Source organism: Citrobacter freundii complex sp. 2025EL-00176 (assembly GCF_053309355.1).
This window is the reverse complement of the sequence record NZ_JBRYHT010000005.1, coordinates 230,687-288,357: the sequence shown is the minus strand read 5'-3', so window position 1 is coordinate 288,357 and position 57,671 is coordinate 230,687. Positions and strand designations below refer to the sequence as shown.

The following is a 57,671-nucleotide window of genomic DNA, read 5'->3' as shown; positions in this document are numbered from 1 at the left end:
CCGGATTCCAGACGTCAACGTCGGTACGCTCTTTGGCGGTGATGCCGTAAATGCGTTTCACCACTTCAAACAGGCCGTTAACGGCTTTGTTTTCCGGGAAATACGGGCGCAGCTGTTCGTCGCTGATGCTGTACAGATGCTGTTTTTGTTTCTCGCTGTAATAAGCGATATCCCACGGCTGAAGTTCCTCAACGCCAAATTCGGCTTTGGCAAAGGCGCGCAACTGGGCCAGCTCTTTTTCCCCCTGAGGACGGGCGCGTTTGGCCAGATCGGTCAGGAAGTCGAGCACCTGCTGCGGGTTCTCCGCCATTTTGGTGGCCAGAGATTTAAAGGCATAGCTTTCGAAGCCCAGCAGTTGCGCCAGCTCGTGACGCAGTGCGAGGATCTCTTCCATCACCGGGGTGTTGTCCCACTTGCCGGCGTTCGGCCCCTGATCGGAGGCGCGGGTGGAGTAGGCGCGATACAGCTCTTCACGCAGCGCCTGGTTGTCGCAGTAGGTCATTACCGGCAGGTAGCTTGGGATATCCAGGGTCAGCAGGTAGCCTTCCTGCTCTTTGGCTTCCGCCTGCGCTTTCGCCGCCGCCAGCGCGCTTTCCGGCATCCCGGCCAGCTCCGCTTCGTCGGTCACCAGCTTGGTCCAGCCCATGGTGGCGTCGAGCACGTTGTTGCTGTACTGATTACCCAGCTCGGACAAACGGGTGGCGATTTCGCCGTAGCGCTGCTGTTTCTCTTTTGGCAGGCCGATACCGGACAGTTCGAAATCACGCAGCGCGTTATCGACCGCTTTTTTCTGTGCGGTGTTCAGGGTGGCGTAGTTATCGCCATCGCGCAGATCGCGGTACGCTTTGTACAGACCTTCATGTTGTCCAACCCAGGTACTGTACTCGGAGAGCAGCGGCAGCGTTTGCTCGTAGGCTTCACGCAGTTCCGGGCTGTTTTTGACCGAGTTCAGATGGCTAACCGGCGAGAAGATACGCCCCAGCACATCGTCCACTTCCGCCAATTGTTGGCAGAGATTTTCCCAGGTGTACGGCGCGCCCTGCGCAACGACTCGCTCAACGTTTTCGCGACAATCGTTCAGCGCCTTCGTAACGGCAGGCACAACATGTTCGGGCTGAATTTTAGAAAACGGCGGCAGTTCGAAGGGAGTCAGCAATGGATTAGTCATTAGCGCGGTCCTGTTGAAAAGAGTGAATGAAGCGCGTATCCGGCGCTGTGCATATTAATTTGTACAATGGGGTTAAGTGTAGAGGATTTCAATGCTAACCGTGGCGGAAAGACACCCGGTGGCGCTACGCTTACCGGGCCTACGGGTAATCTGTGCCGATCTGCTGTAAACTGTGGCAAATCGTCATTTCAGCGGAATTTCATTACCCATGCTCAGTTATCGCCACAGTTATCACGCAGGCAACCACGCCGACGTCCTCAAACACACCGTTCAGAGCCTGATCATTGAATCACTCAAAGAGAAAGAAAAACCGTTTCTCTATCTGGACACCCACGCTGGCGCAGGCCGTTATCAGCTGAGCAGTGAGCATGCCGAACGTACCGGTGAATACCTGGAAGGTATCGCCCGTATCTGGCAGCAGGACGATTTGCCTGCTGAACTTGAACCCTATATTTCCGTGGTGCAGCATTTCAACCGTAGCGGCCAGTTGCGCTACTACCCTGGCTCTCCGTTAATTGCTCGTCAGTTGCTGCGCGAACAGGACAGCCTGCAATTAACCGAGCTACACCCGAGCGACTTTCCGTTGCTGCGCGGCGAATTTCAGAAAGATGAACGCGCACGCGTAGCCAAAGCTGACGGTTACCAGCAGCTAAAAGCAAAATTGCCGCCGGTTTCCCGTCGCGGGCTGATCCTTATCGATCCGCCATACGAAATCAAAACCGACTACCAGGCGGTAGTGACCGGCATTAACGAAGGCTACAAGCGCTTCGCGACCGGCACCTATGCGCTGTGGTATCCGGTGGTTCTGCGCCAGCAAATCAAACGCATGATCCACGATCTGGAAGACACCGGCATCCGCAAAATTCTGCAAATTGAGCTGGCGGTGCGCCCGGACAGCGATCAGCGCGGCATGACGGCTTCCGGCATGATTGTGATTAACCCGCCGTGGAAGCTGGAGCAGCAGATGAACAACGTCCTGCCGTGGCTGCACAGCAAGCTGGTTCCGGCAGGAACCGGGCACACTTCCGTAAGCTGGATCGTGCCGGAGTAATCGCAGTCATCGGTGGAACCTTTTAATTTCAGGTATACAATCGCGAATATTTTGGCGGATGGCGTAACGCTTCTCCGCCCTACAATGAACATGAAGGAGCGGTCATGACCAAGCACTATGATTACATCGCTATTGGCGGCGGCAGCGGCGGTATTGCCTCCATTAACCGTGCGGCAATGTACGGCCAGAAATGCGCACTGATTGAAGCCAAAGAGTTAGGCGGCACCTGCGTTAACGTTGGCTGCGTACCGAAGAAAGTGATGTGGCATGCCGCACAGGTCCGCGAAGCGATTCATATGTACGGCCCGGATTACGGTTTCGACACCACCATCAATAAGTTCGACTGGGATAAGCTGATCGCCACACGTACAGCCTATATCGATCGCATTCATACCTCGTACGATAACGTGCTGGGTAAAAATAACGTTGATGTGATTAAAGGCTTTGCCCGCTTCGTTGATGCCAAAACCATTGAAGTGAACGGTGAAACCATTACTGCCGATCATATTTTGATCGCCACCGGCGGGCGCCCGAGCCATCCGAACATTCCAGGCGTGGAATACGGGATCGACTCCGATGGTTTCTTTGAGCTGCCAGCGCTGCCAAAACGTGTAGCCGTTGTTGGCGCAGGCTATATCGCCGTTGAACTGGCAGGCGTAATTAACGGTCTGGGCGCAGAAACTCACCTGTTCGTGCGTAAACACGCGCCGCTGCGCAGTTTTGATCCAATGATCGTCGAGACGTTGGTCGAGGTGATGAACGCTGAAGGCCCGCAGTTGCACACTAATGCCATTCCGCAGTCGGTGGTCAAGAATGCCGACGGCAGCCTGACGCTGACGCTGGAAGATGGCCGCAGCCAGACCGTTGATTGCCTGATCTGGGCGATTGGTCGCGAACCCGCAACCGACAACTTTAACCTGGCCGTTACTGGCGTGAAAACCAACGAAAAAGGCTACATCGTCGTTGATAAATTCCAGAACACCAACGTACCGGGCATTTATGCGGTGGGCGATAACACCGGTGCCGTTGAGCTGACGCCGGTTGCCGTTGCCGCGGGTCGTCGCCTGTCCGAGCGTTTGTTCAATAACAAACCGGACGAGCATTTAGACTACAGCAACATCCCGACCGTGGTCTTCAGCCACCCGCCGATTGGCACCGTGGGCTTAACCGAGCAGCAGGCTCGCGAACAGCACGGCGATGACCAGGTGAAAGTGTATAAATCCTCGTTTACCGCGATGTACACCGCCGTGACTTCACACCGCCAGCCGTGCCGCATGAAGCTGGTTTGCGTGGGTCCGGAAGAGAAGATTGTTGGTATTCATGGTATCGGTTTTGGCATGGACGAAATGCTGCAAGGCTTCGCGGTGGCGCTGAAAATGGGCGCGACTAAGAAAGACTTCGATAACACCGTCGCAATTCACCCGACGGCGGCCGAAGAATTCGTCACCATGAGGGGTTAATGTCAAAAACCCACCTATACGCGTTCGTACTGTAGAAAAGCTGAGAGGCCAGAGCATCGTTCCCTGGCCTTTATTTAAATCATCGATATACTGCCTCTTCTAACGCGTTTATGCCCCAAATCTCACTAGCATAAGCTCATCGATAACGAGATTCAGTAGTGCTAGTAGCCAGGAAGATATCTTTCTCTTTGGCAAATTTAAGCTCTGATTTCGTCATATTGCTTAAACCAGCTTTGGTTGGCATCTTCGTGTGCCTGAACACCTTATCTACCCTTGTCACCAGTCATAATGGCGGTGATCATAAGAAAGAAAACATTCACTAAATCATACTGTTAGATAATATCAAAGCGAGTTTCTAGCACTCCAAAGAAGTGATCAATTTTAGTTGACCATTACAGGGAAAGATTAGAAAATCATTGAAAAACTGGGAGTTAGTGAAAATGGAAAATAGAGTATATTACGGAGAATACTCACTACGTCACTGGATTGACTTAGTGTTAAAGAAAAATATTGTTTTACCTGACTATCAACGTTATTTCGTTTGGAATGAGAAGAAGGTCGAAACGCTCATTGAAACATTTACAAAAAAGCAGTTTGTTCCTCCTGTAACTATTGGTGCCTTCAAATTTAGAGACAGTAATAAAAACTTACTATTAGATGGCCAACAGAGGGTAACAAGTATTTTACTGGCATATTTAGGTCTCTACCCTGATGCCGCAAATTATAAATTAAAAGTTGATTCTTTTGCCAACGATAACGATGATGACAATAACGACGAACTTTATGACAACATTCTAGAGTGGAACTTCAAAAGTTTAGTTGAAAAGGGAACAACCAAAGTAGAGATTTTACGTAACATTCAGCCAGGAAACTATAAACACACTAATCTGAACATAACTGATGAGTTCTTAGATAGTAATTTCCTTGGGTTTTCATACTTAGTTCCTCAAACATCGGATGAAAAGACACAACAAAGTTATTACTCATCAGTATTTAGAAACATAAATATTCAAGGTGAACCGTTATTACCACAAGAAAGTAGAGCTTCTTTATACTTTCTAGACCAAGAATTGGTTGGGTTATTTGATCCTGATTTTTCTAAAAAAATTAGAATCAAGCTTATTAGTAGTGAATCAAAAGCCGATTTCATTCGATATCTAGCACTTTTATCACAATATTATATTGATGGAGATAGTTGGAAGATAGCTCGTGGCTACAAGCAGAAAATGGAGAAGCTATACGAAGAATATATTTTCTTTGCAATAAATGGGAAGAATTCCGATATATTTGGAAGTTTCTTAAGTGTTTTTCCAGATAAAAAATATAAAGTTCACTTAGATAATCTAGAAAAAACGTTGACTGAGATGGATTTACTGAAAAAATACACATCCATTATTGAACTGGATACTTACCTTTTTGGTATTATCTATCACATTCTTTTCGAAAAGAAACAGATTGATACATCACAAAAGGAGAATATACTTGAAAAGTTGGAAAATAAAATAGCCGAATATAAGATGGACAATTCTCATTTAAAAAGCCCTAACAACTTAGGTCATCTTAGAAAGAGAATATCAGATTCTATTGCAATCTATGGGGTGCATACAATCAATGAATCATAATAAATTTATATTATCCCCTATAAAAAATATCCTCGCAGATGTAACCTCTGCATGTATTGGTATAGGTTCAGGTGTAGAAACCTATCCGCTATGTGATTATGTAATGCAGTCAGCTTTACTTAAGATGACAGGTGCTCAAGAACAAAAAATGAAATGCATCTGCTGGGAACTTGCCACAAATGATTATGAATATAGATATCAAAGATTCAATTTGAATCCTTTTGGCGAATGCTCAAACTATCAAGAAAAAAAAGAGATTTACAAAGATTTAGTTAAACAAATAGAAAAACACAGTGAATTAAGATTCGAAGACGGTTTGATAGAGAATAGTATAATATTACAAAACACCAATCTTGCAATAACAAGTTCTTTTGCAAACACAAATTTATTAATTTGGGCTAAAAAACCTTACCTTGAGTACAAATCTCTTTGGTCAAAAGTTACTGAAAAATACTTCGCTAACAAAGAAAATCTTTTTGTAAATAAAAAAAATATTGAAAAGAATATTGAAAAAGATCTTGTCGATATGTACGAATATTTATATAAACACCGAAATAGAGTCGCTCACAACACTCTTTCATATCAACAAAATCTTCCAACTTTAAAAACTTTGTTAAACGAAAATTATCAATACGAAAATTACTTTATTTACTTTTCTATGCTGATACTGATTGATAACATCTTTATTTCATTATATGAGCACTATCTTAAAACTATGAATCAGCCAGACCAGAATATATAATTAAAATCATATCAAAGAACGCTGCTCGCTAAACGCAAGCCTCGTCATTGCTGAAGCGAGCGGTGTGATTAAATTGGTTCTTAAATAGCCCCATGTTAATTAAAAATGGACAGACAATCACAGTACCATGCGCTAATTGCCCACGTGTAGACGCTCTTCACTTAACACGCGCCCCTCCGGCAACCAAAGGGGCGTTATCTCACCGCCGCCAGCGCTATTCGGCCAACGCACGCATCTCTTTTATCAGGTCAGATTTACCTTCAAAACCGATGCCAGGCAGTTCTGGCATGACAATATGACCGTCTTCAACCTTCACTGAATCCGGAAAACCGCCGTACGGCTGGAACAGATCCGGATAACTTTCATTCCCACCGAGGCCAAGACCCGCCGCAATGTTCAGCGACATCTGGTGACCGCCATGCGGTATGCAACGTGATGGGGACCAGCCAAACTGCGCCAGTACGTCCAGGGTACGCAGATATTCGACCAGACCGTAGGAAAGCGCACAGTCAAATTGCAGGTAGTCGCGATCCGGGCGCATGCCGCCATAGCGCAGCAGGTTGCGCGCATCCTGATGAGAAAAGAGGTTTTCACCGGTCGCCATCGAGCCTGGGTAAAATTCTGACAGCGCGGCCTGGAGAGAAAAATCCAACGGGTCGCCAGCTTCTTCGTACCAGAACAATGGATAATCCCGTAGCATTTTGGCGTAGGCAATACCGGTTTCCAGATCAAAGCGGCCATTGGCATCAACGGCAAGACGCGCTTCGTCGCCAATTTCAGTCAATACCGCTTCGATACGGCGACGGTCTTCTTCCAACGATGCACCGCCGATTTTCATTTTAACCACGTTGTAGCCGCGGTTCAGGTAGCCTCGCATTTCCTGACGCAGCGCGTTCAGGTCTTTACCCGGATAATAGTACCCCCCCGCCGCGTAAACAAAGACGCGTGGATTCGCCTCAACACCCTTCATCTCAGCCAGCAGACGGAACAACGGCTTGTTGGCAATTTTGGCAACAGCATCCCAGATAGCCATATCCAGCGTACCGACAGCCACCGAGCGCTCACCATGGCCCCCCGGCTTCTCATTACTCATCATGACGTCCCAGATTTTATGCGGATCCAGATTATCGCCTGCGGCATTCAGCAGACTTTCCGGGTCAGCGTCCAGAATGCGGTTACGGAAGCGTTCGCGGATCAATCCCCCCTGGCCGTAACGGCCATTAGAGTTAAACCCGTATCCCACGACGCGGCGCCCCTCTATTTCAACATCAGTCACAACGGCTACCAGGCTGGTTGTCATCTTGCTGAAATCGATATAGGCGTTACGAATAGGGGAAGCGATGGGTTTGGTTATTTCTACAACATCAAGGATACGCATGTTTTCTCCGGCGGATTGTTAGTCAGTGATGCTCGCACTTACGCGCCTGTAAAAAGTGATAACTCATGCCGGTTTATTATTGGCATAATGCACTCAGGCAGCGTTTAAGGACGTCATTGCCCTGTATTTCTCCATCTTAAGCAGTGCTCATTTACTGATCTAATGCCAAAGAGGCTGGCTGTAATGCAAAATCGGCATCACCTGGAACTCACCTGGCTTGAAGACTGCGTTGCGCTGGCGCAGTCACTCAATTTCTCCCGTGCAGCCGCTTCCCGATATGTGACGCAGCCCGCATTCAGTCGGCGCATTGTCTCGCTGGAAGAGTGGCTTGGAACGCCGATTTTTGAGCGTAACCGCCGTGGCGTCAGCCTGACCCGTGCGGGGGAGGTTTTCGTCGCTCAGGTGCCCGAACTGATCCGGGCGCTATACACCCTGAGAAATGAAACTATCGAAGCGGCGGGAAATACCCGACCAGATGTTATTTTCTCCGCAACGCATTCCCTTTCGTTCTCATTTTTTCCGGCGCTGATGCGTAATAACGAAAAAATCGCCCGTTTCGGCTCATTTCGTCTGCTGTCAGACACGCTCAGCGCCTGTGAACGGATGATTGAAAAAGGGGATGCACAGTTTCTGCTGTGTTATTACCACCCTCACATGCACATCAACCTTGATCAGACGAAATATCTTAGCGTCCGTCTTGGTCGAGAAATGTTATTACCCTACTCCAAAAGCGATCCCAGTTCTCATCAGCCGCTCTGGCAGGCTACGGGGGGCAAAAAATTTCCGTTTCTCTCCTTCTCTGCAGAATCCGGTCTGGGGAGGATCCTCTCGAACACGTCATCGGTGAATCATGCCCGACGCGGTATGGACATCGCCTTCACCGCCGATCTGGCCGCCACGCTGCTGGCGATGGTCAAAGCCGGGGACGGCATTGCCTGGCTGCCGGAAAGTCTGGCGGCTCCGGACGTTCAGGCCGGGACGATCGCTGCGGCGGCGCCACAGAAGAGCGGGTTATGGGTACCCATTGATATCCGACTGTTTCGGCCTGCAGGCAGAATGTCCAGAGCGGTAGAAGAATTGTGGGAAATATTCGTGGATGAGCAGAGATAACTGTAAGCCGGGTAAAGGTGAATTATCCAGCCCGCAAAACGCGCCAGGCTGGATAGGGGCAATAATTATTTACCCTGCATATACGGCGTATACACCCCGTTCAGACTTTCGAGGAACGCCACAATATCGTCGATATCTTCCTGCGGCAGTTCTTTACCCACCTGATAACGCAGCATCAGTTTGACCGCACCATCAAGCGTAGGCACATCCCCACGATGGAAATAAGGCGCAGTCAGCGCAACGTTACGTAATCCAGGGACTTTCTGACGTAGCTTGTCACGTAGTTCATTGGTCACGTTCATCCGGCCAATATCTGCGGCAGTGACTTCGCCGAAATTAAAGTCCTTTTTCAAACCTAATGGCTCAAATGAGCGTCCGCCTAAAATAATACCGCCATGACAGGTCGCGCACTTATTATCTTTAAACAACTGATAGCCATGTTTTTGCTGGGCCGTTAACGCCGCTTCGTCACCACGTAGCCATTTATCAAACGGCGAATTTGGCGTAATCAGCGTTTTCTCAAACTCCGCAATCGCATCGGTAATATTATCTCCGCTGAATCCCTGTGGATAAACCGCGATAAATTCTTGCTTCAATAGCGGATCTTTATCCAGCTTCTGGATAATTTCATCCCAGGATTTTGATGCCATTTCAATTGGGTTCAACGGCGGGCCACCTGCCTGCGCCTGCAATGTCGGCGCACGGCCATCCCAGAACTGTTCCACGTTGAAAACTGAGTTAAACACCGTTGGCGCGTTGATCGGCCCGACCGCTCCGCCTACGCCAATTGACGTTTTCCGGCCATCCACACCACCCGCATTCAGGGCATGACAGTGCGCGCAAGAGATCGTGCTGTCGCCGGAAATACGCGGGTCGTGATAAAGCGTAAAGCCAAGCGCCACCTTGCGGGCATCGGTCGGGATGCTTTCTGGTATTGGCTGTACCGGTTCATTACGATGCTGCGTGGCGGTATCGTTACTGGCGTAATACTGTTCACGCTGTTTGGCTATCCAGCCCAGAATTTCTTCGCGCTCCACATCGCTCACCTTACCGGCCCAGTGCAGCGCGGTATAACGCGTCGGCGGCATGGTGTCGTACTGCATCACCCATTCAATTTTATTCAGGTCGCTTTGTGAAACGGGTTTATCCGCGACCAGCGCCGCACGAACGGCCTCAAGATTGAAGGATTTGTATCCCAGTTGAATGTCGTAATTCATCAACTGCTTAGCGACAGGAAAAGAAGAATAGAAAGGTAATTCAGCCGAAGGAGTGTGACAATAATCGCATCCTTTTTCGCGTAAGAACCCTAAAACTTTATTATTTGCTTCCAGCGAAGAGGCCTGAACATCAGCCTGTTTGCTCCGTTGATTATCGTGATACCACACATAACCGGATAATCCAAAATAACAAATCACGATGCCAGCTATGGCAATCGCGGTAAGACGGGTAATGATTTTCATTATTTTACCCTCACCGTTGTGAGTTATTGTGACCCAGAAAAATTAGAATAATTAATGCACAGTCTTTGTCAGACTTGACCATCATAGGAAATGAGGGGATTACTATTTTGATAAGTATCAAGCAATTACATGGAGGAGAACTATCAATAGAATAGCCTGTGCCTATTATAGCGTTAAGGCATTAGCAGGTTTCGTTCACACCTCGTTGCAATCGAATGTTCTGAAAATGGAATATCTTCAGGTCGCGCACGATTCTGAATTATTCATTATTATCATTGGGATAGTTTAATTTTTAAAATAATGCTCGACACTAAAACGTGATCGACCGCACGCTTTACTCAGCCAATACCGAAGCGAATGTCTACGCTTAACTGACGACCGGGCAACAGCCTTACTATTTCCACGTCCATCGGAGGTCTTTCTCATTATGCTCAACCAGAAACTACCCCACGCCCCTTCTGAAGAACTGACGATCGACATCGATCTGCTTTATGAAATGGATCCGTGCGAGTTAAAGCTGGATGAAATGATTGAGGCAGAACCTGAGCCAGAGATGATTGAAGGGCTGCCCGCCTCAGATGCGTTAACTCCGGCCGATCGTTACCTTGAGCTGTTCGAACACGTCCAGTCATCGAAACTGTTTGCCGATAGCAAAACCTTCCCCGACTGTGCGCCCAAAATGGATCCGCTGGATATTTTGATCCGTTATCGCAAGGTCAAACGCCACCGCGACTTTGACCTGAAGCGCTTTGTTGAGAACCATTTCTGGCTCCCGGAAACGCCCTCCAGTGAATACGTTTCTGACCCGGCAAATTCGCTGAAAGAGCATATCGATCAATTGTGGCCAGTGTTGACGCGCGAACCGCAGGACCACATTCCCTGGTCCTCGCTGCTGGCGCTACCGCAGTCATATATTGTGCCTGGCGGACGTTTTAGCGAAACCTACTACTGGGATTCCTATTTCACCATGCTGGGTCTGGCGGAGAGCGGGCGCGAAGATCTGCTGAAATGTATGGCGGATAACTTTGCCTGGATGATTGAAAACTATGGTCACATCCCAAATGGTAATCGAACGTACTACCTGAGCCGCTCGCAGCCGCCGGTCTTTGCGCTGATGGTGGAACTGTTTGAAGAGGATGGCGTGCGTGGCGCGCGCCGTTATCTTGATCATCTAAAAATGGAGTACGCGTTCTGGATGGATGGCGCTGATTCGCTGGCGCTCAACCAGGCCTACCGCCATGTGATCAGAATGTCGGACGGATCCTTGCTCAACCGCTATTGGGACGATCGTGATACGCCGCGCGATGAGTCATGGCTTGAAGACGTCGAGACCGCCAAGCATTCAGGTCGACCGCCCAATGAGGTGTATCGCGATTTGCGTGCAGGCGCGGCCTCGGGATGGGATTACTCCTCGCGCTGGCTACGCGATGCAGGTCGACTTGCCAGCATACGCACGACACAATTTATCCCCATTGACCTGAACGCGTTCCTCTACAAGCTGGAGAGCACCATCGCCAATATTTCGGCGCTGAAAGGCGACAAAGAAGCTGAAGCGCTGTTTCGCCAGAAAGCCAATGACCGCCGCGATGCGGTGAATCGCTACTTATGGGATGATGAAAACGGCTGCTATCGCGATTATGACTGGCGACGTGAACAAATGGCCCTCTTCTCTGCCGCCAGTATCGTACCGCTGTATGTCGGCATGGCAACGCATGAACAAGCCGACCGGCTCGCCAATGCGGTACGCAGCCGCCTGCTAACGCCGGGGGGCATTTTAGCCACAGAACATGAAACCGGTGAGCAGTGGGATAAACCCAACGGCTGGGCGCCGCTGCAATGGATGGCCATCCAGGGATTCAAATTGTATGGCGACGACCATCTCGGCGATGAAATTGCCCGTAACTGGTTGAAAACGGTGAATCTCTTTTACCAGGAACACCACAAGCTTATCGAAAAATACCATATTGCCGACGGCATGCCGCGCGAAGGCGGCGGCGGAGAATATCCGTTGCAGGACGGCTTTGGCTGGACAAACGGTGTGGTGCGCCGACTCATCGGGCTGTATGGCGAACCTTAGCCGCTGGCGGCCTGACTCCTCAGGCCGTTAGTTAATCGCATCGTAGAGCTCAGTATGAATTTTTTGCCACTTCTTATTCTCCGGGCTGGGTTCTGCCCGAGCGCGCCGCTGAGCCTGTTCCAGATCATACTGCTGACGCGCGACAACCGCCGGAACCGAACAAAAACTTTGCAGGTAGCTTTTGTGTAAGGAAGTGAGTGACGCCCCATTCGACATGGCATGACTGAGCGTACTCATAAACTGTCTGCAAGGTTTGCTCTCGTTCATCTGCGAAGGATAACGCAGCAGCAGTCGCAACACCTCGGTATTGCCCGCAGCGAATGCTTGTTCCGTCCACGCCAGCTTCCAGTCCATCCCACCCTGCAGGAACAGCGACGTCACGCGAGTATCGTTGCGATCGATAGCCGCGCGCATGTTAAAAGCATCCCAGGTGATACCCATTCGGGTCACAGATTCCCGTGCGGAAGGTGCATCACGCCGTGGCTCCTCCTGCACGATTTCAACGGCTTGTCCGGATGACGTCTGTGGCGCTGGCGAAGTGAATAACCAGAACGCACCCAGCGAAATTACCAGCACCATCACGCCGACCGCGACCCACAACATGCCGGAAATCAGCTGTTCACGCTCCTCCGCGGTGCGCTTTGCCCGCTTCTCCGGCGGATCAATACTGTCTGCGATTTCCTGTTTATCGCCCCCCGCCTGCTCATCCTTTTGCTTGGCCATTTCCCAGAACTGACGGACAGTCGACTCATCAGACTCCAGATACGACGCGGGATTAACACGAGTGCGCCGTTCTGCAAATGCCCGTTGTACAGGGTGAGTAATCTGTCGGTACTGACACTCCAGCAGCATCAGTTGTACCGAGGTCAGCGGCTGCTGTGCAATAACGCCGTTACGGGCCAGCCGACAATCATCGAGGAACATACGCAACGTAAGACGGGGCTCGACAAACAGCGTCAGCACCGAGGTGTCGTTAAAAATCTGGGTAAAGTGGCGTACAAACAATTTCTTATCCACGACCATCAGCGCCAGCTCGCTGAACATCATGCCGTCCAGCGCATCCCGACTTTCACCCAGCTTTAACCAGCGACGCAGGCGTTCACCCCCGAAGTGCTGTTTCAGGAAGCTGTTGAGCGGATGTTGATCCGGCCATACTCGTGCGATAAGCGATTTGAGCGTTAACTCTATTGCACGAAGCTGACGCTGCGCGTGGACCTGCGCATCCGGCTCCACACGTTCAATTTCGGTTTGATACTTCAGGATGGGCTGTTGCTGGCGCAACTGTTCCAGAGAGGCCACGAAGCGCAGCGCAGAAATCAGCTGGTTTTCACTGACGTCCTGGCCATTTTCATACTGCGGCACGCTCTGCTGCAGATGACGCAGCCGCAGAGTGAACTGACTCAACTGTGCGTCATTCATCTGCAACCTTCTGGCGACAGCTCCCCAACCGCCCAGATTCAGCCTGGCCTGGTCAAGCTGCTCGAGGAACCATCGCGGCTCTTTGCCTTCTGCTACATGCACGCCTAACAGCAGCAATATTTCTACCGATGCCTGACGAATGATAGCCAGACAACGTTCAAAGGGGGTACATGTCGCTTGTAACGCGCTATTGGTCATCATCTTCCCTAAAAGGACCCAAAACGTGCGGCCTCACAATGGTATGTCGTTATTTTTTATAAAAGCAGATATGTATCGACGTAGACTAAAATACATTCATATAACAAATAAATCTGTTTTACAGTGACTTCCGCACAATCATTGAAAATTATTCAGGAGGTATGCCCGCGCCTGTACTGGAAACATCGCGCCCGATCTGTCGTCCACTGAGGGTGAACGAATACCTTCACGAAGGTAGGCTGCATCAAACCTGGCGCGATGACTGGATTTTCGGCCTGTTAAAACGTGAATATCAGCCGCCCACGCCATAAGACGTTTTGCTGTAAAAACTGGCTACATGGCAACTGGCGTAACGGAGTGGATTTCTTAAAATAAATCTCTTTGCCCAGAGAGTATTATGCCGCTCCATTCGACGCATTTCACACCCGCCTGTGTCGCATTTATTAAGCAATGGCAAGGCCTGTCGCTGGAAAAGTATCAGGATAAAAAAGGAGTTTGGGTGATAGGTTACGGGCATGAAATTGCCGCAGACGAAACCTTTGATACCCCCATTACGCTAATGCAGGCAGAATCACTTCTGCTCGCCGATCTGCATCTCTGTGAGGCGTTCATACATGAGAAAAAACCGCTAATAAAAGATCGATTTCAACAAGAGACGTTAATTGCGTGGATATTCAGCGTGGGAATAACTCGATTTAGCACTACAGAAATTTGGCCTGTGGCTATTTCACAGCCAGAAGTGTTCTGACTGTGAAATTTGCGGCCATTAAATGGCGTCGTTTAACATCATTGCCGCCTGCGTACGGTTTTTTACTTCCAGACGCTGGTAAAGCGACTCAAGATGGGCTTTTACCGTTCCGGTACTGATATTTAACAGTCGACCAATTTGTTTATTCGATTCGCCCGCAGCCAGCATAGTCAGAATTTCTCGCTGACGCGCACTGAGCGATCTAATATTTTGGCTGCTACTTTCAGTCGCTGTAATACAGTCTCTGGGGATAAACATCATGCCCATCGCGACACTATTGAGCGCCAGTGTGAAGGTTTCCGCGTCAGAGTCACGTGGAACAATGGCCAGCACGTTTAATTGCGTGACCTCCTGTAGCCATCTTTTACGGCAATCCGTTGCTGTTACCAGCACTTTTACCGCCGAATAGCGCTGGGCGATCTGTTGTAGCAAGCTGCGGCAGAACTCAGCATCAAGATCGCCATCCAGCATTACCAGTGCATCAGGGTTGTCTGCCAGTTTCTGCCACAGATCATCTGCCTGACTGACACCCTGAACATTCACTCCTGGAATACGTTGCTGTAAACTTACATTCATTCCATGAATAAATATTGACTGCCTGTCAAACATTATTAACTGCATTATTTATCTCCGTCTGAATAAGATATTAGCCTTAGCGCGCGGAAGGGTATTACCCATAGGGTAAAATAAGAAGTCACCATTTGGCGGGGGCCATTCTACCGATAGTCGGAGAAGAAAAAAGCAGAAATTATGATTAGTTACAGCTCAACCAACAGAATCACACAAAGGAACAAAAATAGCGGCGCACATTAAGTAAATTCTTATATTTTGACGCTTACATCCATCAATTTAATATTAATTAAACGCAGTCTATATTTTTGGCGAAAAATAAGGAATCCAAACTATCCGCCAAATATGTTACAAAATAAAACATCGCATTAAATGCTTATTCAGCCAATATCTGGCTGAATAAGACACTATGGTTGGGTTACAGGAACATTCCGCCGGAAACCTCAATACGCTGTGCCGTCATCCAGGCCAGCTCATCACTGAGCAACGCGGCAATCGCATCACCGATATCATCCGGCAAACCAACGCGCCCCAACGCCGTTTGCGATGCAATGTACGCATTCAGTTGCGCGTTATCCCGCACATTTCCGCCGCTAAAATCCGTTTCTATCGCCCCGGGGGCAATAATATTGGCCGTAATTCCGCGCTCCCCCAGCTCTTTTGCCTGATAACGGGTTAACACTTCCATCGCCCCTTTCATGGCCGCGTATGCGCTGTAACCCGGCAGCGCAAAGCGCGCGAGTCCGGTTGAAACATTCAGGATCCTGCCGCCTGTATTCATCAGCGGTAAAAGGTTCTGCGTCAGGAAGAATGGACCTTTAAAGTGGATATTCAAAAGCTGATCAAATTGCGCTTCGGTGAACGCCGGATATGGCGCATTAATACCGATTCCGGCGTTGTTCAATAAATAATCAAAGGTGTCGCTTTGCCACTGGGCCTGTAAGGTTTCCTGCACCTGTTTTATAAACTGAGGGAATGTTGAAATATCCCCGACATTCAACGGCAATGCCGCAGCTTTACCGCCAGATTGGCGAATTTCATCCACAACCTGCTGCGCTTCTTTTTCATTGCTGTTCCACGTCAGGATGATACCAATTCCTTTGCCCGCCAGCTTAAGCGCCGCGTTTTTACCGAGTCCACGACCGCCGCCGGTCACTAATGCGATACGTTGCGTCATAAGAAACCTCATTTCTTGTGTAGTGAAGATTGAGACAAAGCTTATTAGGTGGTAAAAAAACAATAAATACCGCTAACTGCGCATTACTGTTTCATACAGAACAACAATAGGGCATGAGGATGGATAAAATTCACGCAATGCAGTTGTTCATCCGCGTCGCAGAACTGGAGAGTTTTACGCGTGCGGCGGACACCCTTGGACTACCTAAAGGTAGCGTATCGCGACAAATCCAGGCCCTGGAAAATCATCTGGGCACGCAGCTGTTGCACCGCACCACCCGACGCGTCCAGCTCACACAAGACGGCATGATCTATTATGAACGCGCGAAAGATCTGTTAAGTAATCTGGATGAACTGGACGGACTGTTCCATCACGATCCGGCCAGCATCAGCGGCAAGCTGCGCGTGGATATGCCGGTGGGCGTCGCGAGAAATCTGGTGATGCCCCGCCTGGCAGCCTTCTTGCATCAATATCCGGGACTTGAACTCGAACTCAGCAGCAGCGACCGGCTGGTGGACTTGATCCGGGAAGGTTTCGACTGCGTGGTACGCGTCGGTACGCTGAAAGATTCAGGGCTGATTGCCCGTCCGCTGGGGAAACTCACGCAGATTAACTGCGCCAACCCAAAATATCTGGCCCGCTTTGGCTACCCGGAAAGCCTGGAAGATTTAACCTCGCATGCGGTGGTGCATTACTCGGTGAACCTCGGAACACGTGCGCAAGGTTTCGAAGTGGCGACAGACAACGGTACCCAATGGGTTAAAACCGGCGGCATGCTGACGGTGAACAGCACGGAAACCTACCATGCCGCGTGCCTTGCCGGCCTGGGCATTATTCAGGTGCCACGCGTCGGCGTGCGCGACGCCCTGCGCGCCGGTACGCTGGTCGAGGTATTACCACAGTATCGCGCCGCGCCGATGCCGGTTTCTCTGTTGTATCCGCATCGCCGCAACCTCTCCCGCCGGGTTCATCTGTTTATGGAATGGCTGACCGGCGTAATGAAAGATTATGTGGACTGACAAGCTATACTGTCTTGAGAGTGAACAGAACAAGGAATACTGGCCTGATGACGCAGGAAAAAGAGATAAAACGCCCCATTCAGGAACTTGAGCACGCACCGATCCCAAAAATTGAGACCCAGGAGCGTGAAAAAACAGAAACCAACGGTACGACCAACCAGGCATTGCAAACAGCCCTGACCCTCGCCGATAAAATTCAACGTCAGCCCGTCATCGCCCATATGATTCGTGCCGCAGAGCGTTTTAATGATCGCATGGGAAACCAGTTTGGCGCCGCCATCACCTACTTCTCGTTCCTGTCGATGATCCCTATCCTGATGGTGTCATTTGCCGCCGCCGGTTTTATACTCGCCTCGCACCCTACGCTATTACAGGATATCTTCGGCAAAATTCTGCTTAACGTCAGCGACCCGACGCTCGCCTCCACGCTGAAAAACACCATTAATACCGCCGTTCAGCAGCGAACCACCGTGGGTCTGGTAGGGCTTGGAATCGCCCTTTATTCCGGGATTAACTGGATGGGCAATCTGCGCGAAGCGATCCGTGCCCAGTCGCGAGATGTCTGGGAGCGTACGCCGCAGGATCAGGAAAAAATTTGGGTTAAATACCTGCGTGATTTTGTTTCATTGATTGGTTTGCTGATTGCGCTGATTGTCACGCTGTCCATTACCTCTATCGCCGGTTCCGCGCAGCAGATGATTATCTCTGCACTGTATCTCGACGGCATCGAATGGCTGAAGCCCGCCTGGCGCCTGATCGGCCTGACCATCTCTATCTTCGCCAACTATTTGCTTTTCTTCTGGATTTTCTGGCGACTGCCGCGTCACCGGCCACGAAAGAAAGCACTTATTCGGGGCACATTTATCGCGGCGCTGGGGTTTGAAGTCATCAAAATGATCATGACGTACACGCTACCATCACTGGTGCAATCGCCGTCAGGCGCGGCGTTTGGTTCTGTGCTTGGACTGATGGCGTTCTTCTACTTCTTCGCTCGTCTGACGCTGTTTTGCGCCGCCTGGATTGCAACAGCGGAATACAAAGATGACCCGCGAATGCCGGGGAAAACGCAATAGCCACCGCCGGATTAGTTGTTAATTGCCGGATGGCGACGCACGCGTCTTATCCGGCCTACGGGTGAGTTTTGTAGGCCGGTTAAGCGCAGCGCCATCCGGCAATTATAATGCCGCCTGCTCTCACTGATTTAGTGAATAAATCCAGCCTGTAACTTTTATTTAACCAAAAACCAGTTTTATCAACCAAGTTTTAAATTATGTGAAGCATTTCATGGAAGTGAAATCTCCAGCCTAAATATTATTCCCTTTTTGCTCCTTTTTTGACCAATTGCCGGATTTGTTACAGATTGAAATATCGCTTTTGCTGTGCGTAATATGGCCTTTCGTTCGGCCAAAAATAAGAAAATATTATGCAAGCAACAGCCACAACACTCGACAACGAACAGGAACACACCCCGGTCAACTCGCGCAATAAAGTCGTCGTCGCCTCACTCATTGGTACCGCCATTGAGTTCTTCGACTTCTATATCTACGCGACCGCCGCAGTGATCGTGTTTCCCCATATTTTCTTCCCGCAGGGAGATCCGACCGCGGCTACGCTGCAGTCCCTCGCCACCTTCGCTATTGCTTTTGTGGCCCGGCCAATCGGCTCCGCGGTGTTTGGCCATTTCGGCGATCGCGTAGGCCGTAAAGTCACGCTGGTTGCTTCACTGCTTACCATGGGGATTTCAACGGTTGTCATTGGCCTGCTGCCGGGCTATGAAACTATCGGCATTTTCGCCCCGTTGCTGCTGGCGCTGGCGCGTTTTGGTCAGGGCTTAGGCCTGGGCGGTGAGTGGGGCGGTGCGGCGTTGCTGGCAACGGAAAACGCGCCGCCGCGTAAACGCGCACTGTACGGGTCATTCCCGCAACTGGGTGCGCCTATCGGCTTTTTCTTCGCCAACGGCACTTTTTTGCTGCTCTCCTGGCTGCTGACCGATGAACAGTTTATGAGCTGGGGCTGGCGCGTACCGTTCATCTTCTCTGCGGTACTGGTGATCATCGGCCTGTACGTTCGCGTTTCGTTACATGAGTCCCCAGTCTTCGCCAAAGTCGCTGCGGCGAAAAAGCAGGTGAAAATCCCGCTGGGTACCTTGCTGACAAAACATGTTCGCGTAACGATCCTCGGCACATTCATCATGCTGGCGACCTATACGCTGTTCTATATCATGACCGTCTATTCAATGACCTTCAGTACAGCCGCAGCGCCAGTAGGGCTTGGCCTGCCGCGTAATGACGTGTTGTGGATGCTGATGATGGCGGTAATTGGCTTTGGCGTTATGGTGCCGGTAGCGGGCCTGCTGGCCGACGCGTTTGGTCGCCGCAAAAGCATGCTCATCATCACCACGCTTATCATTCTGTTTGCGCTGTTTGCCTTTAAACCGCTGCTCGGTTCTGGCAATCCTGCGCTGGTGTTCGCTTTCCTGCTGCTGGGGTTAAGCCTGATGGGACTGACATTTGGTCCGATGGGCGCGTTGCTGCCGGAGCTGTTCCCAACCGAAGTTCGCTACACGGGCGCATCGTTCTCGTATAACGTTTCGTCGATTCTTGGCGCTTCCGTTGCCCCTTACATTGCCGCATGGTTGCAGGCGAATTACGGTCTGGCAGCGGTAGGAACGTATCTGGCATCGATGGCGGCGTTAACGCTGATCGCACTGCTGTTAACCCATGAGACCCGTCATCAGTCATTGTGATTCTTTTGCCGGATGCGGCGTAACCACCGCATCCGGCCTGACATCACTTCTTCATTTGCGACAGTATCGTCCGGCACTGATTGGCTTCCCCTTCGGAAGGGGAAATCAGCGCCAACAGTGCCGCCGCTGGGGTGACTAACGTGGCTAATGCGGCAGCAACCGCACCACGCGCAATCAATGGCCCGGCTTTTACGCCTGCCTGCGGGTTCTTGAAGGTCCCGCGAACATACAGCGGTGAACGCAGCGTAATAATACGAATACCTTTGCTCTCCGGATCGATGGTTAAATCCAGTTGCTCAGACGCAAAACTCGCGGTCCCGGTCACATTGATCACCGCATTTTCCGTATCAAAAGCAAAGATCTGAGGACGCGCCACGCCGTTAACGATATCCAGATTCGCCGCCGCGCAGTTCACCCGTACCTCGTCGTCACCAAATATCTGACCTACGAGATAGTTACCCAGATTTAACCCTACAATTTCCATTAGATTTCGGCTGATTAAGCCATCGTTCATCAACAGCTTCAGGTTGCCATTGCTGTTTCCCAGCAGCGCGGCTACCGAGTTTCCGCTGCCGCTAAATTTAGCGTCACCGTTCATTTCACCGAGCGTTTTCTGCATCAGTTCTACATCCGGCATGAGCTCTTTTAGCTTCAGGCGGCGAGCCTGAATGTCCGCCTGCCCGCGCATCGGCTTTTTATCCCCTTCCAGATGGATTCTGGAAACAATGCTGCCTCCCGCCAGGCCAAATTTCAGCGGCTGCAGGCGCAGATCGGCATTTTTCAAGATGATATGGGTGGAGAGGTCGCTAATCGGTAGGCTGCTGCCGTGCTCAATGCGCCGACCTTTGAAACGTACGTCAGCATCCATCACATTCCATTTGTCAGTTTCGAAACGGTCATACGGTAAGACTTTATCGGCAGGCTGGACGCTCTTCTCACCTTTGCGCTGTTCAGATTGTTTGGCCTTTTCCGCTCCTTTACCCGAATCCACACCGATCAGCGGTCCCAAATCTGCCAATCTCAGTTGGCGTGATTCGACGTCCCCTTCCAGTTTCGGACGCGGCTTACCGGTGGTATAAGTTAGCGTTCCATGAATATCGCTGTCGCCAATGCGGCCATTAAAATCGCGGTAATCAAAAACGGAGGATTTTTCCGGATCGATTTTCGCCACCAGACGCCCGTCGGTTTCAAACGGTGGCGTATCCGGGAGCAGCACCCCCGTCAAATCATACAAATCCCCTAGTGAATCGCCCGAGAATTTAAGCCGCAGGTCCACGCCGCCCATATTCATCGGGTCATTTACCGTACCGGTAAATGCTACGCGCGTATTGCCCGAACGGAAATCAGCCTGTACCGGGAAAGGGGTTCCTTCGCCCCTCAGCGCCAGCATCCCGCCTATTTTTCCGCTACCGCTTAGCGGTTCGTCGTTATAACGTCCTTTGGCCTGCAAACCAAATACGTAGTCCTCAACGCGGGCCTTACCCTCTTTATTTTTTGCGCCAGTTACTTCGCTAAAAGGCAATGGTTTACCCAGCGGATCGACCAGGATCTCAAGCTCCGACCTGGTCACCTTATCGTTAATAGCGATGCGTCCTTGATCGAACAGAATATTATCCAGCCGGAAAGACCACGCGGATGGCGGCGCATTGGGATCGCGGTTTTCATCTTCTGCGAGGGTAAAGGTCCAGTTATTGTTTTTCTCCGACAGACGGATAAGGCGCGCATCAGGCTTTACCAGCTTGACCCACGGTAGCCAGACGGTTTTTGTCAATAAAGCCAGTGGCGCGAGCGTGGCTTCCACGCGGGGAAGATGCACCATAGTGACGTCGGGAATATCCGGCGGGTTGCCAAGGATAATATCCTCGGCATGAACGTGCGGCCACGGAACCCAGCTACGCCAGCCAGTTTCCTGCTTCTGGCGCTCCCAAACCACGCCCAGGTCGCCCCGTATGGCGAAAGGCCGGTTGAGTTCTGTAGAGACTTTCTGGTTGATGGTCGGTTTGAGCCGGTTCCAGTCAAATGTCGCAATCACAATGATGAATACGACGATCAACAACAAGAAAACCCCTATTACTGATGCGGTTATTTTGCCTGCTTTTGTCATAGTTAGCGTCCTCACTTCCTTCCTTGCCTGTCCTAAAGATAGTCCAGCAGGACAAAATGAGGGACGTTACATCCGAATCAAAGCGACAGAATCACCTCTTCGAGGGTGTCCAGAGGTACTGGACGAGAAAGAAAATAGCCTTGCGCCGCGAAAGCCGGTGAGTTTTGCACATCACGCCACTCTTCAAGTGTTTCAACACCTTCAACAATCACCCCACGGCAATAGCGGTTCATCAGCTGTAACAGCAGCGTGAAGAGATTGCGGCCTTCCGGCGTCTGGCGCAACATGACAAACAGATCCCGCGCCACTTTAATATAGTCGTAACTCACTTCGCTCAGGGCCGAGAAGTTCGCCATTCCGGTACCAAAATCATCCAGCCAGAGGGGACCAAACTCGCACATCGAGGCGAAAGACGATCCCTTCGGCAGGCGGATATGCTCCACCAGTTCAAAGCGCAGCCATGGCAGGCATTCGATGATTTTCAGGATTTCAGGATCCTGGCGCATCGCAATCAGCGTTGGGCCATCGACATTCACTGAAGCCAGCAGGTTATTGGCTCTGAAAAAGTCCCCTTTCAGCTTAAGCTGCAGAAGCTGCTCTTTCACCACCTCTATACGGTGTCGTACGGCCACTTCAGCAAAATAGCGATCTGGCGCAATACGTTGGGCAGGATTATCCGGATGGCTCACGACGGTCAGCAGTTCAACGGCCATCAGCCGTCCATCGGTCTGGTAAATCGGCTGATAGGTGTAAGCACGCTCGCACTGCAGCCAATAGCGTCTCGCCTGCAAGCTTTCGATACTCGCATCGGGCGTAATGAGCTGCTGGGTAACCTGCTTTATCATCAAAGATGTCCTGTAAATAAGAGTGTGACTGACCGGACTCGTCAAAGGTTATCGGCGCTCAGGCGCAGAACTTTACGTTCAGCCGCAGGCAAAATAAAAACTAAGCGGCAAAAAACAGCACAGAACACGTGCTGGCTCAAAAAAATAATGGAACGTTGTTTTAATATAGTTGACCACTTAACACCCACAGCGCACACTAACGCTAATTTTTTTCAGAGCAGGTTACGACTATGTCCAGAAAGATTGCCGTGATTGGCGAATGCATGATTGAGCTGTCACAGAAAGGTGCTGACGTTCAGCGCGGATTCGGTGGCGACACGTTGAATACATCCGTTTATATCGCCCGCCAGGTCGATGCGGCGGCACTTTCCGTACACTATGTGACTGCACTGGGTACTGACAGTTTCAGCCAACAAATGCTGGACTCCTGGCAGGGTGAAAATGTTGATACCTCCCTAACCCAGCGTATGGAAAACCGTCTGCCGGGACTCTACTACATTGAGACCGACAGCACCGGCGAGCGCACCTTCTACTACTGGCGTAATGAAGCTGCCGCAAAATTCTGGCTGGAGAGCGAACAGTCCGCCGCTATTTGCGAAGAGCTGGCGACATTTGACTATCTGTATCTGAGCGGAATCAGCCTGGCGATTTTAAGCCCGGCCAGCCGTGACAAACTGCTGTCGTTACTGCGTGAATGCCGCGCTAACGGTGGAAAAGTTATTTTTGACAATAACTACCGCCCACGCCTGTGGAGCAGCAAAGAAGAAACGCAGCAGGTTTATCAGCAGATGCTGGAATGCACCAATATCGCGTTCCTGACGCTGGATGATGAAGACGCGCTTTGGGGTGAAAAACCCGTTGCCGAAGTGATTGCCCGTACTCACGCGGCTGGCGTCCAGGAAGTGGTAGTGAAGCGCGGCGCTGACTCTTGCCTGGTTTCTATCGAGGGCGAAGCGCTGATCGACGTCCCGGCCGTTAAATTGCCGAAAGAGAAAGTGATCGATACCACCGCTGCGGGAGATTCCTTCAGCGCTGGATATCTGGCGGTACGTCTGACCGGTGGCGATGCCGCCGATGCCGCAAAACGCGGTCACCTGACGGCAAGCACGGTGATTCAGCATCGCGGGGCGATTATCCCACGCGACGCTATGCCGCAATAACGTGTTGTTCTTGTAGGCCGGGAGCGCTTCGCTTGCCCGGCTTACAGGTTACTGTACCGGCGGGATATCCGTCACTTCAGAATGTGACTCATCCGTTTCAACAGACGTTGCCGCTGCGGTAACGGGCGCCATAATGCTATCCCACGTCGCCTGCAGATCCTTCATATTGAATTCAGGCTCCCCCTTCGGCTGCAGCAGAATTAACGCCATATCTTGCGACAGTTGCTGGCGCAGATCCTGATTCAGCATCTCCACGTTCAAACTGTTGAGGAAGCTCTGACGTAAACGCTGATACTGTTCAGGCGCGATATCAACCACCTGATTTTGCAGCGAGCGCAAACGCTGGCTGATCAAAATGTCGGTATCGGTGCGGCCATAGGTGGCAAACAGTTTCTGCAGTTCCAGATTCTTTTGCGCCACCAGCGCATTGAACTCTTCTTCCGGCAGGCCCTTGTCACGCACTTTCGCCAGCTCACGCGCCACCGTACCGAGGTTCGCGTTCAGCTTATCGTTCGGCGACTCCACGTTGATAGCGCACTGGGCACGCAGGAACAGCACCCGACAATCAAATCCAAGGCCGATGTCTTTGGCATTGTTTTTGGTCAGTTCCTGCTGAATATGCCAGAACAGCGCTTCACGGGCTAAATCAGCGCGCCAGTAGCGTAACAGTGCGGCGGATTCACGGATTGGCTGCCACGGCGTGTCCCACATGATGGAAAGGCGATCCTGGCGTACCGCATCGGTCATAATGCTCACGGCTTCTGCACGCAGCGGCGAAAGCGTCGGTACCGGCGCTGGGGTTTCCCGTTTACCTTTCAGTTCGCCAAAGGTTTTATTGATTTGTTCAGCCACGCTGCGCGCATCTACGTTACCCACGATAATCAGTGTCATCGCGTCCGGGGTATACCATTTCTGGTAGAAGGACTGGATTTTCGTGGCATCGACAGGCGTTTTCAGCGGATCGGCTGGATCATGCCCCAGCAGGGTTGATCCCTTCAGACGGTAACGCCACCACCCCTCTTTGGTATCTGACGGCCAGGTTGCCACCATATCTTCGCTACTCAGCGCATGGTTGATCGTTTCAGGGGTGATGCTCAGATTGCCGGAAATATTCGCCAGGTAAGAAAGTGACTCTTTCAGCAGATCGTTACGGCTGTTAGGCAGACTGAGGTTATATAGCGTGGAATCATAGGAAACGATAACAGGCGGCATGGGACGTTTTGGATCGAAGCCCTGCTGCCATAATGAACGGGCTTGCGTGGCATCGAGGCCACCGCTTTGCGTCAGCGCGATACGCGGGATCGCATGGCTGAAACCACTCTGTTGCGTACTTTCGGTGAGTGAACCGGTATTGACCAGCAGGCGAACCTCAATACGGTCGCTGGGGCGCTGGGGAGTGGCTAACACTTGCCACTGTAAACCATTTGCCAGCGTGCCCTGTTGCCACGCCGGATCAGGCTGGAGCGCATCTGCCTGCACATAGCCGGCAGTGGCCATCATCAGCAAGCCGCCCGCTAAAAGTCGAATTTTTGTGCCCTGCATGTGAACCCCTGATCAACTATCCTGGTAATAAAAAGACAGTCCGCGAAAGGACTCTCTGAATATGACGTTAAAAACACTTCGTGTTAGACCGCAAGAACATGAAAATGTCACGGAGGAAGTGAAAAAATCCCGACGCCGCCGAATCGACGGTTTCAGGCACAGGGGGTAATTATGCGCAAACACCCGCAGTCCTGGAAGGGACTACGGGCATAAGTGACGAGATTAAGAGGATAAATCGTGCGTTTTGCCATCCGGCGCACGATTATTCAGCGTGTCATCCAGCTTTTTACTGTCTAATTCTTTCACCCATTTAGCCACAACGACAGTTGCCACACCGTTACCAATCAGGTTGGTCAGCGCACGGGCTTCAGACATAAAGCGGTCAATACCGAGAATCAGCGCCAGGCCAGCGACCGGTAAATGTCCCACCGCAGAGATAGTCGCGGCCAGAACAATGAAGCCACTCCCTGTCACACCCGCAGCACCTTTTGAGGAGAGCAGGAGCACGACCAGCAGGGTTATCTGATGGAAAATATCCATATGACTGTTGGTGGCCTGGGCGATAAACACCGCCGCCATCGTCAGATAGATTGATGTCCCATCAAGGTTAAACGAGTAGCCCGTGGGTATAACCAACCCGACAACCGACTTCCGACAGCCCAGTTTCTCCATTTTATCGAGCATACGCGGCAGTGCGGATTCAGAAGAAGACGTACCCAGTACGATCAGCAGTTCTTCACGGATATAGCGGATGAATTTGAAGATGCTGAAGCCAGTCGCGCGAGCAATGGAGCCCAGTACCAGCACCACAAACAGAATACAGGTGATGTAGAAGCAGATTATCAGCTGACCCAGTTGCACCAGCGTTCCGACGCCATATTTACCGATGGTAAAGGCCATGGCACCGAAAGCACCGATCGGCGCCAGGCGCATGATCATATTGATGATGCCGAAAATAACCTGCGAGAAGCTTTCAATTACGTTGAAAATCATCTGGCCTTTGCTGCCCAGACGATGCAAAGCAAAACCAAACATTACCGCAAACAGTAATACCTGCAGGATGTTACCGCTGGCAAACGCGCCAATGACGCTCGCAGGGATAATGTCCATCAGGAAACCTACGATCCCCTGGTCTTTTGCCTGTTCGGCGTAAATTGCTACCGCCTTGGCATCCAGCGTTGCCGGATCGACGTTCATCCCGGCACCGGGTTGCACCACGTTGACGATGATAAGGCCGATGATCAGCGCAATCGTACTGACAATTTCAAAATAGAGCAGTGCAACCGCACCGGTGCGGCCTACTGCTTTCATACTTTCCATGCCTGCAATGCCGGTCACGACAGTACAGAAGATGACAGGTGCGATGACCATCTTGATGAGCTTAACGAAAGCATCACCAAGCGGCTTCATTTGGGCGCCTAATTCAGGGTAGTAATGGCCAAGGAGAATACCAATGGCAATTGCTGTCAGGACCTGAAAGTAAAGGCTTTTGAATATAGAGGTCTTCATAGGGTGTCCTTAAAGTAAAAACCACAGGTCTTGTAAGGTTTTGTTTAACCTGCGGCCTTAAAGTAACACCCACTCAACATGACAGAAATGCACCTGGATCATAATTGATACAAAAATGTTAAAAATTTTGAGCTGGCTCGCACAAGCGAGACCTTTTTTAACTTTTGTAATCAGCGCTTTCCGGTGCCAGATAACGTTCTTCAAAGATATTTGCCGGAACGGGTCGGGCAAACAGGAAGCCTTGCGCCACTTCCACCCCCGCTTGTGATAACCATTCGCGTTGCGCTTCCGTTTCAACGCCTTCGGCGATCATCTGCAAGTTGAGGCTATGTGCCAACTGAATGATGGCGGAGATCATGCTGCAATCTTCGGGCACGCCATCGACAAACATCTTATCGATTTTGAGTACATCCACCGGTAGCGACTTCATATGCTGGAGCTGTCGCAGACCCGCATACCCCATGCCAAAGTCGTCCAGCGCGATGCGCACGCCCGCGTTGCGCAGCGGTCGCAAAATGGCCACGGCGGCGTGGGGATCGTCAATATGCCGGCTTTCAGTCACTTCCAGAATCAATGTGCCAGGCTTAATGCGATAGCGCGTCAACAACTCCAGCAGATCAGACACCATACTTGGGTGCATCAACTGGAGAGCGGATAAATTCACCGAGAGCGGCAGCATCAGACCGCGTTCCTGCCAGGCTGACAGCTGGCGGCATGTTTCTTCCAGCACCCAATAACCGACTGTCACCATCAGACCACAAGACTCAATTCTGTCGATTAGCCCTTCCGGCAGCTCCCAGCTACCGTCCGGCTGCTGCATCCGCAGTAATGCTTCTGCGCTCAATACTTTGCCGCTGGACATTTCTACCTGGGGCTGCATCCACAGCGCGAACTGCTGGTTATCCATGGCGGTTAAAATATCGTTCTCCTGGGTTAAACGCTGCTGCGCCTCTTCCATCTGCAATGGATCAAAGAACTGAATTTGGTTTTTACCCTTATGACGCGACGTTAACACGGCGGACAGAGCGCGGCGGTAGAGCTGCTCTGCGGTTAAATCGCCATAAAACATCGCCACCCCAATATTGCAGTTCGGACGTAGTTGAATACCCTGAATCGGTAACCGCTCATTAACGATAGTGAGTACTTGCTGACCTAGTGTAATGGCATGCCAGGGTTCTTTTACACCATGCGCGATGATAGCAAAGTCATAGCCGCTCACCTGGGTGAGCACCATTCTGGGGGCCAATACGGATTTCAGTTTTTCAACCAGCGTAAGCAGTAGGATTTCTCGCTGAGTTTCGGTTAACACGCCCGCGGTATCACGCAGGGTTTCACAGGTGACAATCATCAGCGCTGTCGTCTGCTGACGCGTCACCACCTGCTCCAGCAATCCCATTAAAAACGACTTGTTGGGCAATTCGGAAACCGGGAAGCGCATCGAATGGTCGCTTTGCTCTTCGCTATGGCGTTTGATGAGCTGCTGATTGAGGTTGTAGCTACGCACCAGCATACCAATCTCATCATCCTGATGCAGACGTGGTAATGCCAGTTGATAGCCAATCAGGTCCTGCTGTTGAATGTCGTTCAGCTCGCGAGCGATTTTGCGTAATGGGTGCACAATCAAACGGTTAATACACCAGGAGATGGCTACCGTGAGTATTAACGATAAAAGTAAGTAAATGGTCACTAACGTTGAGAGTGTGCTCATCACAAACTTGTACATGCGGTACGAATCCGCCTGCAGCACCAGATACGCCAGCGGTTGTGGGTTCGCTGAGCGCTCAAGAGAATAGACAGGCAGCGAAATTTGCACCGGAAGCTCAAACAGGCGTGTCACGGTAACGGGAACCGGGCGTTCGGGAATAAAGCTCATCCGCAGCGCCTGAAACTGATTAGGCAGCACCACATCAGCCCGGCTGACCACGCCAGCGGGTCGAATACTGCGTAAAATGGCTTCCGCTTCGGGAATATCCCCTTTCAGGATAGTGTCGGAAAGAGGTTCACGGACGGAACGAGCGATACTTTCCAGTTGTGTAGCCGTGTTATAGCGGTTCTGCTGTACCAGATGGAACAACAAAACGGTGCAAAAAATGAAAACAAACACCATGACAACGGCCGCGACCATTGCCATCTGCTTAATTGTTAACGAGCGACTGACACGCAAACTGACTCTCCACGGATAGACGAAACTGCCGTCAGAGTATACCCGATCGTAGCGGTATTAAGAGAGACGGTATCTGAAAACTTCCCAGCGTGCATTATCGCGACAGGATAGGCACCTGACGACGAGATTTATCTGCATTTAAGCCGAAAAAGGCCGCAAGGTCGCCCCCTGCGGCCTGGTTCGGGCGCATGTTGCCATCACGGCAGGCAGACACCCACTAAGAGCATTACTTCCTGTTACGCAGCCAGCTCAGAATCAGACTGGCAATAATGCCAGCGATGATCGGAGCCGCTAAATCGTGCCAGAAGGCCACGCCTAACTGTGCGAGCGTCATATAGCCGCCTGTGTTGCAATGGCAACTGTTCGCGGCTATTCTTAACTTGTCTGGAGTCAAGTTAGCCCCCGTTTTGTTGCCAGGTTTATACTGAACAACGTGCGGGGGTTTTCTCTTTCCAGCAACCGATGCCGCCGGGGATCAAGCCCCCGCAACATTGCGCCTCACCGGGAATTCCCGGCTTGCCGCTGATTCTACGGTAGCCCATTCGCCATATCACTGCGCAATATTCCGCTCTGCGTAGCGCCTCGCATTTCACCCATTTCTCGCCAGTACGCTGGAAAGATTCTTGCCAGTTGGCAACATTCCTGCCGACCATCAATCCAGGGAAATACATAACCCATTGATATCTATTAATTCAATTTCTGGCACAGCGATTGCTATTTGAGTGTGAGCTGTTCTGTTCCGAATTAAAGGAGATATCATGTCTGACTGTCGTACTTACGGATTCAACACCCAGATCGTTCACGCCGGGCAACAACCCGACCCTTCAACTGGCGCGCTCAGTACGCCTATTTTCCAGACTTCAACGTTTGTGTTTGACAGCGCCGAACAAGGTGCCGCCCGCTTTGCGCTTGAGGAGTCCGGGTACATTTATACTCGTTTAGGTAACCCCACCACCGATGCGCTGGAGAAAAAGCTGGCGGTACTGGAAAGAGGTGAAGCTGGGCTGGCAACCGCCTCCGGTATTTCTGCCATCACCACAACGCTACTCACGTTGTGCCAGCAAGGTGACCATATCGTTTCCGCCAGCGCGATTTACGGTTGCACCCACGCGTTTTTGTCGCACAGCATGCCGAAGTTCGGGATTAACGTCAGCTTTGTCGATGCGGCGAATCCCGAAGAAATTCGCGCCGCCATGCGCCCGGAAACCAAAGTGGTGTATATCGAAACGCCCGCCAACCCGACGCTCTCATTGGTTGATATTGAAACGGTGGCCGGTATTGCCCATCAGCAAGGCGCATTGCTGGTGGTGGATAACACTTTTATGTCGCCGTACTGTCAGCAGCCTTTGCAACTGGGCGCAGACATCGTGGTGCACAGCGTCACCAAATACATCAACGGCCACGGGGATGTGATTGGCGGCATTATCGTCGGCAAGCAGGAGTTTATTGACCAGGCGCGATTTGTTGGCCTGAAAGATATCACTGGCGGTTGCATGAGTCCGTTCAACGCCTGGTTGACGCTGCGCGGCGTTAAAACACTGGGCATTCGAATGGAACGTCACTGCGAAAATGCGATGAAAATCGCCCGCTTCCTGGAAGGGCATCCGTCCATCACCCACGTTTATTATCCCGGCCTCTCTTCACATCCGCAGTATGAGCTTGGCCAACGGCAGATGAGTCTGCCAGGAGGAATTATCAGCTTCGAAATCGCCGGCGGCCTCGAGGCTGGCAGACGGATGATCAATTCTGTAGAATTGTGCCTCCTCGCGGTCAGTCTCGGTGATACCGAAACCCTCATTCAGCACCCAGCGTCTATGACACATTCGCCCGTTGCGCCAGAGGAACGGCTTAAAGCAGGTATTACCGACGGGCTTATCCGTCTTTCTGTGGGTCTTGAAGATCCAGAAGATATTATTAACGACCTTGAACACGCCATCAGAAAGGCGACATTCTGACCACTACAGCCTGAGCCGACGCCGATCGGTTCAGGCCGTTGAGTATCAAGGCACAACAGTCTGGCTATACGTGCAATCCTTTTCCGGGGAGAGCGTGTATTTTGGGCAGGGGGTTCTATGCAGGACAACACATTACAATTAAGCAACAATACAGCAACCGCCGTACCAATCTCAAAAAAAATACCGTTTACGAAATACGATTTTGGCTGGGTATTACTCTGTATCGGCATGGCAATCGGTGCCGGAACGGTACTAATGCCGGTACAAATTGGCTTAAAAGGTATTTGGGTATTTATTTTCGCCTTTATTATTGCTTATCCGGCAACCTATATCGTGCAGGATATTTATTTAAAAACATTATCAGAGAGTGAAACCTGTAATGATTACACCGATATTATAAGTCATTACCTGGGGAAAAACTGGGGCGTATTTCTTGGCGTCATCTACTTCCTGATGATTATTCACGGTATATTTATCTATTCCTTATCCGTGGTTTTTGACAGCGCCTCATACATCAAAACCTTTGGTCTGACCGAGGCCGACCTTTCGCAGTCAATAATCTACAAAGTCGCCATTTTTGCCGTGCTGGTCGCCATTGCTTCCGGGGGAGAAAAGCTGCTGTTCAAAATCTCCGGTCCGATGGTAGTCGTAAAAGTGGGGATCATCATCGTGTTTGGTTTTGCGATGGTCCCGCACTGGAACTTTAGCAATATCAGCGCGTTTCCTGAAGCCTCCGTTTTCTTTCGCGACGTGCTGTTGACCATCCCGTTCTGCTTCTTCTCCGCGGTGTTTATTCAGGTATTGAACCCAATGAACATTGCTTATCGCAAAAGGGTTGCAGACCGGGTACTGGCGACGCGCATGGCGATACGCACGCATCGCATCAGTTACATTACGCTGATTGCGGTTATTCTGTTTTTCTCCTTCTCTTTTACCTTTTCGATTAGCCATGAAGAGGCCGTTTCAGCCTTCGAACAAAATATTTCTGCCCTGGCGCTGGCAGCGCAGGTTATTCCAGGACAAATTATTCATATCACCTCAACGGTGCTGAATATCTTCGCCGTATTAACGGCATTTTTTGGTATTTACCTGGGATTCCATGAGGCGATTAAGGGTATTATTCTTAACGTCCTGAGTCGCATCATTGACGTTGAGAAAATTAATCCGCTGGTGCTCACGCTGGGTATTTGTACATTTATTGTTATCACGCTGGTTATTTGGGTGTCCTTCCGCGTATCGGTGCTGGTATTCTTCCAACTGGGTAGCCCACTGTACGGGATTGTGTCGTGTATTATTCCGTTTTTCCTGATCTATAAAGTAACGCAGTTAGAGAAATTACGCGGCGTTAAAACCTGGCTGATTCTGCTGTACGGAATTCTGCTGTGCCTGTCGCCATTATTGAAGCTGATCGAATAACTCGTCTAACGCGCCGTCAGCCACTGGCGGCGCTTAACTCACACTCTCCAACTGATAGCTGCGAATTTTATTCAACACCGTCGTATGCGACACCCCCAACGCTTTAGCGATATGCCGCGATGACACATTATCTTCGACCATTTGTTCAATGAGCTGGCGCTCAGCACTCAGAACTTGTTCTTTAAAAGGACGATCCGTTGGGACTTGCTCAACCGCGGGTAAATTCACCATTCCCAGTTCGTCCAAGGTAATAACATCCGATTCTGCCATCAGCATCAGACGAATAATGGTATTTTCCAGTTCACGAACGTTTCCCGGCCAGGCGTGATGATGCAAGGCCGCAAAACAGGCTTTATCCAGGATTATCCGGCGCTGAAATTCCTTCGCGTACTTCTGCACAAAGTGGCGAATAAGCAGAGTGATATCCTGCGGACGCTCCCGTAAGGGAGGAATGGTGAGTGAAAGTACGTTGATGCGATAATAGAGATCGGCACGCAGCTGCCGTTGTTCCACCATCTCTTCCAGATTAGCGTTGGTCGCCACAATAATACGTACATTAACCGGTATAATTTGTGCCCCGCCAACGCGACGGATCCCACCATCCTGAAGTACGCGCAGTAATTTAGCCTGTAAGCTCAGCGACATTTCACCAAACTCATCGAGAAATAGGGTGCCTTTATCGGCCATTTCAAACAGCCCTTTTTTGCCTTTACAATCTGCGCCGCTAAAGGCCCCTTTCTCATAGCCAAAGAATTCACTCTCCATCAACGACTCAGGTAATGCCGAGCAGTTGACCGGAATAAACGGATAAAACCGCCGCTGCCCGGAATTATGGATAGCCCGGGCCAATAACTCCTTGCCGGTTCCCGTGTCACCGCGGATCAGAACGGTATATTTGCTGTCAGCAACTCTGATCGCCTTTTCGATAAGCAAACGCATACTCTGGCTACTGCAAATAATGTCAGAGAAATAGCGCGGACGTTCCGGTTCAGGCAGCGATAGCTCGCTTATCTCTTCACACAGGTAAGCGACATTAATAATATCGGCTCGCTGGCTCAAACACGTTTGCACGCAGGAAATATCCTGCAACTGGCGGCACCAGGATTTAATCAGGATCCGTCCCGGTGTGACTTTCATTGAGATGATATTGATATCACAGCAGGAAAATTCCTTCAGGACATCCTCAACCATCGATAGTCGATCAATTGTTTTAATATCCCAGCGTATCGTGACCACATTTGCTCCTGATCGTTAGCAACTGCGAAATCGCTATTTCTGTGACAAAAGGGAATCTGACTACATTTTAGACGCTGTGGAATAATGTTCTGCCAGAGGACTCACATTGTGGACGTAAAAACAAAATATAAAAAAACCGGAGCACAAGGCTCCGGTTATTAGGTCATAACCCACGTTTATCGCTGTGGGTTTTCATCCTGGTCAACGGCGAAACAGGCCACCAGTTGACCGCCATAGTCTTTTAACTGCGGCTGAAGCTGGGTACACGGACCAAAGCGACGGCGGCAACGGGCATTGAACGCACAGCCCGGCGGCGGATTCAGCGGGCTTGGCAGCTCGCCGGTCAGCTTGATACGCTCACGGCGGTCGTCCGGGTTCAGACGCGGCGTGGCGGAGAGTAGCGCCTGGGTATACGGATGACGCGGATTATTGAAGATCTGATCCTTGGTCCCTTTTTCCACACAGCGGCCTAAATACATCACCATCACTTCATCGGCAATGTGCTCCACCACCGACAGGTCGTGCGAGATAAAAACGTAGGACAGTCCAAGATCCTGTTGTAAATCCATCATCAGATTCAGTACCTGCGCACGAACCGAAACGTCGAGCGCCGAGACCGGTTCGTCGGCTATCACCACGTCCGGGTCGAGCATCAGACCACGGGCAATCGCGATACGCTGACGCTGGCCGCCGGAGAACATATGCGGGTAACGATCGTAATGCTCTGTTTTCAGCCCGACTTTCGCCATCATCGCCAGCGCTTTTTCACGCCGCTGCTCTTTGCTGAGCGTGGAATTGATCAGCAACGGCTCTTCCAGAATCTGCCCCACTTTCTTACGCGGATTCAGAGAACCGTACGGGTTCTGGAACACAATCTGGATTTTCTGCCGACGCAGCTTTTGCGCCTGCGGGTCGTGCTTGAGCAGATCCTGCCCCTGGTAATACAGCTCACCGCCGGTCGGCACTTCAATCATCGTCAACAGACGACCCAGCGTGGATTTTCCACAGCCAGATTCACCGACCACCGCCAGCGTTTTACCGCGCTCGAGGGTAAAGGAGACACCGTCCAGCGCTTTCACCAGGCGCTCAGGGGAAAATAATCCCTTCTTCACCGGGTAGTGTTTTTTCAGATCGATAGCCTGCAACAGCGGCTGTTGCAAGGTGGCCTCATGCGTACTCATAGTGTGGGCCTCCCGGCATCATCAAGTGGGTAGTGGCATTTCGACTGACGACCGCCTTCCAGCAGATTCAGTTCAGGTTCTTCAGCGCGGCATTTGTCGGTTGCATACGGACAGCGCGGGTTCAGCAAACAACCCGTCGGACGGTCATATTTACCTGGGACCACACCTGGCAACGAAGCCAGACGCGCTTTGTCCTGCGCAAACTCTGGCAACGCACGTAGCAATGCCTGGGTATACGGATGACGCGGCGCGCGGAAAATATCCTGCGCAGCGCCGGTTTCCACGACCTGCCCGGCGTACATCACGATGATTTTGTGTGCCGCTTCCGCCACCAGCGCCAGGTCGTGGGTAATCAAAACCAGCGCCATATTCTCTTTTTGCTGCAACTCCAGCAGCAGCTCGATGATCTGCGCCTGAATGGTCACGTCCAGCGCCGTCGTCGGTTCGTCGGCAATCAGCAACTTCGGACGACAGGCAATCGCCATCGCGATCATCACGCGCTGGCTCATGCCACCCGACAACTGGTGCGGATACACGTCCAGACGCGAAGCCGGATCGGGGATCCCCACCAGCGTCAGCAGGTCAATCGCCCGCTGAACGCGCGTTTTTTTATTGCCGCCCTGATGCACCTTGATGGCTTCCATAATCTGATAGCCGACGGTGTAGCACGGGTTAAGGCTGGTCATCGGATCCTGGAAAATCATCGCCACTTCCGCGCCCACTAGCTGGCGACGCTCTTTCTCAGAGATGCGCTTCAGGTCACGACCGTTAAACTCCAGATTTTCGGCCATCACGCGGCCAGGGTAGTCAATCAACCCCATAATCGCCAGCGAACTGACAGATTTACCCGAGCCGGACTCCCCCACAATGCCAACCACTTCACCCTGGTTCACACTGTAGCTAATGCGGTCTACGGCGCGGAATTCGGAGCCTACATCGCCGAAGTGCACCGATAATTTATCTACATTTAATAACGCCATCTCGAACCTCTTACTGCTTCAGTTTGGGATCGAGCGCGTCACGCAGACCGTCACCCATCAGGTTAAATGCCAGCACCGTCAGCAGGATCGCCAGCCCTGGGAAGGTCACCACCCACCAGGCGCTTTGGGCAAACTGCAGAACGTCAGAGAGCATGGTGCCCCATTCCGGCGTAGGCGGCTGTGCGCCCATCCCCAGGAAGCCGAGGGCAGCCATATCGAGAATGGCGTTAGAGAAACCGAGCGATGCCTGAACGATCAGCGGCGCAAGACAGTTAGGCAGAATATTGACGAACATCTGGCGCATCGCACCGGCTCCGGCCACGCGCGAAGCGGTAACGTAGTCGCGGTTGACTTCCACCAGCACGGCGGCGCGGGTCAGGCGCACATAGTGCGGTAACGCCACGAACGTCAGCGCCAACGCGGCGTTGCCAATCGAAGGACCAAATACCGCCACCAGCACCAGCGCCAGTAACAGGCTCGGCAGCGCCAGCATGATATCGACCACGCGCATGATAACGTTATCGATAATCCCGCCAAAGTAGCCGGCGATCAGACCAAGAACGACCCCCATCAGTAGGGAGAGCACCACGACCAGACAGCCGACCAGCAGCGACAGACGCGCGCCGTACATCAGACGGGAGAGCACATCGCGGCCCACATCGTCAGTACCAAACAAGTGCGCCATCGTGCCGCCTTCCTGCCACGCAGGCGGTGCCAGCAGCGCATCACGGAACTGCTCCGCCGGATTATACGGGGCGAGAAAATTCGCAAAGACCGCAATCAGAATCATGATGACAACATAAACCAGCCCGACAACCGCGCCTTTATTGCGCTTGAAATAGTGCCAGAACTCCTGCATCGGGGTCATCGGCACCGGTGCGGCAATAACTTTATTTTCAGTAACCTGTGACATGATGGCCCCTTACTTCTTATGCCGAATACGCGGGTTCACCACGCCGTACAGCAGGTCTACCAGCAGGTTGACGAGAATAATCATCGTCGCAACCAGTAACACCCCGCCCTGCACCACCGGATAATCGCGGCGCTGTAACGCATCGATCAGCCAACGTCCCAGCCCAGGCCATGAGAAGATAGTCTCGGTCAGGATCGCCCCGGCCAGCAACGTACCAACCTGTAGGCCGATAACAGTCACCACGGGCAGCATGGCGTTACGCAAAGCGTGAATGATGATGACGCGCATACGGGTCAGGCCTTTAGCACGGGCGGTACGAATGTAATCTTCACCCAGTACTTCCAGCATTGATGAACGAGTCATACGCACTATTACCGCCAGAGGAATGGTACCCAGCACCATCGCGGGCAGGATCATATGCGCCAGCGCATCAATAAAGTTACCCTCTTCACCCCAGATAGCGGTGTCAATCAGCATAAAACCGGTCAGCGGATTGGAATCATCGAGGAATACCATGTCGCTCACCCGCCCGGATACCGGCGTCAGGTTCCACTGCACGGAAACCAGCATGATCAGCATCATGCCCCACCAGAAAATCGGCATCGAGTAACCGGTCAGCGCCAGGCCAACAGCGGTATGATCGAAAATGGAACCGCGCTTAACGGCGGCAAGCACCCCCACCGGAATACCCACTGCGGTAGCAAAAATCATCGCGCAGACGCCAAGTTCCAGCGTCGCTTTAAAACGAGGCACGAACTCTTCCCACACCGGTAAACGGCTTTTCAGCGAGATGCCTAAGTCACCATGCATAACTCCCCAGATATAGTGGAGGTACTGCTGCCACATCGGTTTATCCAAACCAAGTTCGGCCAGCAGTTGCGCATGACGCTCAGGGGAGATCCCACGTTCACCCGCCATGATCATTACCGGATCGCCGGGGATCATATGGACGAAGGCAAAAGTGAGAAGAGTGATACCGATAAACGTGGGGATGACGAGTCCCAAACGTCGGAGAATGAACTGCAACATAACCCGGATTCTCTCTAATGACGCACGGCCTGGAACCGTGAGTCTGTATTGCTCACAAATCTTATCCCACGCAAACTGCATCGCGGGTAAAGCATTACGCCGGATGGCGCTGCGCTCATCCGGCGTAATACCGGGGCGCAGCGCTTCCTTGATTGCTTTTAATTATTCGACAGAGACGTTTTCGAAGTGGTGTTTGCCTAATGGATCAACCACATAGCCTTTAACTTCTTTACGCACTGGCTCATATACGGTGGAGTGAGCAACAATCAGAGCCGGAGCCTGATCGTGCATTACAACCTGAGCTTGTTTGTACAGTTCGATACGCTTGTTGTGATCGTCGGTGGCACGCGCCGGCTGAATCAAGTCTTCAAACGGCTTGTAGCACCAGCGAGAGTAGTTGGAACCGTCTTTCGCTGCCGCACAGCTAAACAGGGTGGCGAAGAAGTTATCCGGATCACCGTTGTCGCCGGTCCAGCCCATCATGACGGCCTGGTGCTCACCCGCTTTGGCGCGTTTCAGATACTCGCCCCACTCGTAGGTCACAATCTTGGCCTGAACGCCAATTTTCGCCCAGTCAGCCTGAACCATTTCCGCCATACGGCGGGCGTTCGGGTTGTACGGACGCTGTACCGGCATTGCCCACAGTTCAACGGTAAAGCCTTTGTCCTGACCGGCTTCTTTCAGCAGCGCTTTCGCTTTCTCAGGATCGTAACTGTAGTCTTTAATGTCGTCGTTATAGCCCCACATGGTCGGCGGGATCAGGTTCTTCGCAGCCACGCCAGCGCCCTGATAAACGGCTTTGATGATCGCTTCTTTGTTTACCGCGTAAGTCAGCGCCTGACGAACTTTAACGTCATCAAACGGTTTCTTCTCGGTGTTGTAAGAGAGGTAGCCGACGTTCAGACCCGCCTGCTCCATCAGGTTGATGTTTTTATCCTGCTTCATGCGCGCGATGTCTGCCGGGTTCGGATACGGCATCACCTGGCACTCGTTCTTCTGCAGTTTGGCGTAACGCACGGAAGCGTCAGGCGTAATAGAGAAGACCAGACGGTCGATCTGCGGCTTGGTACCCCAGTAGCCAGGGAAAGCTTTATACAGAATACGGGAGTCTTTCTGGTACTGCTGCAGCTGGAACGGACCGGTACCAATTGGGTTGAGGTCTACTTTCTCCGGGGAACCGGCTTTCAGCATGTTGTCCGCGTATTCTTTAGAAAGAATAGAAGCGAAATCCATCGCCAGGTCAGCCAGGAACGGTGCTTCCGGACGCGTCAGCACGAACTGAACGGTTTTATCGTCCACTTTTTTCACTTCGGAGATCAGATCTGGCAGACCCATCCCTTCGAAGTATTCATAACTGCCGCCAGAGACTTTGTGGTACGGGTTCTGGGCATTTTTCTGACGATCGAACGAGAACACTACGTCATCGGCGTTAAAATCGCGCGTCGGTTTGAAATCTTTGTTGTCCTGCCACTTCACGCCCTGACGCAGGTGGAAGGTGTAGGTTTTACCGTCTTCGCTGATTTCCCACTTCTCAGCAAGGCCCGGGATCACTTCGGTGGTACCGATTTTGAATTCAACCAGGCGGTTATAGATCGGTACGGAGCTGGCATCATAGGTGGTGCCAGAGGTGAAAAGCTGTGGGTTAAAGCCTTCAGGAGATCCTTCTGAACAATAAACCAGAGTTTTAGCCTGTACGCTTGCTGCGACGGTCATGGCCACCAGGCTCAGACCAAGCTTCAGCATCCCTGACTTCTTCAAGGAAATACTCATTCTTCTGCTCCAAATGTGATGTTTGTTGTTTTACCCTTTGCAGTGGGTTTGCACCGCCTGGCCTTTTTTGTTTTTTACCCGGCCGGGTCGGCGTTAAGAGGATGGGGATTCCGTTCACATAAGCGACTGAGTTGCAGTGCGGATTCTCCATGAAATGCCCCTCATGCCCTACAATCTGTCAACAGAATGTGAAAACGTCAATACAGGTGACCGTGATTTACGACAACGGTGAGAATTGACAAACAAAGATTAAAAAAAGTGCAGGCGGCTATTTTCAGCAGGGAAATTTGTGCTACGCGCTCCGTGCCAGAATAAACATCTTCATATTTCGCAACATTTAGTGATTAACATTTATGCAAATTCTTAAAACTTTCTAAATTAATGCTGCATATCTGAGCGATTAATACCATGAACGTTAAAACGCACAGCGGAAAATGCCAGGTTCAGCCATAAGTAGCGCAAAAAAAGTTTCATGCAAATATAAAAAAAGGCAATGGAATATGTCACAGAATCGTTAACAGTCAGTGGGAAGTGGCGCACAATTTTTGTAGACAAAATGAAGGTCAAAAGTGGGGTTGGAAACGCCATACACGCTGGGATGAAACTGAGCCTGTAGGCTGGATAAGGCGCTTGCGCCGCCATCCGGCGATGTCTCCCATGTTGCCTGATGGCGCTGCGCTTATCAGGCCTACAAATGCAAAAAACCCTGCTCGTTGAGCAGGTTTTTGAATTTGGTCGGTGATAGAGGATTACTCGCCACTGCGTGGCTCGCCCTGCGGGCCGTTGCTGGCGCAACGTTCTCTCGCTACGCTCGAGTCGAACCTCTTGCCCCCGGAGGTTCTCATCCTCACGGGCTATAATGCAAAAAACCCTGCTCGTTGAGCAGGGTTTTGAATTTGGTCGGTGATAGAGGATTCGAACCTCCGACCCCTTCGTCCCGAACGAAGTGCGCTACCAGGCTGCGCCAATCACCGAATGCGGGGCGCATCTTACTGCTCAGCAGCGCGCCCGTCAATCCCTTAGCATCAAAATGCCATTTGATCGGCGAGAAAGTCAGCAGCCTTCGTTACTGGGCTGCAACCTTCTTCGCGTCCGGAATACGGCACCAGTTGTTATTCTCGTTAATACCGCCATTTGGCGAGGTATAACCAAGGCAACCTAAAATAGTGTCGTACAGTTCCACATGACGACGCGGCACCTTCATATCCGCTTCTTGCTTCAGATGTGCAAGTGCCTTCGCATGGTCGGGGTCTTCCAGATACTTGTCAGACATCCACACCAGCATAGGAACGCGGAACTGCTCTGGCGGCGCCATTTTACGCGGCGTCCCGTGCAGGTGCTCACGCTCGTTAATCGACTCACCGTGATCGGCGGCGTAGAACACTATTGCCTTCTTATCGCGCAGCTGATCAAACACTTGCGTAATAAAGTGATCCACATAGGTTACCGAGTTATCGAATGAGTTGATCATCTCCGCTTTTGAGCAGCCGCTATCAACATTGACGCATTCCGGCTTCCACTGCGCATATTCACGGGTGTAGCGCTGCGTATAGTTAAAATGTGAGCCTTTGGTATGCAGAATAATCAGATGCTTACCACCGTCATCGTTCTGCTGCAGAGACTGCTGCATCTCGGTAATCAGCAGCATATCGTCAACGTTTTTGCCTCGGTTACGCGGCTCAGCGCCAATCTGTTCACGGTAGGCGATGTTCTCCGCCATGGTATTACTGTAAAACCACATCTCACTTTGCATTGCGTAGAGGTCTGTCTTGAACCCTAACTGGCTGAGCACCGCAAAGACGTTTTGTTCTTTCAGGGTACGCTGCGGGTTTTCTTCCACCCCACCCTGACGTACAAACATGCAGCGCAGCGAAAGTTTAGTTGCGGTATCGCAGGAATATCCCCGGAACGCGGCCAGATTTTTCTCCTGGGCGAGCCTTGGCGTGGTATTTCGCTCGTAGCCAAAAATCCCCATATGATCCCAGCGGGTCGTTTCCCCGATAATAAAGACCACGTAGGTGTCGTCGAGGTTCTTCGGCGCAACATAGGTAAACTTCTTGGCCGGGTTCATCAGTGATTTGTTATCTGAAGACTCATCCACCTGCGCCCAGGCATACAAGCCAAGCGCTGAGAGCCAGTTTGACGGCAAATAAGAGTTCGCCACAACCCCGCCATAGCTGGGTAAATCGATACCGGTTTCCCGTTCAACGCTTCTCTGTTGCATACTCAACAGGCGAATCGGCACCCACACCATCAGGCCTGCCAGTAACACCACCGCCACGCTACGCCATCTCATGCCCGGCGTACGAAGCTGTCTCATCAGCGTATAGCGGCAGCGGTTACTCCAAATAAGAACCAACGGCACAATACTGACCGAAACCAGCCAAGCGATAAAATGCCAGCCGACCACTTCTTTAGATAAATCAATATCCGTGGTCATGACGGAGGCAATAATACCGTAGCCAATTACCACGTTCAGGAAGGTCATATAATAGCTGGCGCCGGCAGAACACAGCACCACAAAGGTTGCCAGCACACGCCAGGCCCGTCGACCGAATAATGAGAGAAGCCGTAATAAAAAGAAGGTCACCAGCACAGTGCCAGCTAATTCAACAACCGCAGAGAGTCCTTTCCAGACGGTGAATTCGTGCGCATATCCGCTAAAACGACGGAAAAATACGGCACAGTTCATAAACAAACCGATATAGATTGCCAGCAAGAAACTGAGTTTCTGCTGCGTCATCGACTTAATGTATCTCATGCAAACAAACCCTGGGAATCGGGATAAAAACTCCCTGTGAGGCGGTCAAACAGACCAACAGGGGAAAAATGCGACAACAGCAGAAGTGAAATGTCTACGGGCGCGGGTAAGTAGACCACAGGAGGGAGAAAAAGTGCTTATCAAGAATGCAAATGACGCATATATTTTTGTAAATATATGCGCCAGGTATTAATCAGACTACTAATAGATTTAGGCGTGCGCCTCGGTATATACGCTACGTTGTGGCTGGCGAATAGTAGTAGAAAGTGCCAGCGAGATGATTAACAGCGCAAAGATAACGCAGAAGGTCACATAGAATCCGCCAAACAGCGAGGCGATAATGGAACCACAAATACTGCCGATACCGAAGCCCAGGTAAATAACCCCGTAGTTTTTAGCCAGGTTATTCAGACCAAAGAACTCGCTCACCAGTGACGGGAACACGGTGATGGTGCCGCCAAAATTAAATGCCACGCAGGCAATCGCCGCAAAGAAAGTGACGTCATTGAGCGGGGCGAACAGCAGCGCCGCCATACCGACCAGCGAAACTACCTGACCAATGGTGATAACACGAATACGAGAGATTTTGTCGGACAGAATCCCCAGAACCAGACGGCCTGACAGGTTAGCGATAGAAATGACGGTCACCGCATTTGCCGCCGTTGCGACATCCATATGCGCCAGGCTCTGCGCAATATCTTTCGCCACGCCAATCACATACAGCCCACTCATACACGCAGTGAGGAACATCACGGCCAGCATCCAGTACTGTGGTTTACGCATGGACTGCGCCAGGCTGTAGTCGTTCTCGACCACGCCATTTTTCGCCTTCACTTCCTGATTCGGCGCATCTTTCATCAGCATAGAGCCAAAAACGATCATCACCAGCACAATTGCGCCCCAGATCATAAAGGTTTTTTCCAGACCCACGGTGCTAAGCAGTTGGCTGTCGATGAATTTAAAACCGAGGCTACCCAGGCCATAAGAGCCGATAGCAAAGGCGGAAATCAGCCCCTTACGCTCAGGGAACCATTTTACGCAGTTGGAAAGGGTTAACAGGTATCCGGCGCCATCCGCCAGGCCGACCAGTACACCGGCGCTCAACCACAGCATAATCAGGCTGTCAGAATGGGCGGTTAAGAAGAAGCCGACGCCCAGTAAGATACCGGAGGCCATGGTGACGCGTTTCACGCCAAAACGTTCCTGCAGCTTCCCGGCGACGGAAGAAGAAATCGCCAGCCCCAGACTCAGCAAACCAAAGGAAAATGCAACCTGACTCACCGGCGCGTCAAGTTTAGAAGAGAGCGCGCCATTGAACAGGCTCCAGGTATAAACAGAACCTAAGGCAAATTGGGTAATGATGGTGCCGATCAGTGTCAGCCAACGGGTACGCTGATAATCAGTAGTTTTCATGGCAGTCTTCCTGCATAAGCAAAATGGGAAATTCTCTGCCAACAACCATACCGAAGCGCCATTTATACCAGGAAAAAACGGCATGAAATGCCGTCAGAACGGAATGAAATGCCTGGATTGCGGAATGAATGACGAGACAAAAAGTCGGGGTACTGAATTTTACCGCATGTGTTAGTACACGCTATCGCTGGAAAGCGTGTGATTGTTGATCTCAATATGTAACTGAGATGTATAAATGATGATTGCTTTCGTTAAAATTTGGCACTAACACCCATGGTGTACATATAGTCGCTGTTGTTGGTACTGTTTTCTGCCTGAGAAAGTGCGGCGTAAGCCGCCATATGTGGATTCAACAGCATATCTGCGCCGACGGTGACATCCAGCCAGTTACCGTCCTGTCCTGCTGTCGTCATGCGGCTGAGACCCGACTGCGCCTTCCAGATATTCTCGCCAAACTGTTGGTTATAGCTGATTTGCGCCCAAGGATGCACATCACCGAACTGCGAATTGACTCGCCAGCCTAATGTGCTGACGCTGGCATGCCACAACGGATCGGTCGGTGTTATCGAGGTCGCGCTATCACCAAACTCGTTGTAGGTAGACGTGGTCGAGCCGTCATAATGCAAGGCGGCCACCGGTCCGGTCGTTACCTGCCGGGAAAGAGGAAAGTTCCAGCCCATACTCATGCCGCTGGTGGTATCCATCAGCGTCTGATTGGCCAGATTCACCACCGGACCCGCCACGTTCTGCGTAGAACGAATACGCTCCTCCAGAATGTCGTTATAACGTGGTTGGTGATCGCTGTCCCATGTATAACGTTCAGCCGTATGCCCTGACATCGCATCAACGATATATTCTTGTTGCCAGCCATATGCTGTATTGATGGACAGCGCACAAACTACGACGCTCGCCAGAGTTAACCTTTGGCGACCACTACTGTTTCTTATAATCATCAACGCGACTCCAGAAAAGAGCCGAATTCGGCGATATTATTGTCATTGTGTGTAGGAAATCGGGGCCATCAGGCCCTGTATTAAATATTGTCTTTTTAGCTGGCGCGTCAAGGCGGGCCGAATGAAATTTTTACGCCAGTAAAAACAGCGAGGAAGAATATGCAGCGTTGCGGATGGGTCAGCCAGGACCCACTTTACATTGCCTATCACGACAAGGAATGGGGCGTCCCCGAAACCGATGGCAAGAAGCTGTTCGAAATGATCTGCCTTGAAGGTCAGCAGGCGGGATTATCATGGATTACCGTACTGAAGAAACGGGAAAATTATCGTCACGCCTTCCACCATTTTGATCCGGAAAAAGTGGCAGCCATGACCGAAGAGGATGTGGAAAGACTGGTGCTGGATGCCGGCATTATTCGCCATCGCGGAAAAATTCAGGCCATTATCGGTAACGCTCGCGCCTTTCTGACCATGGCGCAAAACGGTGAACCGTTTAGCGAGTTCGTCTGGTCATTTGTTGATAACCAACCACAAGTGACCCGCGCCGCCAACCTGAGCGATATCCCCACCTCAACGCCTGCGTCAGATGCTCTGTCTAAGGCGTTAAAAAAACGCGGGTTTAAGTTTGTCGGCACCACCATCTGTTACTCCTTTATGCAGGCCTGTGGTCTGGTCAACGACCATGTCACCAGTTGCATCTGTTACCCAGGGGCACAACATGATTCGTGAATCAAAAGCTGACGATCTACCGGCGATTCTGACGCTATGGATGGAAAGCACGATCCATGCCCATCCGTTTATCGACGAACGCTACTGGCGCGAAAGTGAACCCGTCGTGCGTGATGTATACCTGCCCGCCGCACAAACCTGGGTGTGGGAAGAAGAAGGTGTGCTCAAAGGCTTTGTCAGCGTGATTGACGAACGCTTCCTTGGCGCGTTGTTTGTCGCGCCAACGGCCATCAGAAGCGGAATTGGTACAGCGCTGGTGCAGCATGTCCAGCAGCGCTTTTCTCTGCTCAGCCTGGAGGTCTACCAGAAGAATCAGTCAGCGGTAAACTTCTACCATGCGCTGGGTTTTCGCATTGAAGACGGCGCATGGCAGGAAGAGACTCACCACCCCACGTGGATTATGGGCTGGCAGGCGGATCAAACGCCGTAAGCGTCAGGGCGGGTCCATTGTATTTTTCGAGCCACGCCAGCGCAGTGTTACCCGCACAGCCATTCCCCAGCTTCGAGCTGGGGAGATCTTTGGTCAGCACGTTGACGGCACCATTTTTACAAATACCACCGGCAGTAAGATCCAAATCAGGCCAGGCACCTTCATGAATGCAGATGACGCCAGGTTTGATCCCTATCGTCACGACTGCACCCGCCAGAACCTGCCCACGCTGGTTCCAAACCCTCACAGTGTCGCCATCCTTAATACCGCGTGCGTTGGCGTCCTGCGGATGGATCGTGACCGGCTCACGATCCGCCACCGCATAGCGCTCACGCAACGCACTGTAATTCAACTGGCTGTGCAAACGGTGCGCCGGATGGGCGGAAAGCAGCTGTAACTGACCCGGCTCGGCGTTACCGAACCACTCATCAGGTGCCAGCCACATCGGGTGTCCCACACAATCCGCGTAGCCGTAATCGGCAATCCTCGCGGAGTAAATTTCAATTTTGCCGCTGTCCGTTTTCAGCGGATGCGCCTGTGGGTCGCGGCGAAAATCCGCAAACCGAATAAAGTGCGCGCTGGCGGGGTTTTCCGGCATTTCAATCAGGGCATTCTGCTGCCAAAACTCGGTGAAGGGCGGCAGTGTAACCTGCTGGCTGGCCCCGCGCTGCCCGGCAATATTGTAAAAGGTCTCCAGCCACGCCAGCTCGCTTTTACCTTCGGTGAAGCGTTCATACCCGCCCTTTTCCCAGCGCTCACTCAGCTCGGCAAAGACATCAAAATCATTGCGCGCCTCATGCTGCGGCGGCACAACCTGCTTCATCGGCACCAGGTGCTGGTTGCTGTAGTCACCCGTCATGGTGAGGTCGTTGCGCTCAAACGAGGTGGTCGCCGGTAATACGATATCGGCATGCTTCGCTGCGGCGGTCCAGAAACACTCCGAGATAACCACCAGCTCCGGTTTTTGCCAGGCGCGAATCAGACGGTTGGTGTCCTGGTGATGAGTAAAGTTGGCCCCGCCGGCCCACCACAACATGCGGATATCCGGGAAATGCCGGTCCATTCCGTTGTGCTGGTAAAAACCACCGGGGTTCTCCAGCGCTTCAACAATTCGCGCCACCGGAATTTTATCCACCGCGTCAGTACCGTTTTTCACGCTGGCCTGCATCGAAGCCAATACAGCGGCGCGACGCGTTGGATTCCCACCGTTGGCAAAATGGTACGACAGCCCAAAACCACCGCCAGGCGTGCCGATTTGCCCGAGCATGGCGGCAAGGGTGACAATCATCCAGTGTTTCTGCTCGCCATACTGTTGGCGCTGCATGCCCCACCCTGCCATCAGCATGGTGGTATTTTGGTGAAATATCGCCGCCAGTTCGCGTATTTTTCCCGCTTTTATCCCACAAATTTCAGCTGCCCATTCTGCCGTTTTTGCGACATTGTCAGTTTTACCCAGCAGATAGTCGGCAAACCGGTCATAACCGGTGGTACAGCGGGCGAGAAAGTCCTCGTCGTGCCAGCCGTTTTCCACCAGCGTATGCGCAATCCCCAGCATCAGCGCCACGTCAGTACCCATATGCGGGGCGATCCATTCCATCTTATCGCCAAAGAAATCTACACTTTCCGATCGCATCGGATCGATACAGATCAAACGTTTGCCGCTATCACGCAATGCCTCGAAGTAAGCGAGACCCTGTTCGTCGGAAGCATTCCAGGCAATCTTCAGGGTATTCAGCGGATTGGCGCTCCATAATACCACCACATCGCTGTGTTCCAGCACAACAGGCCAGCTGGTCTGTTGCTGGTAAACTTCGTTACCGCCCACCACGTACGGCATGATGGCCTGCGCGGCGCCCGTGGAGTAATCCCCCAGATGCCCGGTATAACCGCCCGCTAACGCCATGTAGCGCTGTAACAGGATCGAGGCTTTGTGTAACACGCCGTTGGAGCGCCAGCCGTAAGAACCAGCAAAAATCGAGGCCGGGCCATAGCTGTCACGGATGCGTTTATGCTGCGTATGGATAAGATTCAGCGCGTCGTCCCAACTGACGCGCACAAACTCATCCTGCCCACGCACGCCCTGTGGGCTTTCCGGCGAAGCGAGGAAGCCTTTACGTACCATCGGAAAACGTACCCGCGTTTTACTGTGTACCTGGTCACGCACCACGGTTTGCAAAGAGTTGGGATGAGCGGTGGGCAACGCGCCACGGGAGGAGAAAACGGTCTCGCCATCGGTTTCGACGAGAATAGGTCCCCAGTGGGCAGCGGTTAACACCGAGTAGTGTGCGGGTGAATTAGCCAAGATGGCGCTCCTGAATGCGATGTGGCGGCTTATTTATTCTGCCGTTCAATGTTACTTACAAATTTCAGAGTCTTCCCTGGAATTTTCTTCATGTTCACACGTCATAATCAACCGCCACCGTCGCTGTGGCAAAGAAGAATAAGTCATTAAGGAATTGAGATGAAGAAACGTGTTTTTGTTATTGCTGCCATCGTGAGCGGCGCCCTGGCGGTTTCTGGCTGCACAACAAACCCTTACACCGGCGAACGCGAAGCGGGTAAATCCGGCATTGGTGCAGGTATTGGCTCTCTGGTCGGCGCGGGTATTGGCGCACTCTCTTCTTCGAAGAAAGATCGCGGCAAGGGCGCACTGATTGGCGCAGCGGCTGGCGCGGCCGTTGGCGGTGGTATCGGCTATTACATGGACGTGCAGGAAGCAAAACTGCGCGAAAAAATGCAGGGAACCGGCGTCAGCGTGACGCGTAGTGGCGATAACATCATTCTGAACATGCCAAACAACGTCACCTTCGACAGCAGTAGCGCTAACCTGAAACCTGCCGGGGCTAACACCTTGACCGGCGTGGCTATGGTCCTGAAAGAGTACAATAAAACCGCGGTTAACGTGCTAGGCTTCACCGACAGCACCGGCAGCCAGGATCTGAATATGCGTCTGTCGCAGCAGCGCGCGGACTCCGTCGCCAGCGCCTTGATCACTCAAGGGGTCGCGGCTAACCGTATCCGCACTCAGGGTATGGGTCCGGCAAATCCAATCGCCAGCAACAGCACGGCGGAAGGTAAAGCGCAGAACCGTCGCGTTGAGATTACCTTAAGCCCGATCCAGTAACGTTTTGAGCCGGAGACAGGCGGCGCCCGATCCGGCATGAAGCACTTGCCATCGTTGATTTTCGCGTTAAGGTGTTGTCACCAAATTCAGGGAAATCAGCGATGAGCAAATCAACACGGGCAACCATCAGCGATGTGGCGAAGGCCGCAAAAACCGGCAAGACCAGCATTTCACGTTACCTCAACGGTGAAAAGCACCTGCTGTCCGACGCGCTGCTGGCCCGCATTGAACAAGCCATTGCCGATCTCGACTACCGGCCCAGCCTGATGGCACGCGGCCTGAAACACGGTCGCACCCGCCTGATTGGCCTGATCATCGCAGACATTACCAATCCCTACTCCGTCAACGTATTGAGCGGAATTGAAGCCGCCTGTCGCGATAAAGGCTTTACCCCGCTGGTATGTAACACCAACAACGAAGTGGATCAGGAGCTGCACTATCTTGACCTGTTGCGCAGTTACCAGGTCGAAGGGATTGTGGTCAACGCCGTTGGGATGCGCGAAGAGGGGCTGAACCGACTGCAACAGTCTGCGCTACCGATGGTACTGATTGATCGTAAAATTCCCGATTTCGCCTGTGATATGGTCGGGCTGGATAACACCCAGGCGGCAACGGTTGCCACGGAACACCTGCTTGAACAAGGCTTTGAGGCCATTCTGTTTCTCAGCGAACCACTCGGCATGGTGAATACCCGCCGCGAACGTCTGAGCGCCTTTCGCGCCACGCTCGCACGCTACCCCGGCGTTATCGCGCAAAATGCCGAAGTTCCGCTCACGGACAATACGCAACTGGATGACACGCTGCGCCAGTTTCATCAGCAGCATCGGGGAATGCGCAAAGCCGTTATTTCCGCCAACGGTGCCCTCACGCTACAAGTTGCCCGCGCCCTGAAGCGTATTGGCCTCAACTGGGGCAGCGACATCGGGCTACTTGGTTTTGACGAGCTGGAATGGGCCGAGCTGGCGGGTGTCGGCATTACCACGCTGAAACAACCCACATGGCAGATTGGCTACACCGCCGTGGAACAGGTTGTACGCCGGATCGAGGGTGGCTCTGATGCCATTCAGGAACAGGTTTTCTCGGGTGAACTGATCGTGCGCGGCTCTACCGCCCGCTAAATTTCCTTCGTGATGGTGATCATAAATTCAGCATCATGGGCTTTTCTTTGGAACCGGTTCCATCTAGCGTTATAGCAAGAACGCTGGTTATGGAGTTTCCATGAAAAGAAAAATTATGGTGGTTACCGCCGCCTACGGCTATGAGCAGGTCCGCGCTGCGGGTGGACAAACCGCCATGCTGCCTATCATTGCTGAAGCCGGTGCTGACGGCGTCGAAATTCGCCGCGAGATGTTAACTGACACCGAACTCACCACACTGTCAACGATGGCCTCAGCGATCGAAATCTTCGGCCTGCTGGCCTGTTACTCGGCACCTGAGCCGCTGTTCCTTGAGGACGGTAACCTCAATCCCCGTCTTCCGGCGCTACTTGCGGAAGCGCAAACCCTGCAAGCGCTGTGGTTAAAAGTCTCCCTTGGTCATTTTTCCCATACCGGGCAGTTCGACGTTTTACGTAAATGGCTGGACGACAGTGGGATGGAGCTGGTTGTCGAGAACGATCAGACCTGCTGCGGACGCCTGCAGCCGATGCTGCGCTTTAACGAAGCCTGCCAGACGCAAAACCTGCCGATATCGCTGACCTTCGATATGGGCAACTGGCTGTGGGTTGGCGACTCCCCGGAAGAGGCGGCGAAAAACCTGGCGCCAACCGTGGGATACATCCATGTCAAAGCCGCCGTTACGCATCGCGACAGCTACCGTGCAGTGCCGCCTGATGCAGCCGATCCGCGCTGGCTGACGCTGTTAAAAACGCTGCCTGACGATGTTCCGCGTGGAATTGAATTCCCCCTGGAAGGACAGGATTTGACGGCGGTTACCCGCCATTACGTCGAGCTGTTACGCGAGGAGTAACGCATGAAGAATTCACTGGATGTGGTCACTATTGGTGAAGCGATGGCGATGTTTGTCGCCACGCAAACCGGCGACCTGGCGGATATAGAGCAGTTTATCAAGCGCGTTGCAGGCGCTGAACTCAACGTGGCGACCGGTCTTGCTCGTCTGGGTCTGAAGGTAGGCTGGGTAAGCCGCGTAGGTAACGACAGTTTTGGCCGTTTTATTATTAAGTCGCTGGAAAAAGAAGGGATTGATGCGCAGGGAGTCACCCAGGACGAGCGCTTCGCTACCGGCTTTCAGCTTAAATCTAAGGCCGAAAATGGAACCGATCCCATCGTGGAATACTTCCGCAAAGGTTCCGCTGCCAGCCATCTCAGTATTGAGGATTACCACGAGGACTATTTTGCCAGCGCGCGTCACTTGCACCTGAGTGGCGTGGCAGCCGCGCTTTCCGCCAGTTCCTATGAACTTCTGGCGCATACCGCCCGCGCCATGAAAGCTCAAGGTAAGACTCTCTCATTTGACCCGAATTTACGTCCGGTGCTGTGGAAAAGCGAAGCCGAGATGGTGGAAAAACTGAATCGTTTGGCATTCCAGGCTGACTGGGTTTTGCCTGGTCTAAAAGAGGGAATGATTCTCACCGGCCAACAAACGCCTGAAGCCATCGCCGACTTTTATCTGCGCCATGGGGTGAAGGCAGTCATTATCAAAACCGGGGCAGATGGCGCCTGGTACAAAACCGCCAGCGGCGAGCACGGCTGCGTCGCCCCTGTAAAGGTCGACAACGTGGTTGATACGGTCGGCGCAGGCGATGGCTTTGCCGTGGGCGTGATCAGCGCCCTGCTGGAAGGCCGCTCGCTGCATCAGGCGGTGACCCGCGGCAATAAAATTGGCGCACTGGCCATTCAGGTTCAGGGCGACAGCGAAGGATTACCCACACGTGAACAATTAGGGGAATAAATCCCCGGCCACCGCTGTACCCTACATACAGAGGCGGCGTATCAGCATAACCAGAGGGCAGTCTATGAATAGCTCAACCAATGCAGCAAAACGCTGGTGGTACATCATGCCAATCGTGTTTATCACGTATAGCCTGGCGTACCTTGACCGCGCGAACTTCAGCTTCGCCTCCGCCGCAGGCATTAACGAGGATCTCGGCATTACCAAAGGGATCTCTTCTCTGCTGGGCGCTCTGTTTTTCCTTGGCTATTTCTTCTTCCAGATCCCGGGCGCAATTTACGCCGAGCGCCGCAGCGTACGAAAACTGATTTTTGTCTGCCTGATCCTGTGGGGGGGTTGCGCCTCGCTAACCGGGATGGTCAGTAATATTCCGATGCTGGCCGCTATCCGCTTTATTCTTGGCGTCGTTGAAGCCGCCGTGATGCCCGCAATGCTGATTTACATCAGCAACTGGTTTACGAAATCCGAGCGTTCACGCGCTAACACCTTCTTAATCCTCGGTAACCCGGTTACCGTCTTATGGATGTCCGTCGTTTCCGGTTATCTCATTCAGGCGCTGGGCTGGCGGGAAATGTTCATCATCGAAGGCTTCCCGGCCATCATCTGGGCGTTCTGCTGGTGGGTACTGGTAAAAGACAAACCGTCTCAGGTCGGCTGGCTGTCGGAATCCGAAAAAGCTGCGCTTCAGGCCCAGTTGGAACAAGAGCAACAAGGGATCAAAGCCGTGCGTAACTACGGTGAGGCCTTCCGCTCACGTAACGTCATCCTGCTGTGTATGCAGTATTTCGCCTGGAGTATTGGCGTCTACGGGTTTGTGCTGTGGCTGCCGTCCATTATTCGCAACGGTGGCGCAAATCTGGGGATGGTCGAAGTTGGCTGGCTGTCATCCGTACCGTATCTGGCAGCGACGGCAGCGATGATTCTCGTCTCCTGGGCCTCTGATAAACTGCAAAACCGTAAGCTGTTTGTCTGGCCGCTGTTACTGATTGCCGCTTTCGCCTTTATCGGCTCCTGGGCCGTTGGCGCAGATCACTTCTGGGTGTCCTACACGCTGTTGGTTATCGCGGGTGCGGCAATGTACGCCCCATACGGTCCCTTCTTCGCCATCATTCCTGAAATGCTGCCGCGCAACGTGGCTGGCGGTGCCATGGCGTTGATTAACAGCATGGGCGCGCTAGGCTCATTCTTTGGTTCCTGGTTTGTCGGCTACCTCAATGGCGCAACCGGCAGCCCGTCCGCCTCGTACATTTTTATGGGGGTAGCGCTTTTTGCCTCAGTATGGCTAACTTTAATTGTTAAGCCTGCTAATAATTCCCACATTCCGGTTGGCGCACGCCACGCTTAAATTTTAACTTACGGAGATTCGCATGAAGCCGTCCATTATTCTCTATAAAGCGTTACCTGACGATTTACTGCATCGCCTGGAAGAGCATTTTACTGTGACTCCTGTACCGAACCTGCGCCCGGAAACGGTCGCACAGCACGCCGAGGCCTTTGCCAACGCCGAAGGTCTGCTGGGCTCCAGTGAAGCCGTCAATACCGCGCTGTTGGAGAAAATGCCCAGGCTGCGTGCGACATCCACCATTTCCGTAGGCTATGACAACTTCGATGTCGATGCCCTCAACGCGCGTAAGGTACTACTGATGCACACACCAACCGTGCTAACAGAAACCGTCGCCGATACGGTAATGGCGCTGGTGTTGAGCACCGCTCGTCGCGTGGTGGAAGTTGCTGAACGGGTAAAGGCAGGCGAATGGACCAAAAGCATCGGGGCCGACTGGTTTGGCACCGATGTCCACCACAAAACGTTGGGTATTGTCGGTATGGGTCGTATTGGGCTCGCGCTGGCGCAACGTGCGCATTTTGGCTTTAGCATGCCGATTCTCTATAACGCCCGCCGTCATCATCAGGAAGCGGAAGAACGCTTCAACGCGCGTTACTGCGATCTCGACACGCTGTTGCAGGAGTCTGATTTTGTCTGCCTGATCCTGCCGTTAACCGACGAAACACATCATCTGTTCAGTACCGAGCAGTTTGCCAAAATGAAGTCTTCCGCCATTTTCATTAACGCTGGACGTGGCCCGGTAGTCGATGAAAAAGCGTTGATTAGCGCTCTGCAAAACGGCGACATTCATGCCGCAGGTCTGGATGTATTTGAGCAGGAGCCATTAGCGACAGACTCTCCGCTGCTGTCACTACCCAACGTGGTGGCCGTGCCGCACATTGGTTCCGCCACGCACGAAACGCGCTATAACATGGCGGCCTGTGCGGTGGATAACTTAATCGATGCGCTGCAAGGAAAAGTGGAGAAGAACTGCGTCAACCCGCAGGTCGCGCAATAAACAAAAGGCCGGGTAGCGCTCTCGCTTACCCGGCCTTCTATGTATTACAGCACTCTTTTACTGCGCGGCATTCACCGCAGCAGTCCAGGCTTGAGTAAACGCCTGATGCTGAGCAGCCAACGGGCCGATCAGCGTGTTGTACTGACTTGCCTGTTGTGAAGTTGGGAACTGGATACCGTTGGCGACAAAGCTCACCTGCGTATCCTGCTGCGCCACAAAATCACCGACCTGCACCAGTTGCTGCGTGAAGATTTGCGCGGCAGGGATTAGCGGCTGTAACGCCTCTGAAGGTGCAGTGACGACTTTATTGTAGACCTGGTCAAAGACCGGCTTGAGATCCTCGGCCTGCTTCAGCGCGCCATGCGCAGCATCTGCCTGCAATTTCGCATTCTGCAACTGTTGCCCTAACACACCCAGTGCGCCATTTGCCTGACGCAGCGGTTCACGCTGGGTCACATAATCCTGAGGAACACGAATTGCATTTACGCTATCAACGACCGGACGCAGACCGGAGTCCATCGCCTGATTAACCTGTTGAGAATAGCCATACAGAATCGCGTAATCGGACACAAACGGGCCAAACTGTTTTTTCTGATCGGCGGTCAGCGTTGGTAGACGCTCCCCGCTACGCATTGCAGTATTCTGCAGAAAATCGATAAACGCTTTGCGCTGATCGCCTTCTTTATCAAAACACCCACTCAGGCCAACTACCATTAAGAGCGCCAAAACAGGCGCAAACCAGCGAGAGCAGGACTTACCTGTCGCCATTTTAATACTCCTTTCACCCAAAAATGCGCACAACGACACCCGCGTGCCAGACGTTGACAAGGATAGTCCAGGTCAGGCCCGCAAGATACCCTTTCCGCGTAATCTTGTGAGGGAAAATAACCGCTCCCGCCCCCCTTCGTTTTGCTAAACAATGCGCCACTGAACTGCCAGGGTCATATTTTCGCCATCTTTACAATCGGCAGCGATCGTTCGGAGATCGCGACCTTAATCAGTTTGTTAGCCTGTAAAGGCTTGTCGCTCATGCTCTGCTGAAACGAATCCATCACGCAAACCTGAGATCCGACTTCATTTTTTCCGACTACTCTTAATGAGCTTCGATGAAATTCACGATCCCGCTGTGTGATTTGTAGGAGTTCTCAATGGAATACAAAGATCCTATGTTTGAACTGCTGAGCAGTCTGGAGCAGATTGTTTTTAAAGATGTATCGCAGACGGTTACTCTGACGCAAAAAACCAACCCTTTCACCGAATTTGAACAGCTACGACGAGGGACTGGTTTAAAAACAGATGATTTTGCCCGGGTGATGGGCGTAACGGTCGCGATGGTTCATGAATGGGAGTCTAAACGCGTAAAGCCTTCCACTACCGAATTGAAGTTGATGCGCCTTATCCAGGCCGATCCGAGATTAAGTAAACAATTGATGGATTGAGTTTTTTTTTAATTTTGCTGAAGAACGGTCCGGTAAAAGGGCCGTTCCCTTACGGAGGGTATCCACAAATAAGAAAATAGTAGTTGCATCCACAGGCGTAAAATGAGTTAATGCTCTCAACGGTTTGACGTACAGACCATTACAGCAGTTTAGTAAGGCAAGTCCCTTCAAGAGTTATCGTTGATACCCCTCGTAGTGAGCATTTCCTTTACTGTTAAAAAATCTGTAGAGCACGCCATATCGCCGAAAGGCACACTTATTTTTTAAAAGGTAATACACTATGTCCGGTAAAATGACTGGTATCGTAAAATGGTTCAACGCTGATAAAGGTTTCGGTTTCATCACTCCTGACGATGGCTCTAAAGACGTGTTCGTACACTTCTCTGCTATCCAGAACGATGGCTACAAATCTCTGGACGAAGGTCAGAAAGTTTCCTTCACCATCGAAAGCGGCGCTAAAGGCCCGGCAGCTGGCAACGTAACCAGCCTGTAAGCTTAAAAAGCTCAAAATTCTGAATCCCTGCCAAACGGCGGGGATTTTTTTTATCTGTATTTCGCCATACATCCCATCGAAACGCGTCTTTGCATTACTTTACCCACCGCACCTTTGACCTTTCCCTAAGGGCAAGCTTTATAGTGAGCCAGTCTGTATTCCATAATGTTCACAAGGAATTGAAGCTATGTCGAAATCTTCACTGCTGCTGGTTTTAGGTTTGCTCACAACGGGTACTGCATTTGCGGCGACCCCGGAAGCCACTTTTCTGGCGGAACATGGACTCAGCGGTAAATCCGTTGAGCAAATCGTAGAGACTATTGACCAGTCGCCACAGAGTCGGCCGTTGCCTTACTCAGCGTCTGTCACCAGCACCGCGCTGAAACTCTCTTCTGGCGATCAGGTTTATACCCTGCCGCTCGGTGACAAGTTCTACCTGTCATTTGCCCCTTATGAATGGCAAACACATCCTTGCTTCAACCACAGTCTGTCTGGCTGCCAGGGCGAAATGCCGGAGAAGACATTCAATGTCAAAGTGACGGACAGTAAGGGAGAGGTAGTGGTACAAAAAGCGATGAAGAGCGGTCGAAACGGCTTTGTCGGGGTATGGCTACCGCGCAATATGGAAGGCACCATCGCAGTAAGCTACAACGGTAAATCAGCCGAGTATCCCATTAAGACCATGGAAGACAGCCAGACCTGCCTGACTAAGTTGCAGCTGCGCTAATAACATAAAAAAATGCCGGATACGCATTGCGCTATCCGGCATTTTCTCAGTCAGCTCAGGACCGTTACTGCAGCAGAGAAATATCCGCCACGTGCAGGAACAGCTCGCGCAGTTTTTCGAGCATCGACAGACGGTTAATACGCAGATCTTTATCTTCTACGTTAACCATGACTTTCTCGAAGAACGCATCGACCGGTTCACGCAGTGCCGATAACTCAACCAGCGCTTCCTGGTAATGCCCGGCTGCAAAGACAGGCTCCAGCTTGTCGCGCAGCACTACAACCTGCATCGCCAGCGCAATTTCTTCCGGCTCTTTCAGCGTTGCCGCATTCACGCGGTCGTTCAGCGTTTCTTCAGACTTCGCCAGGATGTTCGATACGCGCTTGTTCGCCGCAGCCAGCGCGGACGCGGCTTCCAGCGTACGGAAGTGCGAAACCGCCTTCATACGTGCGTCGAAATCAGCCGGACGAGTCGGACGACGCGCCAGCACGGCCTGAATGGTATCGACGGTATAACCTTCGTCCTGATACCAGGCGCGGAAGCGACCGAGCATAAAGTCGATAACGTCATCCACGACTTTCGCGTTGGTCAGCTTGTCGCC

General features: G+C 51.9%; 50 protein-coding genes, 1 tRNA gene and 1 other RNA gene (2 of these 52 running past the window's edge). 24 read left to right on the top strand and 28 right to left on the bottom strand.

Annotated elements, in window-relative coordinates:
* Window positions 1–1,168, bottom strand: partial view of an oligopeptidase A gene (gene prlC, locus ACVXHP_RS13350; RefSeq protein ID WP_316129341.1) — the 5' portion only. It extends 875 nt beyond the left edge of the window; only the first 1,168 of its 2,043 coding nucleotides appear in the window; its start codon is at window positions 1,166–1,168; its stop codon lies beyond the left edge, outside the window.
* Window positions 1,169–1,376: 208 nt separating this feature from the next.
* Between prlC and ACVXHP_RS13345 the strand changes: the two genes are divergently transcribed.
* The 4 genes from ACVXHP_RS13345 to ACVXHP_RS13330 all read left to right on the top strand — a co-directional run bounded on the left by ACVXHP_RS13345 (window position 1,377) and on the right by ACVXHP_RS13330 (window position 6,043).
* The gene (locus ACVXHP_RS13345; protein ID WP_038635089.1) at window positions 1,377–2,219 is read left to right on the top strand and encodes a 23S rRNA (adenine(2030)-N(6))-methyltransferase RlmJ; all 843 of its coding nucleotides are present in this window, start codon (window positions 1,377–1,379) and stop codon (window positions 2,217–2,219) included.
* Window positions 2,220–2,323: 104 nt separating this feature from the next.
* The gene (gene gorA, locus ACVXHP_RS13340) at window positions 2,324–3,679 is read left to right on the top strand and encodes a glutathione-disulfide reductase (protein ID WP_447571622.1); all 1,356 of its coding nucleotides are present in this window, start codon (window positions 2,324–2,326) and stop codon (window positions 3,677–3,679) included.
* A 494-nt stretch (window positions 3,680–4,173) separates the two neighbouring features.
* Complete coding sequence (locus ACVXHP_RS13335; RefSeq protein WP_447571621.1) at window positions 4,174–5,301, top strand: DUF262 domain-containing protein; 1,128 nt, start codon at window positions 4,174–4,176, stop codon at window positions 5,299–5,301.
* A complete protein-coding gene (locus ACVXHP_RS13330; RefSeq protein WP_447571620.1) occupies window positions 5,291–6,043 on the top strand; it encodes a hypothetical protein in 753 nt (250 codons plus the stop codon). Before ACVXHP_RS13335 ends, ACVXHP_RS13330 begins: the two co-directional genes overlap by 11 nt.
* A 214-nt stretch (window positions 6,044–6,257) precedes the next feature.
* Here ACVXHP_RS13330 and ACVXHP_RS13325 read toward each other — a convergent pair whose 3' ends face one another.
* Window positions 6,258–7,421 (bottom strand): mandelate racemase/muconate lactonizing enzyme family protein, encoded by a 1,164-nt coding sequence (locus tag ACVXHP_RS13325; protein ID WP_447571619.1) that lies wholly within the window; start codon window positions 7,419–7,421, stop codon window positions 6,258–6,260.
* Between the two features lie 183 nt (window positions 7,422–7,604).
* Between ACVXHP_RS13325 and ACVXHP_RS13320 the strand changes: the two genes are divergently transcribed.
* The gene (locus ACVXHP_RS13320) at window positions 7,605–8,531 is read left to right on the top strand and encodes a LysR family transcriptional regulator (protein ID WP_447571618.1); all 927 of its coding nucleotides are present in this window, start codon (window positions 7,605–7,607) and stop codon (window positions 8,529–8,531) included.
* Window positions 8,532–8,596: 65 nt separating this feature from the next.
* Here the strand turns inward: ACVXHP_RS13320 and ACVXHP_RS13315 are convergent, their stop codons facing one another.
* Window positions 8,597–9,991 (bottom strand): cytochrome-c peroxidase, encoded by a 1,395-nt coding sequence (locus ACVXHP_RS13315; protein ID WP_447571617.1) that lies wholly within the window; start codon window positions 9,989–9,991, stop codon window positions 8,597–8,599.
* Window positions 9,992–10,418: 427 nt separating this feature from the next.
* Here ACVXHP_RS13315 and ACVXHP_RS13310 point away from each other — a divergent pair, with 427 nt between their 5' ends.
* A complete protein-coding gene (locus tag ACVXHP_RS13310) occupies window positions 10,419–12,068 on the top strand; it encodes an alpha,alpha-trehalase (RefSeq protein WP_200008780.1) in 1,650 nt (549 codons plus the stop codon).
* A 27-nt stretch (window positions 12,069–12,095) separates the two neighbouring features.
* On the opposite strand, the gene ACVXHP_RS13305 is transcribed toward ACVXHP_RS13310, so the two are convergent.
* Entirely contained in the window at window positions 12,096–13,685 is a 1,590-nt protein-coding gene (locus ACVXHP_RS13305; RefSeq protein ID WP_447571626.1) for an STY4199 family HEPN domain-containing protein, read from the bottom strand.
* A 397-nt stretch (window positions 13,686–14,082) separates the two neighbouring features.
* Between ACVXHP_RS13305 and ACVXHP_RS13300 the strand changes: the two genes are divergently transcribed.
* Entirely contained in the window at window positions 14,083–14,433 is a 351-nt protein-coding gene (locus tag ACVXHP_RS13300; RefSeq protein ID WP_200008781.1) for a glycoside hydrolase family protein, read from the top strand.
* A gap of 18 nt (window positions 14,434–14,451) precedes the next feature.
* On the opposite strand, the gene ACVXHP_RS13295 is transcribed toward ACVXHP_RS13300, so the two are convergent.
* Both ACVXHP_RS13295 and ACVXHP_RS13290 read right to left on the bottom strand, forming a co-directional pair.
* Window positions 14,452–15,054 (bottom strand): helix-turn-helix transcriptional regulator, encoded by a 603-nt coding sequence (locus ACVXHP_RS13295; protein WP_200008782.1) that lies wholly within the window; start codon window positions 15,052–15,054, stop codon window positions 14,452–14,454.
* A 367-nt stretch (window positions 15,055–15,421) separates the two neighbouring features.
* Window positions 15,422–16,180, bottom strand: coding sequence for an SDR family NAD(P)-dependent oxidoreductase (locus tag ACVXHP_RS13290; RefSeq protein WP_304702675.1), 759 nt, complete (start codon window positions 16,178–16,180; stop codon window positions 15,422–15,424).
* Window positions 16,181–16,299: 119 nt separating this feature from the next.
* On the opposite strand from ACVXHP_RS13290, the gene ACVXHP_RS13285 reads away from it, so the two are divergent.
* From ACVXHP_RS13285 to ACVXHP_RS13275, 3 genes are all read left to right on the top strand, one after another.
* Window positions 16,300–17,199 (top strand): LysR family transcriptional regulator, encoded by a 900-nt coding sequence (locus ACVXHP_RS13285; RefSeq protein ID WP_316129334.1) that lies wholly within the window; start codon window positions 16,300–16,302, stop codon window positions 17,197–17,199.
* A gap of 47 nt (window positions 17,200–17,246) precedes the next feature.
* A complete protein-coding gene (gene yhjD, locus ACVXHP_RS13280; protein ID WP_042311750.1) occupies window positions 17,247–18,272 on the top strand; it encodes an inner membrane protein YhjD in 1,026 nt (341 codons plus the stop codon).
* A 350-nt stretch (window positions 18,273–18,622) separates the two neighbouring features.
* Window positions 18,623–19,945: an MFS transporter gene (locus tag ACVXHP_RS13275; protein WP_200008786.1), complete on the top strand. Its 1,323-nt coding sequence runs from the start codon at window positions 18,623–18,625 to the stop codon at window positions 19,943–19,945.
* 43 nt (window positions 19,946–19,988) lie between these two features.
* On the opposite strand, the gene ACVXHP_RS13270 is transcribed toward ACVXHP_RS13275, so the two are convergent.
* The gene (locus ACVXHP_RS13270) at window positions 19,989–22,049 is read right to left on the bottom strand and encodes an AsmA family protein (protein ID WP_447571616.1); all 2,061 of its coding nucleotides are present in this window, start codon (window positions 22,047–22,049) and stop codon (window positions 19,989–19,991) included.
* 77 nt (window positions 22,050–22,126) lie between these two features.
* Complete coding sequence (pdeH, locus tag ACVXHP_RS13265; RefSeq protein ID WP_304702672.1) at window positions 22,127–22,894, bottom strand: cyclic-guanylate-specific phosphodiesterase; 768 nt, start codon at window positions 22,892–22,894, stop codon at window positions 22,127–22,129.
* 230 nt (window positions 22,895–23,124) lie between these two features.
* Here pdeH and ACVXHP_RS13260 point away from each other — a divergent pair, with 230 nt between their 5' ends.
* Window positions 23,125–24,054 (top strand): 2-dehydro-3-deoxygluconokinase, encoded by a 930-nt coding sequence (locus ACVXHP_RS13260; protein WP_304702671.1) that lies wholly within the window; start codon window positions 23,125–23,127, stop codon window positions 24,052–24,054.
* A gap of 48 nt (window positions 24,055–24,102) precedes the next feature.
* On the opposite strand, the gene ACVXHP_RS13255 is transcribed toward ACVXHP_RS13260, so the two are convergent.
* The 5 genes from ACVXHP_RS13255 to ACVXHP_RS13235 form a co-directional block, all read right to left on the bottom strand.
* Window positions 24,103–25,596: a M16 family metallopeptidase gene (locus ACVXHP_RS13255; RefSeq protein ID WP_200008790.1), complete on the bottom strand. Its 1,494-nt coding sequence runs from the start codon at window positions 25,594–25,596 to the stop codon at window positions 24,103–24,105.
* A 222-nt stretch (window positions 25,597–25,818) separates the two neighbouring features.
* Window positions 25,819–27,105, bottom strand: a complete 1,287-nt coding sequence (gene dctA, locus ACVXHP_RS13250; protein ID WP_200008791.1) for a C4-dicarboxylate transporter DctC — start codon at window positions 27,103–27,105, stop codon at window positions 25,819–25,821.
* A gap of 157 nt (window positions 27,106–27,262) precedes the next feature.
* On the bottom strand, window positions 27,263–29,269 hold the full coding sequence (hmsP, locus tag ACVXHP_RS13245) for a biofilm formation regulator HmsP (RefSeq protein WP_447571615.1): 2,007 nt from the start codon (window positions 29,267–29,269) through the stop codon (window positions 27,263–27,265).
* A gap of 226 nt (window positions 29,270–29,495) precedes the next feature.
* Window positions 29,496–29,603 carry a type I toxin-antitoxin system toxin Ldr family protein gene (locus tag ACVXHP_RS13240; RefSeq protein WP_042311730.1) on the bottom strand — a complete coding sequence of 36 codons (108 nt, stop codon included), beginning with the start codon at window positions 29,601–29,603 and terminating at the stop codon, window positions 29,496–29,498.
* Window positions 29,604–29,688: 85 nt separating this feature from the next.
* On the bottom strand, window positions 29,689–29,922 hold the full coding sequence (locus ACVXHP_RS13235) for a hypothetical protein (protein ID WP_304702670.1): 234 nt from the start codon (window positions 29,920–29,922) through the stop codon (window positions 29,689–29,691).
* A 105-nt stretch (window positions 29,923–30,027) separates the two neighbouring features.
* On the opposite strand from ACVXHP_RS13235, the gene megL reads away from it, so the two are divergent.
* Both megL and ACVXHP_RS13225 read left to right on the top strand, forming a co-directional pair.
* Window positions 30,028–31,224, top strand: a complete 1,197-nt coding sequence (gene megL, locus ACVXHP_RS13230; RefSeq protein WP_042311728.1) for a methionine gamma-lyase — start codon at window positions 30,028–30,030, stop codon at window positions 31,222–31,224.
* Between the two features lie 117 nt (window positions 31,225–31,341).
* Complete coding sequence (locus ACVXHP_RS13225) at window positions 31,342–32,640, top strand: transporter (protein ID WP_447571614.1); 1,299 nt, start codon at window positions 31,342–31,344, stop codon at window positions 32,638–32,640.
* A 33-nt stretch (window positions 32,641–32,673) separates the two neighbouring features.
* On the opposite strand, the gene ACVXHP_RS13220 is transcribed toward ACVXHP_RS13225, so the two are convergent.
* The 12 genes from ACVXHP_RS13220 to ACVXHP_RS13165 form a co-directional block, all read right to left on the bottom strand.
* The gene (locus ACVXHP_RS13220) at window positions 32,674–33,876 is read right to left on the bottom strand and encodes a sigma-54 interaction domain-containing protein (RefSeq protein WP_447571613.1); all 1,203 of its coding nucleotides are present in this window, start codon (window positions 33,874–33,876) and stop codon (window positions 32,674–32,676) included.
* A 176-nt stretch (window positions 33,877–34,052) separates the two neighbouring features.
* Window positions 34,053–35,057: a dipeptide ABC transporter ATP-binding subunit DppF gene (dppF, locus tag ACVXHP_RS13215; RefSeq protein WP_038635143.1), complete on the bottom strand. Its 1,005-nt coding sequence runs from the start codon at window positions 35,055–35,057 to the stop codon at window positions 34,053–34,055.
* Window positions 35,054–36,037: a dipeptide ABC transporter ATP-binding protein gene (gene dppD / locus ACVXHP_RS13210; protein WP_042311717.1), complete on the bottom strand. Its 984-nt coding sequence runs from the start codon at window positions 36,035–36,037 to the stop codon at window positions 35,054–35,056. Before dppD ends, dppF begins: the two co-directional genes overlap by 4 nt.
* Window positions 36,038–36,047: 10 nt before the next feature.
* A complete protein-coding gene (dppC, locus tag ACVXHP_RS13205) occupies window positions 36,048–36,950 on the bottom strand; it encodes a dipeptide ABC transporter permease DppC (protein WP_200008796.1) in 903 nt (300 codons plus the stop codon).
* Window positions 36,951–36,959: 9 nt separating this feature from the next.
* Window positions 36,960–37,979 (bottom strand): dipeptide ABC transporter permease DppB, encoded by a 1,020-nt coding sequence (gene dppB / locus ACVXHP_RS13200; RefSeq protein ID WP_200008797.1) that lies wholly within the window; start codon window positions 37,977–37,979, stop codon window positions 36,960–36,962.
* Window positions 37,980–38,141: 162 nt separating this feature from the next.
* Window positions 38,142–39,749 carry a dipeptide ABC transporter periplasmic-binding protein DppA gene (gene dppA / locus ACVXHP_RS13195; RefSeq protein ID WP_038635147.1) on the bottom strand — a complete coding sequence of 536 codons (1,608 nt, stop codon included), beginning with the start codon at window positions 39,747–39,749 and terminating at the stop codon, window positions 38,142–38,144.
* On the bottom strand, window positions 39,664–39,900 hold the full coding sequence (locus ACVXHP_RS13190; RefSeq protein WP_162267364.1) for a hypothetical protein: 237 nt from the start codon (window positions 39,898–39,900) through the stop codon (window positions 39,664–39,666). Before ACVXHP_RS13190 ends, dppA begins: the two co-directional genes overlap by 86 nt.
* A 581-nt stretch (window positions 39,901–40,481) precedes the next feature.
* Window positions 40,482–40,614: non-coding RNA, RtT sRNA (locus ACVXHP_RS13185), on the bottom strand.
* 32 nt (window positions 40,615–40,646) lie between these two features.
* A tRNA-Pro gene (locus ACVXHP_RS13180) sits at window positions 40,647–40,723 on the bottom strand.
* A gap of 92 nt (window positions 40,724–40,815) precedes the next feature.
* Window positions 40,816–42,510 (bottom strand): kdo(2)-lipid A phosphoethanolamine 7''-transferase, encoded by a 1,695-nt coding sequence (gene eptB / locus ACVXHP_RS13175; RefSeq protein WP_447571612.1) that lies wholly within the window; start codon window positions 42,508–42,510, stop codon window positions 40,816–40,818.
* A gap of 210 nt (window positions 42,511–42,720) precedes the next feature.
* A complete protein-coding gene (locus ACVXHP_RS13170; protein WP_042311707.1) occupies window positions 42,721–43,923 on the bottom strand; it encodes an L-lactate MFS transporter in 1,203 nt (400 codons plus the stop codon).
* A gap of 251 nt (window positions 43,924–44,174) precedes the next feature.
* On the bottom strand, window positions 44,175–44,876 hold the full coding sequence (locus ACVXHP_RS13165) for an autotransporter domain-containing protein (RefSeq protein ID WP_447571611.1): 702 nt from the start codon (window positions 44,874–44,876) through the stop codon (window positions 44,175–44,177).
* Window positions 44,877–45,035: 159 nt separating this feature from the next.
* Between ACVXHP_RS13165 and tag the strand changes: the two genes are divergently transcribed.
* Both tag and ACVXHP_RS13155 read left to right on the top strand, forming a co-directional pair.
* Entirely contained in the window at window positions 45,036–45,605 is a 570-nt protein-coding gene (gene tag / locus ACVXHP_RS13160) for a DNA-3-methyladenine glycosylase I (RefSeq protein WP_304702655.1), read from the top strand.
* Complete coding sequence (locus ACVXHP_RS13155) at window positions 45,595–46,035, top strand: N-acetyltransferase (protein ID WP_447571610.1); 441 nt, start codon at window positions 45,595–45,597, stop codon at window positions 46,033–46,035. Before tag ends, ACVXHP_RS13155 begins: the two co-directional genes overlap by 11 nt.
* On the opposite strand, the gene ACVXHP_RS13150 is transcribed toward ACVXHP_RS13155, so the two are convergent.
* Window positions 46,004–48,337, bottom strand: coding sequence for a molybdopterin guanine dinucleotide-containing S/N-oxide reductase (locus ACVXHP_RS13150; protein WP_447571609.1), 2,334 nt, complete (start codon window positions 48,335–48,337; stop codon window positions 46,004–46,006). The two genes, ACVXHP_RS13155 and ACVXHP_RS13150, sit on opposite strands and share 32 nt — an antisense overlap.
* Window positions 48,338–48,496: 159 nt before the next feature.
* On the opposite strand from ACVXHP_RS13150, the gene ACVXHP_RS13145 reads away from it, so the two are divergent.
* The 6 genes from ACVXHP_RS13145 to ghrB all read left to right on the top strand — a co-directional run bounded on the left by ACVXHP_RS13145 (window position 48,497) and on the right by ghrB (window position 54,411).
* Window positions 48,497–49,159 carry an OmpA family lipoprotein gene (locus ACVXHP_RS13145; protein ID WP_003827397.1) on the top strand — a complete coding sequence of 221 codons (663 nt, stop codon included), beginning with the start codon at window positions 48,497–48,499 and terminating at the stop codon, window positions 49,157–49,159.
* 101 nt (window positions 49,160–49,260) lie between these two features.
* The gene (locus ACVXHP_RS13140; RefSeq protein ID WP_200008803.1) at window positions 49,261–50,277 is read left to right on the top strand and encodes a LacI family DNA-binding transcriptional regulator; all 1,017 of its coding nucleotides are present in this window, start codon (window positions 49,261–49,263) and stop codon (window positions 50,275–50,277) included.
* Between the two features lie 100 nt (window positions 50,278–50,377).
* Window positions 50,378–51,127, top strand: a complete 750-nt coding sequence (locus tag ACVXHP_RS13135; RefSeq protein ID WP_447571608.1) for a sugar phosphate isomerase/epimerase family protein — start codon at window positions 50,378–50,380, stop codon at window positions 51,125–51,127.
* Window positions 51,128–51,130: 3 nt separating this feature from the next.
* The gene (locus ACVXHP_RS13130; RefSeq protein ID WP_447571607.1) at window positions 51,131–52,069 is read left to right on the top strand and encodes a sugar kinase; all 939 of its coding nucleotides are present in this window, start codon (window positions 51,131–51,133) and stop codon (window positions 52,067–52,069) included.
* Window positions 52,070–52,133: 64 nt separating this feature from the next.
* Complete coding sequence (locus tag ACVXHP_RS13125) at window positions 52,134–53,414, top strand: MFS transporter (protein WP_447571606.1); 1,281 nt, start codon at window positions 52,134–52,136, stop codon at window positions 53,412–53,414.
* A gap of 22 nt (window positions 53,415–53,436) precedes the next feature.
* Window positions 53,437–54,411 (top strand): glyoxylate/hydroxypyruvate reductase GhrB, encoded by a 975-nt coding sequence (ghrB, locus tag ACVXHP_RS13120; protein ID WP_447571605.1) that lies wholly within the window; start codon window positions 53,437–53,439, stop codon window positions 54,409–54,411.
* A gap of 57 nt (window positions 54,412–54,468) precedes the next feature.
* On the opposite strand, the gene ACVXHP_RS13115 is transcribed toward ghrB, so the two are convergent.
* On the bottom strand, window positions 54,469–55,179 hold the full coding sequence (locus ACVXHP_RS13115; protein ID WP_200008808.1) for a DUF3053 domain-containing protein: 711 nt from the start codon (window positions 55,177–55,179) through the stop codon (window positions 54,469–54,471).
* Window positions 55,180–55,559: 380 nt separating this feature from the next.
* Between ACVXHP_RS13115 and ACVXHP_RS13110 the strand changes: the two genes are divergently transcribed.
* The 3 genes from ACVXHP_RS13110 to cueP all read left to right on the top strand — a co-directional run bounded on the left by ACVXHP_RS13110 (window position 55,560) and on the right by cueP (window position 57,070).
* A complete protein-coding gene (locus tag ACVXHP_RS13110; RefSeq protein WP_003024273.1) occupies window positions 55,560–55,850 on the top strand; it encodes an HTH-type transcriptional regulator in 291 nt (96 codons plus the stop codon).
* A 280-nt stretch (window positions 55,851–56,130) separates the two neighbouring features.
* The gene (cspE, locus tag ACVXHP_RS13105; RefSeq protein ID WP_000014594.1) at window positions 56,131–56,343 is read left to right on the top strand and encodes a transcription antiterminator/RNA stability regulator CspE; all 213 of its coding nucleotides are present in this window, start codon (window positions 56,131–56,133) and stop codon (window positions 56,341–56,343) included.
* Window positions 56,344–56,530: 187 nt separating this feature from the next.
* Window positions 56,531–57,070 carry a copper-binding periplasmic metallochaperone CueP gene (cueP, locus tag ACVXHP_RS13100; protein ID WP_001620860.1) on the top strand — a complete coding sequence of 180 codons (540 nt, stop codon included), beginning with the start codon at window positions 56,531–56,533 and terminating at the stop codon, window positions 57,068–57,070.
* A gap of 64 nt (window positions 57,071–57,134) precedes the next feature.
* Here the strand turns inward: cueP and glyS are convergent, their stop codons facing one another.
* Window positions 57,135–57,671: the end of a glycine--tRNA ligase subunit beta gene (glyS, locus tag ACVXHP_RS13095; protein WP_447571604.1), read on the bottom strand. 1,533 nt of this gene lie beyond the right edge of the window; the window shows 537 of its 2,070 coding nt (coding positions 1,534–2,070); the start codon falls outside the window, past its right edge — the gene reads right to left on this strand; its stop codon occupies window positions 57,135–57,137.

Bases quoted from the DNA above. Each gene is read 5' to 3' on its own strand.
- ACVXHP_RS13240 (WP_042311730.1), bottom strand. From the start codon at position 29,603: ATGACGCTCGCACAGTTAGGCGTGGCCTTCTGGCACGATTTAGCGGCT.
- ACVXHP_RS13285 (WP_316129334.1), top strand. From the start codon at position 16,300: ATGGATAAAATTCACGCAATGCAGTTGTTCATCCGCGTCGCAGAACTG.
- ACVXHP_RS13170 (WP_042311707.1), bottom strand. From the start codon at position 43,923: ATGAAAACTACTGATTATCAGCGTACCCGTTGGCTGACACTGATCGGC.
- ACVXHP_RS13320 (WP_447571618.1), top strand. From the start codon at position 7,605: ATGCAAAATCGGCATCACCTGGAACTCACCTGGCTTGAAGACTGCGTT.
- ACVXHP_RS13135 (WP_447571608.1), top strand. From the start codon at position 50,378: ATGAAAAGAAAAATTATGGTGGTTACCGCCGCCTACGGCTATGAGCAG.
- pdeH (WP_304702672.1), bottom strand. From the start codon at position 22,894: ATGATAAAGCAGGTTACCCAGCAGCTCATTACGCCCGATGCGAGTATC.
- ACVXHP_RS13270 (WP_447571616.1), bottom strand. From the start codon at position 22,049: ATGACAAAAGCAGGCAAAATAACCGCATCAGTAATAGGGGTTTTCTTG.
- ACVXHP_RS13260 (WP_304702671.1), top strand. From the start codon at position 23,125: ATGTCCAGAAAGATTGCCGTGATTGGCGAATGCATGATTGAGCTGTCA.
- megL (WP_042311728.1), top strand. From the start codon at position 30,028: ATGTCTGACTGTCGTACTTACGGATTCAACACCCAGATCGTTCACGCC.
- yhjD (WP_042311750.1), top strand. From the start codon at position 17,247: ATGACGCAGGAAAAAGAGATAAAACGCCCCATTCAGGAACTTGAGCAC.
- ACVXHP_RS13235 (WP_304702670.1), bottom strand. From the start codon at position 29,922: ATGGTCGGCAGGAATGTTGCCAACTGGCAAGAATCTTTCCAGCGTACT.
- dppD (WP_042311717.1), bottom strand. From the start codon at position 36,037: ATGGCGTTATTAAATGTAGATAAATTATCGGTGCACTTCGGCGATGTA.
- ACVXHP_RS13255 (WP_200008790.1), bottom strand. From the start codon at position 25,596: ATGCAGGGCACAAAAATTCGACTTTTAGCGGGCGGCTTGCTGATGATG.
- ACVXHP_RS13225 (WP_447571614.1), top strand. From the start codon at position 31,342: ATGCAGGACAACACATTACAATTAAGCAACAATACAGCAACCGCCGTA.
- ACVXHP_RS13115 (WP_200008808.1), bottom strand. From the start codon at position 55,179: ATGGCGACAGGTAAGTCCTGCTCTCGCTGGTTTGCGCCTGTTTTGGCG.
- ACVXHP_RS13145 (WP_003827397.1), top strand. From the start codon at position 48,497: ATGAAGAAACGTGTTTTTGTTATTGCTGCCATCGTGAGCGGCGCCCTG.
- ACVXHP_RS13330 (WP_447571620.1), top strand. From the start codon at position 5,291: ATGAATCATAATAAATTTATATTATCCCCTATAAAAAATATCCTCGCA.
- dppF (WP_038635143.1), bottom strand. From the start codon at position 35,057: ATGAGTACGCATGAGGCCACCTTGCAACAGCCGCTGTTGCAGGCTATC.
- ACVXHP_RS13295 (WP_200008782.1), bottom strand. From the start codon at position 15,054: ATGCAGTTAATAATGTTTGACAGGCAGTCAATATTTATTCATGGAATG.
- ACVXHP_RS13275 (WP_200008786.1), top strand. From the start codon at position 18,623: ATGCAAGCAACAGCCACAACACTCGACAACGAACAGGAACACACCCCG.
- ACVXHP_RS13300 (WP_200008781.1), top strand. From the start codon at position 14,083: ATGCCGCTCCATTCGACGCATTTCACACCCGCCTGTGTCGCATTTATT.
- dctA (WP_200008791.1), bottom strand. From the start codon at position 27,105: ATGAAGACCTCTATATTCAAAAGCCTTTACTTTCAGGTCCTGACAGCA.
- ACVXHP_RS13130 (WP_447571607.1), top strand. From the start codon at position 51,131: ATGAAGAATTCACTGGATGTGGTCACTATTGGTGAAGCGATGGCGATG.
- ACVXHP_RS13345 (WP_038635089.1), top strand. From the start codon at position 1,377: ATGCTCAGTTATCGCCACAGTTATCACGCAGGCAACCACGCCGACGTC.
- ACVXHP_RS13125 (WP_447571606.1), top strand. From the start codon at position 52,134: ATGAATAGCTCAACCAATGCAGCAAAACGCTGGTGGTACATCATGCCA.
- ACVXHP_RS13155 (WP_447571610.1), top strand. From the start codon at position 45,595: ATGATTCGTGAATCAAAAGCTGACGATCTACCGGCGATTCTGACGCTA.
- ACVXHP_RS13290 (WP_304702675.1), bottom strand. From the start codon at position 16,180: ATGACGCAACGTATCGCATTAGTGACCGGCGGCGGTCGTGGACTCGGT.
- ghrB (WP_447571605.1), top strand. From the start codon at position 53,437: ATGAAGCCGTCCATTATTCTCTATAAAGCGTTACCTGACGATTTACTG.
- ACVXHP_RS13165 (WP_447571611.1), bottom strand. From the start codon at position 44,876: ATGATTATAAGAAACAGTAGTGGTCGCCAAAGGTTAACTCTGGCGAGC.
- dppB (WP_200008797.1), bottom strand. From the start codon at position 37,979: ATGTTGCAGTTCATTCTCCGACGTTTGGGACTCGTCATCCCCACGTTT.
- ACVXHP_RS13325 (WP_447571619.1), bottom strand. From the start codon at position 7,421: ATGCGTATCCTTGATGTTGTAGAAATAACCAAACCCATCGCTTCCCCT.
- cueP (WP_001620860.1), top strand. From the start codon at position 56,531: ATGTCGAAATCTTCACTGCTGCTGGTTTTAGGTTTGCTCACAACGGGT.
- dppA (WP_038635147.1), bottom strand. From the start codon at position 39,749: ATGAGTATTTCCTTGAAGAAGTCAGGGATGCTGAAGCTTGGTCTGAGC.
- ACVXHP_RS13140 (WP_200008803.1), top strand. From the start codon at position 49,261: ATGAGCAAATCAACACGGGCAACCATCAGCGATGTGGCGAAGGCCGCA.
- cspE (WP_000014594.1), top strand. From the start codon at position 56,131: ATGTCCGGTAAAATGACTGGTATCGTAAAATGGTTCAACGCTGATAAA.
- gorA (WP_447571622.1), top strand. From the start codon at position 2,324: ATGACCAAGCACTATGATTACATCGCTATTGGCGGCGGCAGCGGCGGT.
- eptB (WP_447571612.1), bottom strand. From the start codon at position 42,510: ATGAGATACATTAAGTCGATGACGCAGCAGAAACTCAGTTTCTTGCTG.
- ACVXHP_RS13305 (WP_447571626.1), bottom strand. From the start codon at position 13,685: ATGACCAATAGCGCGTTACAAGCGACATGTACCCCCTTTGAACGTTGT.
- ACVXHP_RS13110 (WP_003024273.1), top strand. From the start codon at position 55,560: ATGGAATACAAAGATCCTATGTTTGAACTGCTGAGCAGTCTGGAGCAG.
- dppC (WP_200008796.1), bottom strand. From the start codon at position 36,950: ATGTCACAGGTTACTGAAAATAAAGTTATTGCCGCACCGGTGCCGATG.
- tag (WP_304702655.1), top strand. From the start codon at position 45,036: ATGCAGCGTTGCGGATGGGTCAGCCAGGACCCACTTTACATTGCCTAT.
- ACVXHP_RS13315 (WP_447571617.1), bottom strand. From the start codon at position 9,991: ATGAAAATCATTACCCGTCTTACCGCGATTGCCATAGCTGGCATCGTG.
- ACVXHP_RS13190 (WP_162267364.1), bottom strand. From the start codon at position 39,900: ATGGAGAATCCGCACTGCAACTCAGTCGCTTATGTGAACGGAATCCCC.
- ACVXHP_RS13310 (WP_200008780.1), top strand. From the start codon at position 10,419: ATGCTCAACCAGAAACTACCCCACGCCCCTTCTGAAGAACTGACGATC.